The sequence below is a fragment of the Brachybacterium epidermidis genome, from assembly GCF_015209585.1.
Taxonomy (GTDB): Bacteria; Actinomycetota; Actinomycetes; order Actinomycetales; family Dermabacteraceae; genus Brachybacterium; species Brachybacterium epidermidis.
On the sequence record NZ_JADEYR010000020.1, the window covers coordinates 1 to 41,504 of the forward strand.

38 protein-coding genes, 1 tRNA gene, 2 pseudogenes and 1 other annotated feature are annotated in these 41,504 nt (G+C 68.3%); of the genes and pseudogenes, 14 read left to right on the top strand and 27 right to left on the bottom strand.

From position 1 onward, the window contains the following. The 8 genes from IOE58_RS13115 to IOE58_RS13150 all read right to left on the bottom strand — a co-directional run. A partial coding sequence (locus tag IOE58_RS13115) for a transposase (RefSeq protein ID WP_193866814.1) occupies nucleotides 1-157 on the bottom strand: 157 nt, incomplete at its 3' end. A 119-nt stretch (nucleotides 158-276) separates the two neighbouring features. Continuing rightward, nucleotides 277-465, bottom strand: coding sequence for a hypothetical protein (locus tag IOE58_RS13120; RefSeq protein ID WP_193866815.1), 189 nt, complete (start codon nucleotides 463-465; stop codon nucleotides 277-279). Between the two features lie 88 nt (nucleotides 466-553). Then, nucleotides 554-1,591, bottom strand: a complete 1,038-nt coding sequence (locus IOE58_RS13125; protein ID WP_193866816.1) for an ImmA/IrrE family metallo-endopeptidase — start codon at nucleotides 1,589-1,591, stop codon at nucleotides 554-556. After that, the gene (locus IOE58_RS13130; RefSeq protein WP_193866817.1) at nucleotides 1,588-2,415 is read right to left on the bottom strand and encodes a hypothetical protein; all 828 of its coding nucleotides are present in this window, start codon (nucleotides 2,413-2,415) and stop codon (nucleotides 1,588-1,590) included. The genes IOE58_RS13125 and IOE58_RS13130 overlap by 4 nt, the downstream gene beginning before the upstream one ends. A gap of 50 nt (nucleotides 2,416-2,465) precedes the next feature. After that, entirely contained in the window at nucleotides 2,466-2,843 is a 378-nt protein-coding gene (locus IOE58_RS13135; protein ID WP_193866818.1) for a hypothetical protein, read from the bottom strand. Nucleotides 2,844-2,898: 55 nt separating this feature from the next. Next, nucleotides 2,899-5,913 (bottom strand): type I restriction endonuclease subunit R, encoded by a 3,015-nt coding sequence (locus IOE58_RS13140; RefSeq protein ID WP_193866819.1) that lies wholly within the window; start codon nucleotides 5,911-5,913, stop codon nucleotides 2,899-2,901. Continuing rightward, entirely contained in the window at nucleotides 5,913-7,154 is a 1,242-nt protein-coding gene (locus tag IOE58_RS13145) for a restriction endonuclease subunit S (RefSeq protein WP_348981990.1), read from the bottom strand. Before IOE58_RS13145 ends, IOE58_RS13140 begins: the two co-directional genes overlap by 1 nt. Further along, the gene (locus IOE58_RS13150) at nucleotides 7,147-8,091 is read right to left on the bottom strand and encodes an N-6 DNA methylase (RefSeq protein WP_193866821.1); all 945 of its coding nucleotides are present in this window, start codon (nucleotides 8,089-8,091) and stop codon (nucleotides 7,147-7,149) included. The genes IOE58_RS13145 and IOE58_RS13150 overlap by 8 nt, the downstream gene beginning before the upstream one ends. Nucleotides 8,092-8,223: 132 nt before the next feature. Between IOE58_RS13150 and IOE58_RS13155 the strand changes: the two genes are divergently transcribed. Then, nucleotides 8,224-9,636 (top strand): IS1380 family transposase, encoded by a 1,413-nt coding sequence (locus IOE58_RS13155; protein WP_193866822.1) that lies wholly within the window; start codon nucleotides 8,224-8,226, stop codon nucleotides 9,634-9,636. Nucleotides 9,637-9,783: 147 nt separating this feature from the next. On the opposite strand, the gene IOE58_RS13160 is transcribed toward IOE58_RS13155, so the two are convergent. After that, nucleotides 9,784-10,350, bottom strand: coding sequence for a type I restriction-modification system subunit M N-terminal domain-containing protein (locus IOE58_RS13160; protein ID WP_348981991.1), 567 nt, complete (start codon nucleotides 10,348-10,350; stop codon nucleotides 9,784-9,786). A gap of 101 nt (nucleotides 10,351-10,451) precedes the next feature. Further along, complete coding sequence (locus IOE58_RS13165; RefSeq protein WP_348981992.1) at nucleotides 10,452-10,796, bottom strand: integrase core domain-containing protein; 345 nt, start codon at nucleotides 10,794-10,796, stop codon at nucleotides 10,452-10,454. A gap of 104 nt (nucleotides 10,797-10,900) precedes the next feature. Here IOE58_RS13165 and IOE58_RS13170 point away from each other — a divergent pair. After that, a protein-coding gene (locus tag IOE58_RS13170; RefSeq protein ID WP_193866824.1) for an IS3 family transposase occupies nucleotides 10,901-12,123 on the top strand; the annotation gives its coding sequence in 2 pieces (ribosomal slippage) (nucleotides 10,901-11,180 and nucleotides 11,180-12,123; 1,224 coding nt in all). Then, nucleotides 11,170-11,272: a sequence feature (AL1L pseudoknot), on the top strand. (Overlaps the previous gene by 103 nt.) A 172-nt stretch (nucleotides 12,124-12,295) precedes the next feature. Here IOE58_RS13170 and IOE58_RS13175 read toward each other — a convergent pair. From IOE58_RS13175 to IOE58_RS13230, 12 genes and pseudogenes are all read right to left on the bottom strand, one after another. Further along, a complete protein-coding gene (locus IOE58_RS13175) occupies nucleotides 12,296-13,708 on the bottom strand; it encodes an IS1380 family transposase (protein WP_193866825.1) in 1,413 nt (470 codons plus the stop codon). A gap of 401 nt (nucleotides 13,709-14,109) precedes the next feature. Further along, nucleotides 14,110-15,490 (bottom strand): annotated as a pseudogene (locus IOE58_RS13180) (IS256 family transposase). 33 nt (nucleotides 15,491-15,523) lie between these two features. Next, nucleotides 15,524-15,892, bottom strand: coding sequence for an IS3 family transposase (locus IOE58_RS13185; RefSeq protein WP_348981993.1), 369 nt, complete (start codon nucleotides 15,890-15,892; stop codon nucleotides 15,524-15,526). Continuing rightward, entirely contained in the window at nucleotides 15,889-16,206 is a 318-nt protein-coding gene (locus IOE58_RS13190) for a transposase (RefSeq protein ID WP_010080477.1), read from the bottom strand. Before IOE58_RS13190 ends, IOE58_RS13185 begins: the two co-directional genes overlap by 4 nt. A gap of 20 nt (nucleotides 16,207-16,226) precedes the next feature. Then, nucleotides 16,227-16,406 carry a hypothetical protein gene (locus IOE58_RS13195; RefSeq protein WP_193866826.1) on the bottom strand — a complete coding sequence of 60 codons (180 nt, stop codon included), beginning with the start codon at nucleotides 16,404-16,406 and terminating at the stop codon, nucleotides 16,227-16,229. Between the two features lie 133 nt (nucleotides 16,407-16,539). Continuing rightward, nucleotides 16,540-16,612 (bottom strand) — tRNA-Ala (locus tag IOE58_RS13200). An 83-nt stretch (nucleotides 16,613-16,695) separates the two neighbouring features. Further along, a complete protein-coding gene (locus tag IOE58_RS13205; protein ID WP_259792800.1) occupies nucleotides 16,696-17,352 on the bottom strand; it encodes a histidine phosphatase family protein in 657 nt (218 codons plus the stop codon). Continuing rightward, nucleotides 17,349-17,747 (bottom strand): ribosome silencing factor, encoded by a 399-nt coding sequence (gene rsfS / locus IOE58_RS13210; RefSeq protein WP_193866827.1) that lies wholly within the window; start codon nucleotides 17,745-17,747, stop codon nucleotides 17,349-17,351. The genes IOE58_RS13205 and rsfS overlap by 4 nt, the downstream gene beginning before the upstream one ends. After that, nucleotides 17,744-18,484 carry a hypothetical protein gene (locus IOE58_RS13215; RefSeq protein WP_193866828.1) on the bottom strand — a complete coding sequence of 247 codons (741 nt, stop codon included), beginning with the start codon at nucleotides 18,482-18,484 and terminating at the stop codon, nucleotides 17,744-17,746. Before IOE58_RS13215 ends, rsfS begins: the two co-directional genes overlap by 4 nt. Beyond that, nucleotides 18,477-19,085 carry a nicotinate-nucleotide adenylyltransferase gene (gene nadD, locus IOE58_RS13220; protein WP_193866829.1) on the bottom strand — a complete coding sequence of 203 codons (609 nt, stop codon included), beginning with the start codon at nucleotides 19,083-19,085 and terminating at the stop codon, nucleotides 18,477-18,479. The genes IOE58_RS13215 and nadD overlap by 8 nt, the downstream gene beginning before the upstream one ends. Nucleotides 19,086-19,090: 5 nt before the next feature. After that, a complete protein-coding gene (locus IOE58_RS13225) occupies nucleotides 19,091-19,300 on the bottom strand; it encodes a hypothetical protein (RefSeq protein WP_193866830.1) in 210 nt (69 codons plus the stop codon). Between the two features lie 82 nt (nucleotides 19,301-19,382). After that, nucleotides 19,383-20,756, bottom strand: coding sequence for a glutamate-5-semialdehyde dehydrogenase (locus IOE58_RS13230; protein ID WP_193866831.1), 1,374 nt, complete (start codon nucleotides 20,754-20,756; stop codon nucleotides 19,383-19,385). Between the two features lie 190 nt (nucleotides 20,757-20,946). Here IOE58_RS13230 and IOE58_RS13235 point away from each other — a divergent pair, with 190 nt between their 5' ends. The 7 genes and pseudogenes from IOE58_RS13235 to IOE58_RS14905 all read left to right on the top strand — a co-directional run. Then, nucleotides 20,947-21,963, top strand: a complete 1,017-nt coding sequence (locus IOE58_RS13235; RefSeq protein ID WP_193866832.1) for a substrate-binding domain-containing protein — start codon at nucleotides 20,947-20,949, stop codon at nucleotides 21,961-21,963. Continuing rightward, the gene (locus IOE58_RS13240; protein WP_193866833.1) at nucleotides 21,960-23,486 is read left to right on the top strand and encodes a sugar ABC transporter ATP-binding protein; all 1,527 of its coding nucleotides are present in this window, start codon (nucleotides 21,960-21,962) and stop codon (nucleotides 23,484-23,486) included. The genes IOE58_RS13235 and IOE58_RS13240 overlap by 4 nt, the downstream gene beginning before the upstream one ends. Then, nucleotides 23,483-24,463 (top strand): ABC transporter permease, encoded by a 981-nt coding sequence (locus IOE58_RS13245; RefSeq protein WP_017824100.1) that lies wholly within the window; start codon nucleotides 23,483-23,485, stop codon nucleotides 24,461-24,463. The genes IOE58_RS13240 and IOE58_RS13245 overlap by 4 nt, the downstream gene beginning before the upstream one ends. A gap of 69 nt (nucleotides 24,464-24,532) precedes the next feature. Then, the gene (locus tag IOE58_RS13250; protein WP_193866834.1) at nucleotides 24,533-25,492 is read left to right on the top strand and encodes a substrate-binding domain-containing protein; all 960 of its coding nucleotides are present in this window, start codon (nucleotides 24,533-24,535) and stop codon (nucleotides 25,490-25,492) included. Next, on the top strand, nucleotides 25,489-26,418 hold the full coding sequence (locus IOE58_RS13255) for a PfkB family carbohydrate kinase (protein ID WP_193866835.1): 930 nt from the start codon (nucleotides 25,489-25,491) through the stop codon (nucleotides 26,416-26,418). The genes IOE58_RS13250 and IOE58_RS13255 overlap by 4 nt, the downstream gene beginning before the upstream one ends. After that, nucleotides 26,415-26,798, top strand: a complete 384-nt coding sequence (gene rbsD, locus IOE58_RS13260; RefSeq protein ID WP_193866836.1) for a D-ribose pyranase — start codon at nucleotides 26,415-26,417, stop codon at nucleotides 26,796-26,798. The genes IOE58_RS13255 and rbsD overlap by 4 nt, the downstream gene beginning before the upstream one ends. Nucleotides 26,799-26,819: 21 nt before the next feature. Then, nucleotides 26,820-26,948, top strand: a pseudogene (locus tag IOE58_RS14905) (OsmC family protein); the annotation flags it as partial. A gap of 59 nt (nucleotides 26,949-27,007) precedes the next feature. Here IOE58_RS14905 and proB read toward each other — a convergent pair. The 5 genes from proB to IOE58_RS13290 form a co-directional block, all read right to left on the bottom strand. Then, the gene (gene proB / locus IOE58_RS13270) at nucleotides 27,008-28,162 is read right to left on the bottom strand and encodes a glutamate 5-kinase (RefSeq protein ID WP_193866837.1); all 1,155 of its coding nucleotides are present in this window, start codon (nucleotides 28,160-28,162) and stop codon (nucleotides 27,008-27,010) included. 13 nt (nucleotides 28,163-28,175) lie between these two features. Then, nucleotides 28,176-29,714 (bottom strand): GTPase ObgE, encoded by a 1,539-nt coding sequence (obgE, locus tag IOE58_RS13275; RefSeq protein WP_193866838.1) that lies wholly within the window; start codon nucleotides 29,712-29,714, stop codon nucleotides 28,176-28,178. Nucleotides 29,715-29,866: 152 nt separating this feature from the next. After that, nucleotides 29,867-30,121 (bottom strand): 50S ribosomal protein L27, encoded by a 255-nt coding sequence (gene rpmA, locus IOE58_RS13280; RefSeq protein ID WP_193866839.1) that lies wholly within the window; start codon nucleotides 30,119-30,121, stop codon nucleotides 29,867-29,869. 36 nt (nucleotides 30,122-30,157) lie between these two features. Beyond that, nucleotides 30,158-30,466, bottom strand: coding sequence for a 50S ribosomal protein L21 (gene rplU / locus IOE58_RS13285; RefSeq protein ID WP_017824107.1), 309 nt, complete (start codon nucleotides 30,464-30,466; stop codon nucleotides 30,158-30,160). A gap of 278 nt (nucleotides 30,467-30,744) precedes the next feature. Next, complete coding sequence (locus tag IOE58_RS13290) at nucleotides 30,745-33,954, bottom strand: Rne/Rng family ribonuclease (protein WP_193866840.1); 3,210 nt, start codon at nucleotides 33,952-33,954, stop codon at nucleotides 30,745-30,747. Between the two features lie 451 nt (nucleotides 33,955-34,405). On the opposite strand from IOE58_RS13290, the gene IOE58_RS13295 reads away from it, so the two are divergent. From IOE58_RS13295 to IOE58_RS13315, 5 genes are all read left to right on the top strand, one after another. Beyond that, nucleotides 34,406-35,962, top strand: a complete 1,557-nt coding sequence (locus tag IOE58_RS13295; RefSeq protein WP_193866841.1) for a cytochrome ubiquinol oxidase subunit I — start codon at nucleotides 34,406-34,408, stop codon at nucleotides 35,960-35,962. A gap of 18 nt (nucleotides 35,963-35,980) precedes the next feature. Then, nucleotides 35,981-37,081, top strand: coding sequence for a cytochrome d ubiquinol oxidase subunit II (gene cydB / locus IOE58_RS13300; RefSeq protein WP_193866842.1), 1,101 nt, complete (start codon nucleotides 35,981-35,983; stop codon nucleotides 37,079-37,081). A 68-nt stretch (nucleotides 37,082-37,149) separates the two neighbouring features. Continuing rightward, complete coding sequence (gene cydD / locus IOE58_RS13305; RefSeq protein ID WP_193866843.1) at nucleotides 37,150-38,931, top strand: thiol reductant ABC exporter subunit CydD; 1,782 nt, start codon at nucleotides 37,150-37,152, stop codon at nucleotides 38,929-38,931. Further along, the gene (cydC, locus tag IOE58_RS13310) at nucleotides 38,928-40,673 is read left to right on the top strand and encodes a thiol reductant ABC exporter subunit CydC (RefSeq protein ID WP_193866844.1); all 1,746 of its coding nucleotides are present in this window, start codon (nucleotides 38,928-38,930) and stop codon (nucleotides 40,671-40,673) included. Before cydD ends, cydC begins: the two co-directional genes overlap by 4 nt. A 60-nt stretch (nucleotides 40,674-40,733) precedes the next feature. Beyond that, nucleotides 40,734-41,504, top strand: a 771-nt coding sequence (locus IOE58_RS13315) for a histidine kinase (RefSeq protein ID WP_193866845.1), incomplete at its 3' end; no start/stop codon positions are given.

Below are 41,504 nucleotides of genomic sequence, written 5' to 3' on the forward strand. Positions count from 1 at the left end.
CGCCGTACTGGTTCCGCCACCGGTAGTACGTCTGCTCGGACACCCCCAGCTCCCGGCACACCGCCGCGACGTCCTGACCATCGGTGAGCATCCTGTCGGCCTGCCCGAGCTTACGGACGACCTGCTCCGGGGTGTGACGCTTTCTGCTGTTCGTCATGATCTGACTAGTCTCCCTGCCCGCGACCGCGGGCAACAGGACGACTCTCATAACGACTGGACCTACGAAACGGGGTCAGCCCAGTGGGTCGCGAAGAGGTAGCGGCCCGGGACAGGCGGTCAGTCGCGGGGAGCCGCCCCGCCGTTGGCAAAGCCGTCCAACGTCTGGATGTCCCGCTTCGGCTCGGGGAGGCCGTCACGGCGGCGCTGAGCCTCGGCACGGCGGTCTGCTCGGTCCTCTTCCTCGAAGACCTTGGCAAGCGCCTCCAGGTCGGCCTGAAGGGTGTCCTTGAGTTGTTGCTGGGTCATATCGGTCCCTCTGCGGTGGATTTGGACGACAGGGTGCTACTGAGCGTAGGCGCACAGGTGTTCGAGAGGATGGGCCTCCCCTACTGGCTCATTCGCACTCTTCGTGCACCGTCATCCCCTTGGACGCTTCAGCCGTGGGAAGTGCCAAGAAGCATCTGCGGCAATAGACCACCTTGCTGGCAGTGCACTGACAGCCTCGACAATCGGGACACTTCCAGTCTCCACATGTCGTGCACTGGCCGCTGGAAGCACTGACCGCGAACTCGGCACCGCATGCTTCACACACTTCGTGCCAGCCAGTGGAGACGCTACCGCGCAGAGAGGGGCGCGTTGATGTTACGACGGCAATGACCAACCCGTCGTGGAGCAGAACGTCCAAACAGACATCCGTGTCAGCCCAACCCTTGGAGTACCGGATGCCGTCGCCGCCCATCAAGCGGTACTTCCCCGACTCGCGGGCCCGCTCGATAGCGGCAATGAGGGCGGGTTGAGCCACGCGCTTGCCAGGGTTGTAGGGGGTGCCATTAGAGTCTGCGTACCAGATGTGGCCGTCCTCGGATGCGAGGATCACGAGCCTTTGTCCCGGCTGGTTAAGAGCGCGGACGCAGCATGTGGTGGCCGATGCCTGGGTGCCTTGGATGAGCGCTTGGATGCCCTCAGGGCTCACTCCATCACCAAGATGAAGCGCAACCGCCTCCTCAGGCACCAAGATGCTGGCGGCGAAGTCATTGACGATCTTCTCTTCAATCAGCCGCGCCTTGTCACGGAGTTCCGGGAGAATCTGGAACTGCCACGCCTCGTCGTTCCACAAGATGTGATGGCCGACCTCATGGAGCGCGGTGAAGAGGTTGCGCTTGTGGTTGTGGGACTCGCGGATGGTGATTCGTGCCGGTTCGACATCGCCGTCGTACACACCGCCCAGTTCGCAACTGCCTCGGGGCGGTGTGCTGGCCCACTCAACAACAACGTCGGGGATCAAGGCCAACGCCTGAATGGCGTCAGCACTCGCTATTTCAGCAGCATAGGGATACAGACGCGCGAACTCTTCACGAAGGTGGCGACTAGCCAGAGCCACCAGCCCTGGACCAGTCCACTCTGCGACGCTGTGTCCCAGCGGGAGCGTCATGTCCCGCCCATGAGTTCTTCAAGTGCGTAGTCCACCCTGGCGCGAGCGGCCTCCAATGGTGCTGTATGGGCAACCTGACGGGCTGCACGGGAGCACGCCTGTTCCCACACCATGGTCCGAGCGCGGCGCTCGGGGACGGTCCGCTCGGCGGATAACCGTCGCACTCTTGACTTATATTCAGGCAGGCTGAGGACGACGGCATCTGCACCGTCAACCGGCTCCAGGAGGTCTCCGGCGACGGTCCCTGCGGGGAACAACGACAGTATCGTCGCAACCTCCTCCGGCGTAGGGACCTTGACCCCTCGGGCCAGTGCGGAGGCGCGTCCAGGTTTCACGCCGAGCGCTTGCGCCAACTGCGCGATTTCCACCCCGGCATCGGAGAGCGCGTCCTGTGACAGCGCTGCTTCGCCAATCGTGTTGTCGGGCCAAGCCCAGTCCCCCAGTGCCCATGCCTGTGAGCAGACGGCCTCAAAAGCGGCTACCGCCTCAGGGGTATCGACAGCGGGGCAGGTGGACACGCTGTTCACCGGCTCGTCCTCGGCGACGGCCCAGCGGATCGTGCGGATCGTCCTGTCATCGAGTACGTGGGCCAACCTGCGATCCAATGCGGCCAAGGCCAAACCGAACTCTGCATCCGGCCACGCAACGAAGTCGCCCATGCCAGGCACCGTGATGAGGAAAGAGGGGGCGGCGGCGGCGCTGGTGGGTTGAGTCACCGGCCATGCCAGCACGTGAAGGTCGCGCACCGCGCTAATCATCACCACACCGCGATCCTGCGCGTCAGCGCTGACGACCCAAAGGTCGCCAACGGCTGGCTGCCCCACCTCCCCCTCAGTTGGCAGCGTCAGGGGTGCACCGAGCGCATCTCGTAGCATCACAGATTCGTCCGTCCTAGCATCTTGGACATCTGCCAGAACTCCGCCAACTTGGTCGACTCCGGCTCGGGCAGCCTTCCAATATACTCGACCCGATCAGGGTCTGCCAACCAGGAGCGGGCCAGAGGCCGTTGGTTGACGTCTGTCCACCAAGCAGCCTTAGTGAGCCCCATCTGCTTGTTCTCCGCAGACTCCAGTTTCCTCGCATGTTTCTCAGGATGTGTCGTCCTCGTGAGCGTGAGCACAGACCTGCGGGTGAGTTCGACAACGCCACAGATTCTCTTGTTGTCCCCATGCACATCGCCGGACACAGATGTGTCCGGGCTGGTGCGATAAACATCGCCTTCAACGGGGTCGGTGTTCGTCTTCGGGGGCATGGTCCTCATTACATCAGTGAGAAGTGACAATCCTGGTTGAGTCCCCGTCTGCGCCTCAATAGTTCTCGCGGATGTAGGCGTAGGCTCGGTCGAACAGGTCGCCCGTGAGGGGCAGATGGTACTTCTTCAGCACCTGCCGCAGTTCCTTGCGAACTGTGCGGTCGCCGCCTTGATCCTGGGTCCAGCCGGAGTAAGAGACCTGCTTGACGATGGTGTCGATGTCGCGCACCACGTCATCCACGATGATCGGGGTGTCTGCGGGCTTGTACTCGTTGACGATCTGGGTGAGTGCGCCGATGTTGGGGTCGAGAAGGGTGACCGCTGCGTCCAGGTCTCCGTCTTCTTCCAACCTCTCGGCTTGGACTGCGGTCTTGGCCACATCGAGGGCCTTCTTCAGGAACTCGATGGTGTCGCTGGCGGACTGGGCAGCCTGCTTGCGGAGTCGCTCGATCTTCTCGGCCAGGGTTTTGTAGACCTCGTGCGCACCCGACTCCTTCAGGCGGCGCTGCACCCGAGCGTCGATGGTGTCGAAGACCTCTTCGAGGGTCACCGGGTCCTTCAGCAGGTCTCGCTCGGGGTCGATGTCGAGTTTCCCCTGCTCGGCTAACTTTCGGAGCCGCTCGATGCTGCCGGGGTCAACGATGACCTCTTCAAGTCCCGTGCCCGTGACCTTGATGTTGGACATGTGGCCGTGCACGAGCGCCAGCGTCTTGGCCCCCAGTCGCTCCCACAGGATGTCTTCAGAAGCCTTGCCGGGCTTTGACGCCTCGTAGACCTGCGCCAGCCACTTGTAGAGGGGTTCGTGCTCATCCAGTTCATCCCGAGGCGCGAGCAACTCCCACAGGGTCTGCACACCTGTGAAGTCCCGCCAGAACTGCGCCTTCTGCTCCTGTCCCTTGATGCGCTCCATCGCGGCCATGAGCGCCTCGTAGGAGGAGTCCGCCAGGTCGATGCCCTCGAACCGCTGAGAGGTCTGGGCGAGCCGGGCTAGGAACTCGGGGATCAGTTCGGCCACGTCCACCGGGCGCTTGCCCCCCGCTTCGGGGTCCGCTGCCTTCAGCGCGGCTGCGATGGCCGGTCCCAGCCCGATGTAGTCGACCACCAGTCCGTTGTGCTTCTCCTGTCCCGTCACGGGGTTGGTGAAGCGCCGGTTGGTGCGCGTGATCGCCTGGAACAGCGTGTGCCGGGTCAGGGGACGATCCAGGTACATCACCTGCTCGATGGGAGCGTCGAAGCCCGTGAGCAACTTCGCCGTGACCACAAGGAACGTCGGAGGTCGGCCCACCTTGTTGAACTCACGCTTGACCACCGCCTCTTGGGCGCGCGTGAGTTCGTAGGTCTTCCACTCCTGCTTGTCGTCCTTGCCACCGACCGTCATGACGACCTGAGTTGTCAGGTCCAGGCCGCGCTCTGCGATGAGCCGGTTCAGTTCCTGCTCGTACAAGACCACGAGGTCCCGGTCGTAGGCCACCACTTGGGCCTTCATCCCCAGCGGTGCCACCTTTGCCGTGAAGTGATCGAGGATGTCCGTGCACACGGCTGTGATGCGGTCCGGGTTGAGCAGCACGGTCTTCACGGTTCCGCCCTTGCGGACCAGAACGTCGCGCTCCTCTTCGGTGAGGTCTTCCTCCTGGGCGAGAGCGTCGAACTCGGCCTCCATCTTCTCCTTGTCGAGGTGCCACTCGACCAGCCGGGTCTCGACGTGGACAGGTACCGAGGCCCCGTCAGCGATGGAGCGCTCCATCGAGTAGGTGTTCAGCACGTAGCCCGGGTCCGTGTCCGAGCCGAACAACTTGAAGGTGTTCTTGTCCTTGTGGGAGATGGGCGTGCCCGTCAGCCCGAAGAACCGCGCGTTCGGTAGAGCGGTCCGCATGCGCTCACCGAGTGACCCTTCCTGGGTGCGGTGGGCCTCGTCCACCATGACGATGATGTTCTGGCGGTCGTTGAGGACGCCCGCGTCCTCGAACCGGAAGATCGTGGTGACGACGATCCCTCGGTGATCGTCGCGCAACATCTGGGACAACTGGGCCGTCGTCTCCGCCACCTTCAGCATCGGCAGGCCCGTGGTCTTGAACTGACGGGCCACCTGCTCGACAAGATCGAGTCGATCAAGGACCACCAGGACGGTGGGGTCGCCCACCTCGGGATCGTGAAGAAGGCGCACTGCCGCGAAGCCCATCAGGAGGGTCTTGCCCGTCCCTTGGTAGTGCCAGATGAGGCCCCGGTCTCCGCCGTTGATCACGCGCTCGTGGATCGCTTCGACCGCCTCCACCTGTGGGTAGCGAGGGATCAACTTGCGCTTGCCCGACTCGGTGTCCTCGAAGAGGGTGAAGTCCCGAAGGATCGACAGGATGCTCTGAGGAGTCAACAGCAGGTCGACCGAACGCTCCACGCGCGGCAGGCCATCGAGGTCGTAGGGGTCCTGCGTCGACCCCCACATCAGCCACTCCGTCGCGGGCTGACCGATGGCCCCGTAGTGGAACTCCTTGCCGTCCGTGGCGGCACACAGCACGTTGGGGGCGAAGAACGACGGACCTTCAGGCGCATACACGTCTGCGATGTCCTTCGCGCCCGTCAGCCACGTCACCGACGAGTTCACCGGAGTCTTGGCCTCAATCACCACCACGGGCATGCCGTTGATGAACAGCACCACGTCATACCGGCGCTCGTCCCCGGGCGGGCCGAAGACAACCTCGTCGGAGACGACGTAGGTGTTGTTGGCGAGATCATCGAAGTCGACCAACCGCAGGGGCACGTCGTGTGGGGTCCCGATGTACCTGTGGTTCACGTCCCCACGCATGAGGGTCACCAGGCGCTCGTTCGCCACCACGAGCCCGTCCGTACTGGCAGCCGCCACAGCCCCCCGGATGCGGGGCAGCACCTCATCCAGACGCTCCTCGTCCGCACCGATGGCGGGGTTCAGGACGACGAGCGCCTCCATCAGGTCTTCCTCGATGAGCACGTCCGTGTTGGAGCGCTGGAGGTGGGTGGCCGGCTCGTAGGTCCAACCCAACCTGACGAGTCGCTTCACAAGCCAGTCCTGCACGGTGTGCTTCTCATCGAACGCCATCACGCCGCTCCTTCGTCGCTGATGAACTCATCGTAGGAGGAAGGGATGCTGTGCTCGCCGGAGAGAAGTGTCGCCAAGAGTGAGGTTCGGCTGGACCGTAGGGCGGTCAAATCACTCACGCTTGACTCGATTGCATCGTCCATTGCGTCGATCCTCTCCACTAGGTCTGCCTGCAAGTGAAGCGGAAGGCTCGGTACGGGCAGATCAAGGTAGAGAGGGACTTTCAGATTGCGAATAGACGTTGTGTTGGGTTGCAGTGCCTCGACTGCGCCGGATTGGTAGAGCCACTGGGTTAGTAGGTGGAAGTAGCGGGGCAATGCCTGCTCACGGTTCACCCGAATGCGTCTCATAAACGACGATGGGACAACTCCCGGAAGGTCTTCACGCACTAGCAGGGTTCTACCCACCAACTGAGTTGGACTTCCGCCCGAAACCTCCAAGACGACATCGCCGCTGAGGAGTTCCCGCTTGGCATACTGCGTGGCGGACAGGCTCCGGGATGCACCCGACGAAGGATCAAGGTACTGCACTTCACCGATAAATGCCTTGGTGCCGAAGGACACAACTTCGACTTCACGCTCTCCAGGAGGAGACCCCCACGTTCCTCCGATGACGCTCGCGGTCAAATCGCCAAGTCTGGTTTGTCCATCCTCGGCGTCAGCCAACCCGTCTTCTAAAACTACACTCCGTAAGGCATGTTGTTTAGAGACCTCAAACTCGTTGAGAGCGATGAGGTCGTCCACATGGCTCATCAGGTCTACGATGCGTCGCTGCTCCTCGATGGGAGGCAAGAGGAAGCGGTACGCCTCAATGTCGCTTGACCGGACTGCCGGGTAGTTGCTTCCGGTCTCACGCTCTACGAGCCAATCAGTGAAGGGCTGGTGTCGCACAACCTGCCACACATAGTCCGGCAAGATCACTTGTGGATCATGCGGGCGAAGGACACAGAGGCCAGTAGAGGCTACTTGACCGGCCAGAGAAGGCGGCACTTGCCCCATCGCTCGCAGTCGCGGCCTGACGGTTGAGACCACCACGTCTTTCTCGTTGATGGGACGCCTGGCCCGTCCGGGTGCTTGTCCGAACGGCATAGCGGCAAGCGAGCGGACATCAATGCCTCCATCCCACGACACCGAGGAGATATCGACATAGCGAATAACTTCATCGGGGGAGACACCGTTCAGTCGTCCAGGGTTAACCGCCGTCACTTCCCCCAATGTGGTTTCAACCCACCTGTTACGCATCGAATCCAGCCGCCCTCAGTCGCTCGATCATGGCCTCCTCGGCAGCAAGACGCTCTGCCCGGGCTTCCTGCCATGCAGCCAAGGCTTCGGTCACGTCGACCGCTTCGGCTTCTGCCCCCGCCACGTATCGCCCGATGTTGAGGTCGTGTCCGTTCGCTTCGATCTCGGACAGATCGACCAGTCGGAGGTTCACGCCGCCGTCGCCATCCGGGTCCACACCCTCGTGGAAGGCTTCGAGGATGGCGTCCACGTCGTCGTCCCCGAGTTCGTTCTGTGCCCTGCCGGTCTTGATCCGCTTCGTGGCGTCGATGAAGAGCACCTTCTTCCTGCGCTCTTCGGTCTTCTCCTTGCGGAAGATCATCAGGCACACCGGGATGGCAGCGCCATAGAAGAGGTTCGGGCCAAGCCCGATGACGGCCTCCAGCAGGTCCTTCTCCACAAGGCACGCTCGGATGGAGCCTTCGGCCCCGGCTCGGAACAGCGCGCCGAGCGGCATCACAACGCCGACGCGACCTCGTTCCTCATCCATCGAGGAGATCATGTGCTGGATGAAGGCGTAGTCGCCCTTGTCCTTGGGTGGTACTCCGCAGAACGCCCGAGGGTCGGACTCCCAAGTGTCTCGTCCCCAGTTCTTCAGCGAGAACGGTGGATTGGCGATCACCACGTCAAACTTCTGGAGTGTCCCGTTGGGGTTACGCAGCCCTGGGGCTCGGAGCGTGTCCCCACGGACGATCTTGAAGTCCTCGATCTCGTGCAGGTAGAGGTTCATCCGCGCGATGGCGGAGGTCGTGAGGTTGACCTCCTGTCCGTAGAGCCGGAGGGTGCGGTGGTCCTCGCCGCGAGCCCGGATGGTGTTGATGGTCTCCATCAGCATCCCGCCCGAGCCGCAGGTGGGATCGTAGATCGTCTCCTCCGGTTGGGGATCGAGGAGGCGCACCAGCAACCTAACCTCGAGATTTCACGGGGGTGTGGTCTCGCCCGACGGACGGCATAAAGAAAGGTGCTCCTGGCCTGGGATGATGCGGGGTGTTGAGTCTCGTAATCCCTGGCCGGAAGGAGCACCTTTCAGGTGTCCCACCCTACCTTGTTCTTCTACCCCCGTCCGCGCGTGGACATCGCTGAGGTCCCGGCGGCCGCGCATGCGGGCGCGGTGCTGCTGACCGGCACGATCCACGCCACCGGCCTCGCCCCTTCGCTGCGTGAAGCTCTGGATCCGTGGACGAAGCCACTGGCCGAGCATCACGCCTCGAAGGTCCTGCTGGACCTCGCGATGACTCTCGCGATCGGCGGCGAGCACGCTTCGGATACTGATCTGCTGCGATGCGAACCGGGACTGTTCGGAGACGTCGCCTCGGCCCCAACGATCTCCAGGAACCTGACCACGCTGGCCGAGGACGCCCCCGCCGTGGTCGAGGCGATCTCCCAGGCCCGCCGCATCGCGCGGGAACGGGCCTGGGCACTGGCCGGCGACCACTCCCCGGTCCGCAGGGTCAGTGCGCAGAATCCGCTGGTCATCGACCTCGACGCCACCCTGATCAACGTCCACAGCGAGAAGGGGCAGGCTGCACCGACGTTCAAACGCGGCTTCGGTCACCACCCACTGTGCGCTTTCCTGGCCCACGGCAGCGAAGGAACCGGGGAGCCGCTGGCGATCCACCTGCGCCCCGGCAACGCCGGTTCCAACCCCGCCGCCGATCACATCACCATCACCAGGCAGGCCCTTGCGCAGCTCCCGGCTGGTCTGCTCTCCTCCGGCGGAAGGGGGTCGAAGAAGGTCCTGATCCGCACCGACGGAGCCGGTGGCACCAAGGCCTTCGTCAAGTGGCTGACCGGGCAGCGTCTGGCCTACTCAGTCGGGTTCACCCTCCCCGCGAACACTCCCGACCTGCTGGAACGTATCGATGAGGCGAAGACGTGGACTCCTGCCTACGACACCGACACCGACGGGATCCGCGACGGAGCATGGGTCGCGGAACTGACCGGGCTGCTGGATCTTCAGGGTTGGCCGCCCGGGATGCGGGTGATCGTGCGGAAGGAACGTCCTCATCCTGGGGCGCAGCTGCGGATCACCGATCACGAGGGGATGCGCATCACCGCGTTCGCGACCAACACCCCGCGCGGCCAACTTCCCGTGCTCGAGCTGCGACACCGCCGCCGCGCACGATGCGAAGACCGGATCCGCAACGCCAAGGACATGGGCTTGATGAAGTTCCCGCTGCAGGGCTTCGCGCAGAACCAGGTCTGGTGCCAGATCATCCAGCTCGCTAGCGAGCTCGTCGCCTGGATGCAGACCATCGCGCTGACCGGCCATGATGCGCGGAAGTGGGAGCCCAAACGGCTCCGCGCACGGCTGTTCGAGATCCCCGCGACCCTCGTGCGCCGCAGCCGGCACAACCTCCTCCACCTCGCCCAGCACGCTCCCGAAGCCCGCACCGTCCTAACCGGCGTCAACCGGCTCCGCATTGCCGTCGCGCAGACCTGATCCGGCAAGGCCGCCCGTCCCTACGACCAGCAGCATCTCTTCTCGGGAGTGGAACCCGACCGCCCGCAACGGACACTGCGACGATCTGTCATACCCGAATGCCAGAATCAGCAGCTGAACACCGGCAACGACGCCGACCGCGACCGCTCACCAGCCCGATGAAAGATCGAGGCTAACCACCTGACGGGGGGTGAAGAACTCCCCGGCCTTCTGGCCTGCCCCTTCCGCGAAGTATTTGAGCAGGTACTCGTATGCCTGGCCCAGCATGTCGTGGGACACCTCGTCGGGGTTGAGGTTGAGCCCGTCAAAGGATGAGATGAGGTTGCGGAGGTGCTCCTCGGGGAGGCGTTCCTTGTTGCCCCACGCTGCGTCACCGAAGATGCCAGCCAACTTCTCGGCGTTGGCTTGGGCGATCTTGTCCAGTGCCTTCTGGATGCGTGCCCCGAGGTTCGGCAGCGTGCTGCGGGCCACGTCGTTCCAGTGCGTGCCCTCCGGGAGATCGAAGCGGTGGTAGTCCGCCTCGATTTCGTCGTTGAGGGCATCTCCGAAGTCCGCGACCGCTTGCTCGTGCTCCCACGTCCAGGTGTCACTGATCCACTTCCAGAACAGCATCGGGAACATGTAGGTCATGAAGTCGGCGTGGGCCACGGGGCCGCGAAGCGCATTCGCGGCTGACCACAGGCGCGACTCCAGGTGCTGCTGGGAGATGGTCACAGGTGCTTCCTTGTGGATGGTCGGACGACGGGCCTTACAGGACCCATGAGTGAAGACTACAAGCGGGCCTGTCAATTTGTCTGTGTAAGCGGTGTCCCGCGTCAAGTAGTTGGCAGGATTTCCTTGGTTTTGAATGTCGGGGTGGTGGGGTCGGCCAGGCCCAGGTGCACCTCCTTGGGCCGGTTCCATGAGATGGCCTCGTGGGGCCGGAGCTCGTTGTACTCGATCCGGTAGTCCTCGGCCCGCTCGGCGAGCACGATCGCGTCGTCAATCTCGTCCAGGTAGAGCCGTTCGTACTTCAGCGTGCCGAAGCCGCGTTCACGGGACCCGTTCTGCCCCGGGGTCTTCACTCGGGTGCGCACGTGGTGTAGCTCGGGGTGGGCGGCGATGAAGGACTCGAAGCGGAAGGACCGGAACGGCCCGCCGTTGTCCGTCACGATGGTCACCACGGGCAACAGCTCACCGGTCTCGGGATCGACCGGGCAGGCCTCGACCAGCGGGTTGAAGCGCCCTGGGTTCCGTTCCGAGTCTCAGCAAGGAGAATCGGAGCATGCCCAAGAAGTTCAGTCCAGAGCTGCGTGACCGTGCCGTGCGTATGGTCTACGACCGTCAGGTACGCGAGGGTGGTCCCCGTGCAGCATCGATCCGTGCGGTCGCCCCGCAGCTCGGTGTCGGCGAGGAGACGCTGCGGATCTGGTGCAACCGCTACGGCCCCACCGAACCAGCCGGCCCGGGAGAGCCGCTCGAGGAGGAGCACCGCCGGCTCCGGCGAGAACTCGCCGAGGCGAGACGCGCGAACGAGATCCTGAAAGCCGCCTCGGCGTTTTTCGCAGCGGAACTCGACCGCCCCACGACGAAATGATCGCGTTCATCGACATGCATCGCGATCAGTTCGGGGTCGAGGCCATCTGCCGCATCCTCGGTGCGACAGAATGTGGGTTCATCACCTCCCGCGGATACCGCGCCTCCAAGAACAGGAATGCTTCCGCGCGCAGCGTTCGGGACGAGATCCTCATAGAGGAGGTGCAGCGGATTCACCAGGAGAACTACAGCGTCTACGGGGTCCGAAAGATGTGGCACGCGATGCGGCATGCGGGATGGGACGTCGGTCGCGACCAGGTGGCACGACTGATGAGGATCGCGGGACTCCAAGGCGTCCGGCGAGGCCGTAAGCCCGTCACCACCCGCCCTGGAGCCGGACCGGATGAGCGCCCCGACCTTGTGGAACGGAAGTTTGCCGCGGACCGTCCGCGGCAGCTCTGGGTCGCTGACATCACCTACGTCCGGATCCTCGCCGGATTCTGCTACGTCGCATTCATCACCGATGTCTTCAGTCGGAGAATTGTCGGCTGGGCGGTCGCACCCACACTCCACACACAGTCTCTACCTTTGCTCGCACTGGAGCACGCACTTCTTTCCACTGGTGCAAGCAGGAATGATAGCGGATTGGTTCACCACTCCGACAGGGGCAGTCAGTATGTCTCACTGGCCTATTCGGACGCTCTCATCGCAGCGGGGGTGAAAGCATCAGTCGGCACCGTTGGCGATAGCTACGATAACGCCCTGGCCGAGACCGTGAACGGTCTCTACAAGACGGAACTGATCTACTCGAAGCGGATCTGGGATTCGGTCAGCGAAGTCGAGTTGGCGACGATGGGCTGGGTCCACTGGTGGAACACGACCCGGCTCCACGAAGCGCTCGACTACCGCACTCCAGCGGCAGTCGAAGCGTCCTACACTCACCCCACGACGACCGCGCCCGCGACCGTCTAACCTCGATCTTTCATCGGGCTGGTGAGCGGTCGCGGTCGGCGTCGTTGCCGGTGTTCAGCTGCTGATTCTGGCATTCGGGTATGACAGATCGTCGCAGTGTCCGTTGCGGGCGGTCGGGTTCCACTCCCGAGAAGAGATGCTGCTGGTCGTAGGGACGGGCGGCCTTGCCGGATCAGGTCTGCGCGACGGCAATGCGGAGCCGGTTGACGCCGGTTAGGACGGTGCGGGCTTCGGGAGCGTGCTGGGCGAGGTGGAGGAGGTTGTGCCGGCTGCGGCGCACGAGGGTCGCGGGGATCTCGAACAGCCGTGCGCGGAGCCGTTTGGGCTCCCACTTCCGCGCATCATGGCCGGTCAGCGCGATGGTCTGCATCCAGGCGACGAGCTCGCTAGCGAGCTGGATGATCTGGCACCAGACCTGGTTCTGCGCGAAGCCCTGCAGCGGGAACTTCATCAAGCCCATGTCCTTGGCGTTGCGGATCCGGTCTTCGCATCGTGCGCGGCGGCGGTGTCGCAGCTCGAGCACGGGAAGTTGGCCGCGCGGGGTGTTGGTCGCGAACGCGGTGATGCGCATCCCCTCGTGATCGGTGATCCGCAGCTGCGCCCCAGGATGAGGACGTTCCTTCCGCACGATCACCCGCATCCCGGGCGGCCAACCCTGAAGATCCAGCAGCCCGGTCAGTTCCGCGACCCATGCTCCGTCGCGGATCCCGTCGGTGTCGGTGTCGTAGGCAGGAGTCCACGTCTGCGCCTCATGGATACGTTCCAGCAGGTCGGGAGTGTTCGCGGGGAGGGTGAACCCGACTGAGTAGGCCAGACGCTGCCCGGTCAGCCACTTGACGAAGTCCTGGGTGCCCCCGGCTCCGTCGGTGCGGATCAGGGCCTTCTTCGACCCCCTTCCGCCGGAGGAGAGCAGACCAGCCGGGAGCTGCGCAAGGGCCTGCCTGGTGATGGTGATGTGATCGGCGGCGGTGTTGGAACCGGCGTTGCCGGGGCGCAGGTGGATCGCCAGCGGTTCCCCGGTTCCTTCGCTGCCGTGGTCCAGGAAAGCGCACAGTGGGTGGTAACCGAAGCCGCGTTTGAACGTCGGTGCAGCCTGCTCCTTCTCGCTGTGGACGTTGATCAGGGTGGCGTCGAGGTCGATGACCAGCGGATTCTGCGCACTGACCCTGCGGACCGGGGAGTGGTCGCCGGCCAGTGCCCAGGCCCGTTCCCGCGCGATGCGGCGGGCCTGGGAGATCGCCTCGACCACGGCGGGGGCGTCCTCGGCCAGCGTGGTCAGGTTCCTGGAGATCGTTGGGGCCGAGGCGACGTCTCCGAACAGTCCCGGTTCGCATCGCAGCAGATCAGTATCCGAAGCGTGCTCGCCGCCGATCGCGAGAGTCATCGCGAGGTCCAGCAGGACCTTCGAGGCGTGATGCTCGGCCAGTGGCTTCGTCCACGGATCCAGAGCTTCACGCAGCGAAGGGGCGAGGCCGGTGGCGTGGATCGTGCCGGTCAGCAGCACCGCGCCCGCATGCGCGGCCGCCGGGACCTCAGCGATGTCCACGCGCGGACGGGGGTAGAAGAACAAGGTAGGGTGGGACACCTGAAAGGTGCTCCTTCCGGCCAGGGATTACGAGACTCAACACCCCGCATCATCCCAGGCCAGGAGCACCTTTCTTTATGCCGTCCGTCGGGCGAGACCACACCCCCGTGAAATCTCGAGGCTAACCACGGAACGAAACCCAGGACGCTTCAGGTGACCGAACATGGCCTCGTAGTCGGCCAGGGCCAACTCGATCGCGTCGATCGCGTCGTGCTGGTTCCCGGTGGGCGAAACGTGGAAGGGGTGCTCGTACTTGGACCAGTAGTCCCGGCACCCGGCCAGCCGCCAGGTCCCTCCGGTGGTGGTCTCGAACTCGCTGAAGTCCAGCTGCCAGACTTGGTTCGGGCCTGAGGGCTCGGTGGCGAACGCGGCCTGTCAATCTGTCTGTGTAAGCGGGGTTGTCACAGGTAGGGGTTGATCCGGTCGGGGTAGGCGGCAGCGAGCTGGGCGAGGGCCTGCTTCCAGTTGGTGACGACCTGGCCCTCGACCAGCCGGCCGGATGCTCGACGCTGGTCGGCGGGCTTGCCACGTTCCTTCTCCCGCTCCAGGGCGCGTTTGTCCTCGATGTTGCAGATCGCCAGCCACAACAGCTTCACTGCCGCGTCCGTCGAGGGGAAGTGCCCGCGGTTCTTGGTGACCTTCCGCAGCTGGAAGTTCAACGACTCGATGCTGTTGGTGGTGTAGATGACCTTGCGCAGCATCGGCGGGAATTGCAGGAACGGCGTGAACCGCTCCCACGAGTTCGCCCAGGTCGCCACCGTGGACGGGTACTTCTTCCCCAACTCGGAGGCCTCATAATCGGCCAGAGCATTCCTCGCGGTCTCTTCGTTGGGGGCGGTGTAGATCGGCTTCAACGCGGCGGCGACCTGTCTGCGGTCGGAGTAGGCCACGAACCGCATCGCTGCCCGGATCAGGTGGACCACGCAGGTCTGGACCATCGAGTCCGGCCACGTCGCCTCGATAGCCTCTGGGAGCCCCTTCAGGCCGTCGCAGCAGACGATCAGCACGTCCCTGACGCCCCGGTTGGCCAGGTCCGCGCAGACGTGGGCCCAGAACGCCGATCCCTCGGTGTCCTGGACCCAGATGCCCAGCACGTGCTTGATGCCCTCGAGGTCGACTCCGACGGCGATGTAGGCGGCGCGGTTGAGGACCTGGTTGTTCTCTCGGATCTTGATGCGGATCGCATCGAGATAGATCACGGGATAGAACTCCTCCAGCGGCCGGGTCTGCCAGGCCAGGACCTCCTCACTGACCGCGTCGGTGATATTGGAGATCGTCTCGTGGGACAGGTCCGTGCCGATCGTGCTCGCCAGGTGGTGCTGGATGTCCCGGATCGTCATCCCGCCGGCATAGAGGCAGGGGGCACCTCCCGCCGCTCTGCGGCGGGGGGATGATCATGTCATCCAGGCCCCCGAGCCGCCGCTGGCCCTTGGGGACCAGGCGCGGGGTGAACGACCCGCCCCGATCTCGCGGGACGTCCAGCTCGATCGGCCCGACCTCGGACTCCACGGTCTTCGGGGTGGTCCCGTTGCGGGAGTTGGCGTGCTTCGGCGCCTCGCTCGAGCCCTTCTCGTAGCCCAGATGGCTGGTCAGCTCGGCCTGCAAGCCCCGCTCGAGCGCGGCCTTGACCAGCGCGGGCACGAACCCGCCGTCACCGGTGAGCTCGACGCCGCCCGCGTCGATCTGCGCGAACAGGGCATCAAGCTGCCCTGAGGCTTTCAGCTGCTCGACCAGATCCCGACCAGTGGGCTCACCACCGGCCTGCTTCTTCTCGTCGGTCATGGTCATGATTCTTACCGTTCCTCTCGGTACGGCTTACACAGACCATCTGACACGCCCGGCGAACGCGGCCTTGCGCCGCTCGGCCAGCTTCCGTCGCTCCCGTTGGTACTGCGCGGGCAGAATCAGCCCCTCGTCGCGCAGGATTCGCAGCACGGTCGCCTCGGAAACAACATGCCCGTCGTGGCGGACCATCGCCCAGATCTTCCGATGCCCCCACGCCGGATGGGCCAGCGCGTGCTTGACCACCAGTTCCCTGGCGGCCTGCCGTGCCGGTTGCGGCCACGGTCCCTTCACCGCCGTCCCGGTGCGGGCCTTGGCCTGCCAGCGGCGCCAGGTCCGCTCGGGCATGTCGAAGAGCTGGCAGAACCTCGCGGTCGACATGCCCGCTTCCACGCGGATCACCTCGAGGTCCTCGAAGGGCCCAGCCGGCCCTCCGCGGACTTCTTCCACACCCTGGCCTCCAGGTGTGCCTCGCCCAAGGCCTGGGTCAGCTCGGCGACCTCGGCCTCCAGCTGTTCCTCTCGGGAGGATGGTCCGGACCTGCCGGCCACCAGGGCGGTCTTGCCGGCTTCCAGGAACTCGGCCTTCCACCGTCCGATGGACTGCTCACTGACTTTCTCCTTGCGTGCCGCTTCGGCGATGGACATCTCGCCGGCCAGCACGCTCAGCACTATCCGGGTCTTCTTCTCCGCCGGAATCGAGGGTGGTCTACCCATGTCTGACTCTCCTTCAGGACCTACATAACGGCCCTGCCACTAAGTCTGACGCGCGACACCACAACGCTCAGGAGGGGCTCGATCAGATCGTCGGTGTCCTCACCGACCTCGGCGACCTCTACAGCAAGTGCGAACCTGCTGAACGCCGCATCCTCAACCGCGCACTGTTCAAGCGGATCATCATCGACGAGGACGAACACGTCACGTTCCTACCAGCCGAACCGGCTGCCGCTGTCCTCGCTCAGGAGCACCGGGGCGAGACGCCCCAACCGGCCCCGGACGCGAAACTGCCCCGCCATCAGGCGGGGCAGGTTTCGAATTTCTCAACTTACGTGGAGCTAAGGGGATTCGAACCCCTGACCTCTTCCATGCCATGGAAGCGCGCTACCAACTGCGCCATAGCCCCGAATGGGAGTCACCTGCCTCGTCGAGCCCCTGCGGGCCGTCCCGTCGGCGTGGCGACTCAGCGAGCTTACATCCTCGGCGGCCTCAGATGAAATCGGGGGCGATGTTGTGTGACACCAGCCTCATGCGCTCCCCGGTGGGGTCGGAGTAGAGCGGCTCGAGCACGGATCGGTGGCAGTTCTGCAGGCCGCCGATGCCGCGGAAGGTGTCGGTGTCCAGGCCCAGCAGCTCGGTGATGCCCAGGGTGGTGGCGGCCCCGTGGCCCACCACCAGCACGGTCATGCCGGTGTTCTCGGCCATCAGCTGGTGGCAGCGGTCGGCCACGCGGCGGGCCACGTCCGGTCGGTCCTCGATGCCCAGGCCTGGCACGGAGCGGTGCTCGCGCCACAGGGCGTGCTCCTGGGGCCAGCGGCTGCGGATCTCCTCGCCGCGCAGTCCTTCCCACGGCCCGAAGCCGCGTTCCAGGAAGGCCTCGTCGACGACCACGTCGATGCCGCAGGCCTTCCCCACCTCGAGGGCCGTGTCGTGGGCACGCGCGAGCGGGGAGGAGACGATGACGTCCGGCTCCTGCTCGACCATCGCGGCGGCCAGAGCCCTGGCCTGCTTGCGACCCACGGCGTTCAGGGGGATGTCGACCTGGCCCTGGAGGCGGGCCTCGCGGTTGTAGTCCGTCTGCCCGTGGCGGGCCAGGATCAGCCGTGTGCGCACGTGGCCGTTCATGCCGGCGGTGATCGAGCTCACTGGGGATCAGAGGTGCTCTCGCCCGTGGCCGCCTGGTCCAGCTGCAGGTCGATCACGGGGGCGTCGCGCCACAGCCGCTCCAGCGCGTAGAAGGCGCGGTCCTCGGCGTGCTGCACGTGCACCACGATGTCCCCGTAGTCCAGCAGCACCCAGCGGGCATCGCGCTCACCCTCGCGGCGCAGGGGCTTGCGGCGGCGCTCCTTCAGCAGTGCCTCCTCAACGCCGTCGACGATGGCGGACACCTGGCGCTCGGAGTCGCCGGAGCACACCAGGAACACGTCGGTGATGACGACCTGCTCGGAGACGTCCAGGCCGATCACTTCGTTGGCGAGCTTGTCGGCGGCGGCCCGGCCGGCCACGCGGGCGAGGTCGAGGGATTCGTCGGGGGCACTCACGCGGACGTGACCTCCAGGGGTGTCGGGTACGGGGTGGATGCGAGATCGAGCACGTGCGGATCAGGCAGAGCTGCAAGGGCACCGAATGCGCCGGTGTCGCCGGGGCCCAGCACCCCGGTGGCCAGCAGGATGATGAGGGCCAGCACGGCCAGGCCGATCAGCACCCACACCACCCACAGCAGGGATCGCCCGCCGGAGTCGTCGGCGCGCTGCAGCACCTTGCCCTCGAAGCGGGGTGCGGGGCGCGGATCGGGAGCCTCGCTCACCGACATCTCCCCCAGCTCCACGCCGTCGCTGTCGCGGTCCACCGGCACTGTCGAAGCGGCCGTCGCAGTGGCGGTCGCGGTGCCTGCCGCCGGGTCCGCCTGCTGCGGGACCGAGGCGGCCGACGGGACCGCGGCATCGTCGTGCGCAGCATCCCGGACGGCGTCGTCATCAGGGCGCGCCTCCGGGGCGGGATGCGCGCTCGTGTCCGTGCTCGGCCCATCGGCGGGTGCTGCGACGACCTCGGCATCGACGGGATCGGCGAGCTCGATGATGCGAGCGCGCCGACCGAACTTGCGCAGGCGCGGGAGGGGCGCATCGGCACCGGGCGGGGCCACCGCGCCGCGGGCGGCGGGAGCCGCGGAGCCGTCGCCGATGGCGGAGGTGGCGCGCGCCTGCTGGGCCGCTTCCTCCTCCGGCGTCAGGCGGCGGGCCCGACGGCCGTGCCGGGTGGGGGCGTCGGACTCAGTCAACGCCGTCACCTCCTGTGTACAGGGCGTACTTGTTGATGTACTGCACCACGCCGTCCGGCACCAGGTACCACACGGGCTGGCCAGCGAAGACGCGGGCGCGGCAGTCGGTGGAGCTGATCGCCATAGCGGGCACCTCGATCAGGGTCACGCCGTCAGCCGGGAGACCGGCAGTATCCAGCTCGTGGCCGGGCCGGGTGACGCCCACGAAGTGCGCCAGCTCGAAGATCTCCTGGGTGTCCTTCCAGGTGAGGATGGACTGCAGGGCGTCGGCACCGGTGATGAAGAAGAGGTCCGCGTCCGGGTGCAGGTCCCGCAGGTCTCGCAGGGTGTCGATGGTGTAGGTGGCACCGGGCCGGTCCACGTCCACGCGAGACACGGTGAACACGGGGTTGGCGGCAGTGGCCACCACCGTCATCAGGTAGCGGTGCTCGGGATTCGAGATCTCCCGATCGGACTTCTGCCAGGGCCTGCCGGTGGGGACGAAGATCACCTCGTCCAGGCCGAACACGCTCTGGACCTCGCTGGCGGCCACGAGGTGGCCATGATGGATCGGATCGAAGGTCCCGCCCATCACGCCGAGACGGCGCCGACGCTGCTCCATCGAGGTCAGTGGTCGCTCGCGCCGGTGTCGTGGTGACCGGTGGTGCGGGTCTCAGCAGGATGCCCCTTACGCGGGGAGCGGTTGCCGCCGCCGGCGAGGTACGTGATGGCCAGCAGGCCCAGCAGGATGACGAGCATGCCGAGACCCACCAGGTAGGCGGGGATGCCCTCGGCGCCGGCTCCGGACTCGGCGAGGATCATGAGCTGGTCGGTCATTGTTCAGGTGGCCTTTCGACGGGGTGACCGGCCCATCATCCCACAGCCCGCCCCGCGCACCGGGCGCGGACCCGCCGTGCGATCAGGCACGCACATGCCCCTGACCCACCACCAGCCACTTCCCGCACGTCAGCTCCGGCAGGCCCATGGGTCCGCGGGCGTGGAGCTTCTGGGTGGAGATGCCGATCTCGGCGCCGAAGCCGAACTCGCCGCCATCGGAGAAGCGGGTGGAGGCATTGGCCATCACCACGGCGGAGTCCACCTCCGACAGGAAGCGCTGCTGGCTGACCAGGTCACGGGTGAGGATCGACTCGGTGTGGCCGGTGGAGTGGGCGCGGATGTGCGCCAGCGCCGCATCCAGGTCCTCCACCACGCGGATCGCGAGGTCCAGGGACAGGTACTCGGTGTCCCAGTCCTCCTCGGTGGCATCGACCACGTCGATGCCGGCACCCGCGGTCCCTCCCTTGCCGACATCCAGTGCGGCACGGGCCTGCTCATCCACGTGCAGGGTCACGCCGGCCTCGGCCAGGGGCGCCGCCACCAGGGGAAGGGCGCGCTCGGCGATGTCGCGGTGCACCAGCAGGGTCTCCAGGGCGTTGCACACCCCGATCCGCTGGGTCTTGGCGTTGGTGATGATGTCCACGGCCTGCGCCAGGTCCGCGCTGGCGTCGAGGAACACGTGGGTGTTGCCGGTGCCGGTCTCGATCACGGGCACCACGGAGTGGGTCACCACGTGCTGGATCAGCCCCGCTCCCCCGCGCGGGATCAGCACGTCCACCAGGCCGCGGGCCCGCAGCAGGGCATCGACGCCCTCGCGGCCGCGCTGGTCGATCCCCACGATCAGGTCCTCGGGCAGCTCGTGCTCGGCGAGCACCGAGCGCAGCACCGCGATCAGGGCCGTGTTGGAGTGCAGGGCCGCGGAACCACCGCGCAGCACCACGGCGTTGCCGGACTTCAGGGCCAGCCCGGCGGCGTCGACGGTCACGTTGGGGCGGGCCTCGTACACCATGCCGATCACGCCCAGCGGCACCCGGATCTGCCGCAGTTCGAGGCCGTTGCGCAGGATCGAGCCCTGCATCACCTCCCCCACGGGGTCCGGGAGGGCGGCCGCGTCGCGCAGCTGCTGGGCGATCGCCTCCACGCGCTGCGGGGTCAGGGCGAGCCGGTCGCGCAGGCCCGCAGCCATCCCGCTCGCATCGGCCGCCTCGAGGTCACGGGCGTTGGCATCGACGATCTGCCCGCTGTGCTCCACCAGGGCGTCGGCCATGGCCAGCAGCACGGCGTCCTTGCGGTCGCGGTGCAGGCGGGCCAGGGCCGGCTGGGCGTCCTTCGCCGCACGGGCGGCCTCGCGCACGGCCCGCTCGACGGGGCTCAGGGCCTCCTCACCCTCGGTGCCGGGGGTGCCGGGGGTGCCGTGTGTGCTGGAGGCGCTGCTCGTCGTGGGGCTCGCATTCATGGAGCAAGGGTAGGCCGCACCGGGGATCACCGGCAGGGGTGTCCAGAGGCGCGTGCAGGTTCCAGCTGTTGCGCACCACGCTCGCGCCGATTATGATCTAACCCACTCACTTTGGAAACGTTTCCACTCTGGGTGGCGCCGATCCTCCGGGCGGCGTCCCGCACACGACGACGTGTCGAAGGAGGAGCACGTGGCCAGGCCCACCATTCGTGACGTCGCTGCCCGTGCCGGGGTGTCCCTCGGCACCGCGTCTCGCGCCCTCAGCGGGAACGGTTCCGTTCGCCCGGCCACGCGCGAGGCCGTGCTCCAAGCCGCCAAGGACCTGGACTACAGGGTCAACTCCCTCGCTCGATCACTGCGTTCGAACCACACGGCGAGCATCGGCCTGCTGATCCCCGATGTGCGCAACCCCTACTTCTCCCAGCTGGCGCACGTGGTCGAGCAGAGCGCGCTCGAGCACGGTGTCACCACCCTCCTGTGCAACGCGGACGAGCGCCCGGAACAGATGGCCATGTACGTCGACGTGCTGCGCGAGCGCCGCGTGGACGGCGTCATCGTCTCTCCCTTCGCCGATGCAGAGCAGGCCCTGGCTGGCCTTGATGACGACGCGATCCCCACCGTCTTCATCGACAGGCGGATCCCCGGCTCCCCCACCCCATCGGTCACCAGCGATACCAGCTCGGCACTCGACGAGGCGATCGCCCTCATGTCCCGGCTGGGGCACCGCAGGGTCGGCTTCATCACCGGTCCTCGCACGACATCAACCGGTATCGAACGCATCGAACAGGTTGCCACCGCTGCGGATCACCACGGTGTGGAGGTCGAATGGCAGGAGGGAGACTTCCACACCGAGTCCGGCCACCGCGCCGCCACCTCCCTACTCGGGAGCGGCGTGCGCGCGATCCTCGCCAGCGACGCCCAGACCACCGAAGGTGCTCTGAGCGCGATCGTCGAGCAGGGCATCGCTCTCGGTGAGGGCCTCCATTTCATCGGCTTCGACGGCACACCGGCCACAGCACTGATCCGTCCGTCGCTCACGTACGTGCGCCAGCAGGTCCAGGAGATGGCTGCGACCGCTGTCGATCTGCTCGTACGTCTGCGAGCAGGGGAGATCGTCACGTCGGTCCGGCTTCCCAGCACACTCGTCCTCGGCGGCTCCGCCCGGCCCGCCGCCGATCACCTCACAGAAGAGAGGTCCTGCGCATGACCGCCCCCTTGCTCCGACTGGACCACGTCACCAAGACGTTCGGGCCTGTCACCGTGATCGATGACGTGAGCGTCGATGTCCTCCCCGGCCGCGTGCAGGTGCTGCTCGGTGAGAACGGTGCAGGGAAGTCCACACTCATCAAGATGATGTCGGGCATCTACCAGCCCGATGGTGGGCGCATCCTGATCGACGGCAACGAGACCCATCTCCCCACGGTCAAGGCGGCCGAAGCCCACGGCGTCGCCACGATCCACCAGGAGCTGAACCTGGTCCCTCAACTCAGCGTGGCCGAGAACATCATGCTCGGCAGGACCCCGCAGAAGCTCGGGCTCGTGGACCGCTCCTCTCTGCGTCGGCACGCCTCCGCTGCGCTTGAGCGCATCGGCCTGCGGGTCCCCCTGGACCGCCCGGTGGGAACCCTGGGGGTCGCCAAGCAGCAGCTCGTCGAAATCGCCAAGGCCCTCTCCCAGCAGGCCCGCATACTGATCCTCGACGAGCCCACCGCGGCCCTCACCGGAACGGAGATCGACCAGCTGTTCTCCGTGGTCGAGGATCTGCGGGCCGACCAGGTGGGAATGGTGTTCATCTCCCACCACCTCGACGAGATCGCACGGATCGGCGACACCGTCACCGTGCTGCGCGACGGCCAGTTCGTGCAGGAGGTCCCCGCAGACACCCCGGAGAACGAGCTGATCCGACTGATGGTGGGCCGCGACATCGAGGACCAGTTCCCCCGCCGCGCACCAGAACAGCCCGGCGACGTGCTGCTCTCCGTGGAGGGTCTGAGCAGCGAAGGGCACTTCGAGGACGTCTCCTTCGAGGTGCGCGCCGGTGAGGTGCTGGGCATAGCCGGGCTGGTGGGCGCCGGCCGCACCGAGGTGCTGCGAGCCGTCTTCGGTGCTGACCGCTACGACCGCGGCACCGTCGCGGTTGCGGGCGATCAGCTGCCACCCGGGGACGTGGGTGCTGCGATCGAAGCGGGACTGGGCCTGGTCCCCGAGGACCGCAAGGCACAGGGCCTGGTGCTCGAGCACTCGGTGCAGGACAACACGGGCCTGGCGACATTCCGCCGTCACGCCCGCGCAGGGCTCGTGGATCGGGCCGGAGAGAAGCGACGGGCCGATGACGTCACCTCCCGGCTGAACGTGCGGATGGCCGGTCTCGGCCAGCCCATCCGCAACCTCTCGGGCGGCAACCAGCAGAAGGTCGTCTTCGGGCGCTGGGTACTGGCCGACACCCGCATCCTGCTGCTGGACGAGCCCACCCGCGGCGTCGACGTCGGCGCAAAGGTCGAGATCTACGAGCTGATCAACGCCATCACCGACAACGGCGGGGCAGTGCTCATGGTCTCGAGTGAACTGCCCGAGGCGCTGGGCATGAGCGATCGTCTCCTGGTGATGAGCGCTGGCCGCGCCACCGGCGTTCTCGAGTCCAACACCGCCTCGGAGGACGACGTCATGGCCCTGGCCGTCTCCAACATCGAACCCGCCCAGACCATCTCCTCGGAAGGAGAAGCGGCATGACCGCCACTGCCCAGACCACCTCGCCCACCCGGCGCTCGACCCTCTCGAAGGTCGGCCACTGGGCGATGAACAACGGTGCACTGGTGGGGCTGATCCTGCTGTGCATCGGTCTGTTCATCGCCACTCCGGCCTTCCTGACGATCCCGAACATCATCAACATCGGGATCCAGGCTGCCGTGGTCGCAATCCTCGCCTTCGGAATGACCTTCGTCATCGTCACCGCCGGGATCGACCTGTCCGTGGGGTCCGTCGCAGCTCTGGGCGCGATGGTCTCCGCCTACTCCTTCGCCTCCCTGAACCTTCCCGGGATCCTCACCGTGGTGGTCGGACTCGGGGTGGGCATGCTGGCCGGTTCGATCTCCGGTCTCGCGATCGCCTACGGCAAGCTGCCCGCCTTCATCGCCACACTCGCCATGATGTCCATCGCCCGCGGCCTGACCCTGGTGGTCTCCAACGGCACCCCCATCGATACGTCGGACACGGTCAACATCTTCGGGAGCCGCGTGGCCGGCATTCCCGTGCCGATCTTCGCGATGGTGCTGGCGGGAGTGGTGTGCTGGTTCATCCTCTCGCGGACCGTCCTGGGACGCTCCATGTACGCCGTGGGCGGGAACATCGAGGCCGCCCGACTCTCAGGCATCCCCGTCAAGCGCGTCCTGGTGTGGGTCTACGCCCTGTCCGGTCTGTTCGCAGGCCTCGCGGGACTGGTGCTTGCTGGGCGCCTGCGCTCTGCCGGGCCTCAGGCCGGCTCCGGCTACGAGCTCGACGCGATCGCTGCCGTGGTCATCGGCGGCGCCTCCCTGGCCGGCGGTTCCGGCAGGGCAACCGGCACCCTCATCGGCGCCATCCTTCTGGCAGTCATCCGCAACGGTCTGAACATCCTGAACGTCTCCTCGTTCTGGCAGCAGGTCGTGATCGGCTGCGTGATCGCACTAGCCGTCGGCTTCGACGTCTTCCGCCGCAAGACCGACTCCTGACCCCTGACAACGCCCTACCGCACCTACGCAACCAACCCATCGGGGCCGCGCCCCACGAAAGGAACAAAGATGTCCCCCGTCAACCCCACCCGACGTCAGACCCTCGGCCTCACCGCCGTCCTCGCCGGAGCCCTCAGCCTGGCCGCCTGCAACCGCGGCGGCGGGGAGGCCGGCGCCGAGGGAGGCGGCGGTGGAGGCACAGTCATGCTGTCGGTCTCCACCCAGACGAACCCGTTCTTCGTTCAGCTCGTCGACGGCGCGCGGAAGGCCGCAGAAGAGCTCGGGCTCACCCTCGAGGTGCAGGACGCCTCCGATGATGCCTCCACCCAGGCCAACCACCTGCAGAACGCCATCACCCAGGGGGTCGCCTGCGTCATCGTCAATCCCACCGACTCCGATGCAGTGTCCGCCTCGATCGAAGCGCTGAACGCCGCCGAGATCCCCGTGATCGCTGTGGACCGCAACGCCACCAGCGGTGAGCTGGTCTCCTACATCGCCTCCGACAACGTCGCAGGCGGCGCTCAGGCTGCCCAAGCCCTTGCCGAGGCCATCGAGGACACCGGCCAGATCCTCGTGCTCCAAGGCGTCCCCGGCGCGTCGGCCACCCGTGACCGCGGCCAGGGCTTCACCGAGGAGATCGCCAACCACGGTGACATCGAAGTGGTCGCGGAGCAGACCGCGAACTTCGACCGTGCCGAGGGTCTGAACGTCGCCACCAACCTCCTGCAGGCGAATCCGGACGTGGTCGGCATCTTCGCCCACAACGACGAGATGGCGCTCGGTGCCATCGAGGCCCTCGGCCCGCGGGCGGGATCGGAGGTCTTCGTGGTCGGCTTCGACGGCACCGGGAACGGATTGGCCGCCGTCGAGGCCGGGACCATGCATGCCACCATCGCGCAGCAGCCCGGTGAACTTGGAGCCCAGGCCGTCGAACAGGCTCAGACCGTGGTCGAGGGCGGCAGCCCGGAGGCCGAGGTCCAGGTCGACGTGGTGGTGGTCACCGCCGAGAACGTGAGCGAGTACCTGTGACGGGCATCGTCGTCGTCGGCTCCATCAATGCCGACCTCAATCTGAGAGTCGAGCGCCATCCCGGTCCCGGGGAGACGCTGATCGGAGCAGATGGTTCGGTCACGCCCGGGGGGAAGGGCGCCAACCAGGCCGTTGCCGCCAGGAGGCTCGGTGCCGAGGTGCGGATGGTCGGAGCCGTCGGCGACGATGCCCATGCCGGAGCGGCACTGTCACTGCTGAAGGAGTGCGGCGTCGGTGTGGGCACCGTCTCCACCAGCCCCGGCACTCCCACGGGTCTGGCAGTGGTCACCGTCGACGAGCATGGGGAGAACACCATCGTCGTCGTCCCCGGGGCCAACACCACCGTCGATGCAGCCGCTGTCGGCGCCCATGCCGCTCTGCTCGAGGACGCCGATATCGTGGTCCTGCAGGGGGAGACCCCCCGCAGTGGCATCGAAGCGGCGGCCCGCCTCTGCGGTGGGCGGGTGATCCTCCATCCGGCCCCCGTTGTCGAGCTCGATGCGGAGGTGCTGCACCGAGCGGATCCCCTGGTCGTCAACGAGCACGAGGCAGGTCTGGTCCTCGGTTTGCTCGCACCAGGCAAAGACGTGCCCGAGGATGCGGGGGACATGCTGCAGGCACTGCGGCGCGCGGGGATCGGCTCGCTGGTCCTCACCCTCGGTGGGGAGGGTGCCCTCGTGCTCCCGGCCGGTGCAACCGAGGTCGTCCCAGTGCCCGCCTCACCAGTGGCGGCCGTGGACACCACGGGGGCGGGCGACGCCTTCATCGGGGCCCTCGCCGCCCACCTGCTGGGGTCCGACGACCTGGTAGAGGCCGCCCGCTTCGCCGCGCGGGTGGGTGCCTTCGCGGTGCGTTCGGAGGGTGCCCAGCCGAGCTACCCCTACATGACCGACGATCTGCCAGGTCCCACGGAGGCATCCCGATGAGGACGACCGGCATCCTTCACGCCCAGCTCGCCCTCCACATTGCACGTCTACGCCATACGGACACCTTCGTGGTGGGCGATGCAGGGCTACCGGTTCCTCCCGGGGTTCCCGAGGTCGACCTGGCCGTGGGCTTCGGCATCCCCCGCTTCGCGGACGTGCTCGATCTGATCCTCTCGGAGGTCGCGATCGAGGGTGCAGTCCGCGCCGTCGAGGTGGAGGGGCAGGATGCGGGTCGCTGGCTGGCCGAGCGGTTCCCCGATGCTGAGGCGGTCCCCCACGAGGAGCTCAAGTCCCTCACTGCATCCGCGCGGTTCATCGTGCGCACAGGAGAGGCGTCCCCCTACGCCAACGTTCTCCTCCGTGCGGGCGTTCCTTTCTGACGATCGCGATCCACTCTGCAGCTGCGACCAGACTCTCATGAGCCGCCTAGCCCGGGCGGCGACGACGCCGGTGCCAATCCGGTCGAGTTCGTGCTCGCCGCTCTGATGGGGTGCCTGAACGTGGTGATGCACACCGTTGCGAAGGAGAAGGGCGTCGAGGTGCCCTCCCCGGCGCTGACATCGAGACGGTCCTCACCGGCTCCTGAGACTCACAGCAGCACCATCTGGTCGCGGTGCACGGCCGGGCGGCGGAAGCGCTCCCCCAGCGACTCCCGCAGCTCGGCCGAGCCGTGGCCGCTCATCACCCGCAGCTCCTCGCTGCTGAAGCCCACCAGGCCGCGCGCGATCAGCTGCCCGTCCGGTGCGGCGATGTCCACCGGGACCCCGGCGGGGAAGGTGCCCTCGATCCGTGCCACGCCCACCGCCAGCAGAGAGCGGCGACGGCTGCGCAGCGCCTGGGCGGCACCTTCGTCCACGTGCAGGGTGCCCGCGCCGCGGGTGGCGAAGCGCAGCCACACCAGGCGTGAGCGGCGGCGCCCGTGGTGGGCGGGGAAGAACGTGCCCACATCCTCCCCCGCGACGGCGCCGGCGAACTGCGCCGCCGAGGTCATCACGGTGGCGGTGCCGGTGGTGGAGGCGTGCTGAGCCGCGGAGAGCTTGGTGACCATCCCGCCGGTGCCCACCTTGGAGCCCACCGAGCCGATGCTCACCCCGGCCAGGCGCGCCACGTCCTCCACCACGGAGATCCGCTGGGCGCCCGGCTCCCGCGGCGGCGCGGTGTACAGGGCGTCCACGTCCGTGAGCAGCACCAGGGCGTCCGCGCCCAGCAGCTGCGCCACCAGGGCTGCCAGGCGGTCGTTGTCGCCGAAGCGGATCTCATGGGTGGCGGTGGTGTCGTTCTCGTTGACCACCGGCACGGTGCCCAGGTCCAGCAGTGCCTCCAGGGCGGTGCGCACGTTGCGGTAGGTCTGCCTGCCGATCACGTCGGACTCGGTCAGCAGCACCTGACCGGTGATGCGCTCGTGCCGGGCGAAGGCCTCGGACCAGGAGCGGGCCAGCAGGGCCTGGCCGACGCTCGCGGCGGCCTGCTGCAGGGCCACCTCCCGGGGCCGCTGCGGCAGCCCCAGCGGGGCCAGCGCCGCGGCGATCGCACCGGAGGAGACGATCACCACCTCGGTGCCGCGCTCCAGCAGCCCCGCCGCCGTGGCGGCGATCTCCTGCACCCGCGCATCGTCGAGCCGGCCGCTCCCATCGGTGAGGCTGGAGGAGCCGATCTTCACCACGATGCGACCGGCGCCTGCCAGCTGGGCGCGGTCGGTGAGACGCGCGGGCTGCCGCGGTGCGCGGGCGAGGTCGGCGCTCACCGGGTGCTGCCGATCATGATGCGGTGCCGTCCTCGTCCACGGAGGGATCGGTCCAGTGCCCGGCCCGGCGCTCCTCCTCCATCGCTGCGAGTCGCCCCATGCGGGCGTCGGTGCGGGCGCGCTGCTCGGCGCGCTTCTCCTCGCGGGTGGGCCGGTGATGGTCCTCCAGGCGCTTGTCGGTGCCACGGGCGCCCAGCAGCTCGGCGCCGCCCATCATGGTGGGCTCCCAGTCGAACACCACAGCGTCGTCCCCCGGGCCGATCAGCACGGTGGAGCCGGCCACCGCGCCGGCGGCGTACAGCTCCTGCTCCACGCCCAGGCGGGCCAGACGGTCCGCCAGGTAGCCCACGGCCTCGTCGTTGGCGAAGTCGGTCTGGCGCACCCAGCGCTCGGGCTTGTCGCCCACCACGCGCCAGGCGGTCGCACCCTCGAACTGCTCGGTGACCACGCGGAAGCCGGCCTCGTCCACCGGCTCGGGGGTGATCACGATGGGAGCGGCCGAGGGCTCGGGCAGGGCAGCACGGGCCTTCTCCACCAGCTCACCGAGCAGGAAGCTCAGCTCGCGCAGGCCCTTGTGGGACACGGCGGAGACGTCCAGCACGGGCACCTCGCGCTCGGCGAGGCCGGCGCGGACCATGTCGGCCATGTCGGCGCCGTCGGGCACGTCGGTCTTGTTGAGCACCACCACGGTGGGCCGTTCCATCAGCGGGATCCGGCCCTCTCCGGGCTCATCGAGGCCTGCGGCGTACTGGGCCAGCTCGGACTCGATGGTCTCCAGGTCGCTGAGGGGGTCCCGATCGGATTCGAGGGCGGCGGCATCGAGCACGTGCACGATCACGTGGCAGCGCTCGATGTGGCGCAGGAAGTCCAGTCCCAGCCCCTTGCCCTGGCTGGCGCCGGGGATCAGGCCGGGCACGTCGGCGATGGTGTAGCGGTACTGGCCTGCCTCAACCACGCCCAGATTGGGCACCAGGGTGGTGAAGGGGTAGTCGGCGATCTTGGGGCGGGCTGCGCTCATCGCCGCGATCAGGGAGCTCTTGCCGGCGCTCGGGTAGCCCACCAGGGCCACGTCCGCCACGGACTTCAGCTCCAGGATCAGGGTGCGCTCCTGGCCGGGTTCGCCCAACAGGGCGAAGCCGGGTGCCTTGCGGTGCCGGGAGGCCAGCGCAGCGTTGCCCAGCCCGCCGGAGCCCCCGCGGGCCGCCACGTAGCGGGTGCCGATGCCGGTCATGTCGGCCAGCACGGTGCCGTCCTCGGTGGCCACCACGGTGCCGTCCGGGACCGGCAGCACCAGGTCCTCGCCGCGGGCCCCGTGGCGCAGGTCGCCCTTGCCGAAGTCACCGGAGGAGGCCTTCTGGTGTGGCTTGTGGTGGTACGGCAGCAGGGTGGTGGTGGAGGCGTCCACCTCGAGGATCACGTCCCCGCCGCGGCCGCCGTTGGCACCGTCGGGCCCGGCCAGCGGCTTGAACTTCTCGCGACGGATCGAGGCGGCGCCGTGGCCCCCCGATCCGGCGACGACGTGCAGTCTCACGCGGTCGACGAACGTTGCCATGGGGCTCCTCCGATGCGGGGCGGGGTGGGTCCGTCCCCGGGTGCGGGGCGGACGGTGGTGGGTACGCGTCGAGGGGCGGAGCTGTGGGCTCCGCCCCTCGAAGGCGAAAGTGGGAGTCCGGACGGGGCCGGACGGATCAGCGGTCGCTGCGCTCAGGCGCTGGCGACAACGCTGACCACGCGGCGGTCGCGCTTGCGCCCGAACTCGACGGTGCCCGCCGTGAGGGCGAACAGCGTGTCGTCGTTGCCGCGGCCCACGCCGTCACCGGGGTGGATCTTGGTACCGCGCTGACGCACGATGATCTCACCGGCGCCGACGACCTGGCCGCCGAAGCGCTTGACGCCGAGGCGCTGGGCGTTGGAGTCACGCCCGTTCTTGGAGGAGCTGACGCCCTTCTTCGATGCCATCTGGAATCAATCCTTCTCTCGTTACGAAGGGATCGCTCAGGCGATGCCCGTGATCTTCAGGCGGGTGAGCTCCTGGCGGTGGCCCTGGCGCTTCTTGTAGCCCGTCTTGTTCTTGTACTTGAGGATGCGGATCTTGGGACCGCGCAGCTCCTCGAGGATCTCAGCGGTCACCTTCACCTTGTCCAGATCGGACTTGGCGGAGGTCACCGAGTCGCCGTCGACCAGGAGGACGGGAGCGAGCTCGACGCTGTCGCCCGCCTCGCCGGACACGCGGTTGATCACGATGGTGTCACCGACCGACACCTTCTCCTGACGACCGCCTGCGCGGACGATTGCGTACACCACGTCACTGCTCCATCTTGGTTCGGGAATTGCTTGGTTCGGGACGTACCCGAGAGCCGGACTCGCGGACTCACCGCGCACCTGCGACCGTCGACCGGTCCTGCTGCGCCCTCGATCCACTCGAGAACACCCCAGGAGGGAGGTGCGGCCGCGCGACGCCCAGCGGGATCACGACTTCGGCGCGTTCTGCGCCAAGGGACAGCTTACGATCCCCGGGCGCGCCGGTCAACCATTCTTACCGGCGCGACCTGCGCAGATGCTGGCGGAAGCTGTGGAACTGGTCACCCTTCGGGGGTGACGGTCCCGCCGGGGCCGTCAGGGCTCGCCTGCTCGGGGTCAGTGCTGCCGGCCTCGGGGTCGATGCGGGTGACGGGCTCCGGGTCCCCGGTGCCGCTCGCATCGGCCGCGGGGGCCGACTGCTCGACGCGGTCGGCCTGCTCGGGCCGCTCGAGGGACCCGGCGTCGGCGGCGCGGGTGGCCTCGCCGGTGTCCTGCTGGGGCTGCTGGTCCGTCGGCACGGTTCCCTCCTGCTCTTCGGAGTGGCCGGGCTCGTCGTTCGCGGTGGGGGTCTGCTCCTGGCCCTGCACCGAGACGACCTTGCCGTCCACGGTCACCTCGGGGCTCGACTGGTGACCGGAGGCCGCCGCGATCGAGGCGATGGTGGCACGGGCCAGGGCCCGGGAGCTCTCGTCCTCCTGCAGGCGGTGCACGTCCGCCGACTGCGGGTCGATCAGCTCACCCACGGCCTCCCTGGCCTCCGCGGAGCGGGACTTGCGCCCGCCGCGGCGCCGACCGGAGCGGGAGGACTCCTCGCCGGAGCCGTTGCCGCCTCCGCTGCCGGAGTTCGAACCGTTCCCGTTGCCGCCGGTGTGGGAGTGGGAGCCGTCCATGTCCACGATCAGGCCGCGGCCGTTGCAGTGCTCGCAGGTGGCGGAGTACGTCTCCACCAGTCCCTGGCCCACGCGCTTGCGGGTCATCTGCACCAGGCCCAGCGAGGTCACCTCGGCGACCTGGTGCTTGGTGCGGTCGCGCCCCAGGCACTCGACGAGCCTGCGCAGCACCAGGTCGCGGTTGGACTCGAGCACCATGTCGATGAAGTCGATGACGATGATGCCGCCGATGTCCCGCAGCCGCAGCTGCCGCACGATCTCCTCGGCGGCCTCCAGGTTGTTACGCGTGACGGTCTCCTCGAGGGAGCCGCCGGAACCGGTGAACTTGCCGGTGTTGACGTCCACCACGGTCATCGCCTCAGTGCGGTCGATCACCAGGGAGCCCCCGGAGGGCAGGTACACCTTGCGGTCCATCGCCTTGAGCAGCTGCTCGTCGATGCGGTGCTTGGCGAACACATCCTCGGGGCCCACGTGGCGGGTGAGCCGCTCCAGCAGGTCCGGTGCCACGGAGGAGATGTACTCGTGCACGTCGTCGTGGACCTTGCCGCCCTCGACGATCAGGGAGGTGAAGTCCTCGTTGAAGACGTCGCGCACCACCTTGATGGCGATGTCGGGCTCCTGGGACAGAGCGGCCGGGGCCGACTTCGACTTCTGGGCCTTCTGGATCTTGTCCCACTGGGCGCGCAGGCGCTCGACGTCGCGGGTGAGCTCCTCCTCGCTGGCCCCCTCGGCGGCGGTGCGCACGATCACGCCCGCATCCTCGGGGATGATCTGGCGCATGATCTTCTTCAGCCGCGCGCGCTCGGTGTCCGGCAGCTTGCGGGAGATGCCGGTCATGGAGCCGCCGGGCACGAACACCAGGTAGCGGCCGGGCAGGGAGATCTGGCTGGTCAGGCGGGCGCCCTTGTGGCCGATCGGGTCCTTGGTGACCTGGACCAGCACGGAGTCGCCGCTCTTGAGGGCCAGCTCGATGCGACGCGGCTGCCCCTCCAGGCCCGCGGCGTCCCAGTTGACCTCGCCAGCGTACAGCACGGCGTTGCGGCCCTTGCCGATGTCCACGAAGGAGGCCTCCATGGAGGGCAGCACGTTCTGCACCTTGCCCAGGTACACGTTGCCCACCATCGAGGTCTGCGACTTCTGGGCCACGTAGTGCTCCACCAGGACGTCGTCCTCGAGGACGGCGATCTGGGTGCGGCCCTTCTGCTCCCGCACCACCATGGAGCGCTTGACGGATTCGCGACGGGCCAGGAACTCGGCCTCGGTGATGACGCTGCGGCGGCGACCGGCGTCGCGGCCCTCTCGGCGACGCTGGCGCTTGGCCTCCAGGCGGGTGGAGCCCTTGACGGACTTCACCTCGTCGCGGCCCTCGCGCACCTTGACCACGGTGTTGGGGGGATCGTCCGGGGAGCTGACGTCACCGTCGCTGGATCCGGAGCGCCGCCGGCGCCGGCGCCGGCGCGAGCTCGAGGAGCCGGAGCTGCCGTCCCCGGAGTCCTTCTCGCCGTCGGAGTCCTCGCTCGAGGGATCCTCGGACTCGCCGTCCTGGTCGTCGCTGCCGCCACGGGAGCTGTCGGTGCCGGAGTCCTGGTCGTCGCCGCTGACGCGGTCCTCGTCCCCACGGCCACGGCCACGCCGCCCACGGCCGCCCCGGCGACGTCGACGCCGGGAGCTGCCGGAGCCCTCGCGGCCCTCATCGTCCTTGCTGTCGCCGGAGTCGTCGCCGTCCTCGGAGGAGCTGTCGTCACCGGTGCTCTCCTCGTCGGTGCCGCCGTCCTTCCGGGCCTCGCCCGCGGTGGCGTCCGAGCCCTGCTCCCCCACCGAGCCGCTGCGACGGCGCGAGCGGGTGCGGCGGTGGGGTGCGTCCTCGGCGTCCTCGGAGGAGGCGTCCTCGGCACCGTCCGTGTCCTGCCCGGAGTCGGAGCCTGCGTCGAAGGAGAGGTCGGCGCTGCCGACGGGGGCGTCCTTCGGGCCCACCGTCGTGCGCGGCTGCGCGGGCGCGGGCGCCTGGAACAGAAGCGAGGCGAAGTCCTGCTGGGCCTGCTCACGGCGCGCCCTGTCGTCATCGGCCTGACCGGCAGCCTGCTCAACGGCCCCACCGCGGGTGCGGGTGCTGGCCAGGGCGCGCAGGTCATCGGCGACGGGATTGGCGTCCTGCTCGTCGCCGTCCAGCTCGTCCTCGTCCTCCTCCTGCGCAGTGGCGGGAGAGGAGGCGACGGCATCGGTGCGCGGCTCGGGCTGGGCGGCCGCCGGTGCGGTGCGCGGTGCGTCCTGCTGCGCAACAGACCCCTGCGGGAGGCCCTCGGAGCCCTCCGCGGCCTCGCCCGTCTCCGGATCCTGGGCGGCCGGCGCAGGAACGATCGGGGCTCCTGCAGGCGCACCCGCGCGGCGGCGGGGACGCTTGGTGATGGTCGGCTCCGCCGCGGCGGCGGTCTGCTCGGGCACCACCGTGCGGAACACGGGGGTGTCCGTCGGGGTCTCCGGGGTGAGGACGGGGGCCGGGGCCCCCGCTGGCGCTCCCGCGGCGCGGCGGCGCCTGCGCGTGGGGGTGGTGCCGGTCGAATCCTCGTCGATCGATGCGCGGTCGTCGGTGCTGTCAGCCATGTGGCCGTCTCCTTCTGGAGGATCCAGCGCACCCTGGGTCCCATGTGGTCATCGTCCCTGGGGACGGAAGTCTCTGGCCCTCGCCGCCGCGCTGCTCCTCAGAGGGAGCGCTGCGATGCTGATCGCGGGAGCCGACTCGGTCGCGTGAACTCGCGTTCCCGGAGCTCCGACGCAACAACGCCGGGAGGTTCCCCCACCCGGTACGGGGCAGGAGAGCGCCGCGGTCAGTATGGCACAGGGAGCTGGTCCGGGACATCGCGACATGCGGCGCGACACACGCCGCCGCCGGGCCGACACACCCCGCCGCACGCTCGTCGATCCCGACCCGGGGATCCTCGCGGTGGGAGACTGGCTACTGCCGGACCGGCGCGCATCCCGGGACGATGGTCCCTTCCTGCAACCCTGCCCGGTCGTACTTTCGTGACAGCGTGTCGTTCCCCTGGGAGGATCCATGGAAGCCCTCGACCTGGCACGGTGGCAGTTCGGCATCACCACCGTGTACCACTTCATCTTCGTACCACTCACGATCGGCCTGTCGCTGCTGGTCGCGATCATGCAGACCATCGCCGTGCGATCCAAGGACCCAGTCAGGAAGGACGCCTGGACGCGCCTGACGAAGTTCTTCGGATCGATGCTGATCGTGAACTTCGGCATCGGCATCGCCACCGGCATCGTCCAGGAGTTCCAGTTCGGCATGAACTGGTCGGAGTACTCCCGCTACGTGGGCGACGTGTTCGGCGCCCCGCTGGCCCTGGAGGGCCTGCTGGCCTTCTTCCTGGAGTCGGTGTTCCTGGGGCTGTGGATCTTCGGCTGGAACAAGCTGCCGGAGAAGATCCACCTGCTCACCATCTGGATGGTGGCGATCGGCACCATGCTCTCGGCGTACTTCATCATCGCCGCGAACTCCTTCATGCAGCACCCCGTCGGCGCCGTGCTGAACCCGGAGACCGGGCGGGCGGAGCTCGATCCCTCCCAGGGCTCCATCCTCTCGGTGCTCACCAACGTCACCACCCTGGCGGCGTTCCCCCACGTGATCTCCGGCGCCTGGCTGGTGGCCTCCGCCTTCGTCACCGGCGTGGCCGGCTGGCACATGGTGCGCCACCACAACAAGGCCCGCGAGCTCGGCATGGAGACCACCGACGGTGCCGAGCACCACCTGATGAGCCGCGACGTGTTCCGGCCCGCCGTCCGCTTCGGCGTGGTGGCCATGTTCGTCTCCGCCCTGGTGCTGGTGATCTCCGGCGACTTCCAGGCCAAGATCATGTTCGAGCAGCAGCCGATGAAGATGGCCTCGGCCGAGGCGCTGTGCGAGACCCAGTCCGGTGCGCCGTTCTCCATCCTCACCGTGGGCGGCCCGGACGCGTTCGCGGCCGACTGCGACAGCGTGACCCACCTGATCGAGGTCCCCTACGTCACCGCGATCCTGGCCACCTATGATCCGAACGCCACCCTGCAGGGCGTGGACGACCTGAACGCGCAGTACAAGGAGCAGTTCGGCGAGACCACCACGGACATCTTCGGCAACGAGGTCGAGGCCGACTACCGGCCCAACCTGTTCGTCACCTACTGGTCCTTCCGCCTGATGATCGGCCTGGCGGTGTTCAGCGCCATCGTCGCCTTCTGGGCACTGTGGGTGACGCGCGGGAAGGGCGACCAGGCCCGCACCACCGGCTCCAAGGCCTTCGCCTGGTTCACCGTGCTGGCGATCCCCATGCCGTTCCTGGCCAACTCCGCCGGCTGGGTGTTCACCGAGATGGGCCGCCAGCCCTGGGTGGTCCACCCCAACCCGCTGGACCCGACGGTGCGCCTGATGACCATCCAGGGCGTCTCCTCCAACCCCGGCTGGATGGTGCTCACCTCCATGGTGACCTTCACCCTGCTGTACGGGGTGCTCGCCGTGGTGTGGTTCTACCTGATGCGCAAGGCCGCCCTCAAGGGCATCCCCATCCCGCAGCGTGACGAGCAGACCGACGAGCTCGACACCCCGGCCATCTCCTTCGGGTACTGAGAAGGGACAAGGACTGTCATGGACATGATCGATCCGACCTTGCTGCAGACGCTGTGGTTCGCGCTGATCGCCTTCTTCTTCCTGGGTTACTTCCTGCTGGAGGGTTTCGACTTCGGGGTGGAGATGAACGTCCTCGCCCTGGGCAAGGGGGACACCGAACGTCGCGGCACCATCATCTCGACCATCGCCCCGATCTGGGACGGCAACCAGGTGTGGCTGCTGGTGGGCGGCGCCTCGATCTTCGCGGCGTTCCCCGAGTGGTACGCCACCCTGTTCTCCGGCTTCTACCTGGCACTGCTGCTGCTCCTGGTGATGCTGATCGTGCGGGTGTGCGCCTTCAAGTACCGCGCCAAGCACGACACCCCCACCTGGACGAAGACCTGGGACTGGGTCCACATCCTCTCCGGCTTCCTGCCGGCGCTGCTGTGGGGCGTGGCCTTCGCCAACATCGTCAGGGGCGTGGCCATCGACGGCAACAGCTGGGTGACCACCTCCCTGCTGGGCCTGCTGAACCCCTTCGGCCTGCTGGGCGGCATCGTGTTCGTGCTGCTGTTCTGGCTGCACGGCACCTTGTACCTCACTCTGCGCACGGTGGGTGAGCTGCGCGAGGACGCCAACCGCCTGGCCGGCATCCTGATCCTGCCCACCATCATCGCCGGTGCGGCCTTCCTGATCTGGTACCAGCTGGCCTACTCCAACTCTGCCCTCACCTGGCTGCCCTTGCTGGTGGCGGCGGTGGCCCTGGTGGCGGTGGCAGTGCTGAACCGGATGCGCCGGGAGGGCGCGGCCTTCATGGCCTCCCTGACGGCGATCGGAGGGGCGGGTGTGACGCTGTTCGGTGGGCTGTTCCCCTACGTGCTGCCGGCCACCAACGACGCCGCCAACTCGCTCACGGTGGCCGGAGCCTCCTCCAGCGAGCACACGCTGCTGGTGATGACCATCGCCGTGGTGGTGTTCATGCCGATCGTGCTGGCCTACGAGATCTGGTCCTTCTGGGTGTTCCGCCACCGCATCGCCGGCCCAGACGACCCCCAGCCGCCCGGCCTGGTGGAGCGTGCTCGCGGCGCCTACCGCGAGGCCTTCGACCAGGACGGCGGTCGCCGCCACGCCGAGAGCTGAGAGCCTGACGGTGCCGCGGGGACCCTCGGCACGCCGAGCAGTCCCTCCGCCCTGTCAGACTGTCCACGATGACAACCTCGATCTCGCGCCCGCCTGCCCCGCCGCCCGCGGGGACGGCGGGCGCGTCCGCCCCCACCCCGAAGCGGGCCTCCCGCGCCCCGCTGGACCCGCGCCTGGTCCGCGAGGTCAGGGCCGCCCGCAGCCACGTGGCCCGCACCACCGTGCTGGGCCTGGTGCAGGCCGGCTGCGTGATCACCACGGCCCTGGTGATCGGCCGTCTCGGCGCCTCACTGCTGGTGGACCGTGAGCTCCCCCAGGCCGCCCCGGCACTACTGGGAGTGCTCGCGCTGGCTCTGGCGATCCGGGCGCTCGCGGTGCTGGTGGAGCAGCGCACCGCCCATCGGGCCGCCACCGACGCCATCGCCCAGCTGCGCTCCCGCATCGTGTCCCACGCCGCCCAACTGGGCCCGCGCAGCTCTGCCGGTCGCGGAGCGGACCTCACGGCCCTGGCCACCACCGGCGTGGAGAACCTGCGCCCCTACCTGGTGGGGTACGTGCCGCAGCTGCTGCTGAGCCTCACCGTGACCCCGCTGTGCCTGCTGACCATCGGCCTGCTGGACCTCACCAGTGCTCTGATCGCCCTGTTCACCCTGCCCCTGGTGCCGCTGTTCATGATCCTGGTGGGCAAGCTGACGGTGGGCCGCTCCGAGCGCCTGCTGGCAGACATGCGCACCATGTGGGCCCAGATGCTGGACCTGGTCGACGGGCTGCCCACCCTGCGCGCCCTGGGCCGGGAGAAGGGCCCCGAGAAGGTGGTGCGCAGTCTCGGCGACCGCCACCGCGCCTCCACCATGGGCTCGCTGAAGTACGCGTTCCTCTCCGGGATGGTGCTGGAGCTGCTGGCCACGCTGTGCGTGGCGCTGATCGCGGTGAGCATCGGCATGCGCCTGGTGTACGGGCACATGGACCTGGCCCCGGCGCTGGCCGTGCTGGTGCTGGCGCCCGAGGTGTACCAGCCGCTGCGCAACGTCGGCTCCCAGTACCACTCCTCGACCGACGGCCTGGCCGCCGTCACCGCGGCCTTCGAGGTGCTCGACGAGCCCGTCACGGCCGACGGCCGCACGGAGGCTCCCGACCTGCGCACCGCCACCCTGGCATTGCGCGGGGTCACCGTCGCCTCCCGCGACGGCCTGGCCCCCTACCGCGCCGAGGTCACCGTGCGCCCTGGTCGGGTGCTGGCCCTCACCGGCCCCTCGGGGTCCGGGAAGACCACGGCCGTGCACGTCATGCTGGGGCTGCTGGAGCCCGCGGAGGGCCGCGCTGAGGTGATCGCCGCCGACGGCACCGCCGTGGACGTGCGCGAGCTGCGCCGACGCTCCCTGTGGGACCAGGTGGCGCTGCTGCCCCAGCGTCCCGTGCTGCCCGCGGGCACCATCCGCTCCGTGCTGCTGTCGGCCCGCCCCGGTACGAGCGAGGGCGAGGTCGCCCGTGCCGCCGCGGCAACCGGCCTGGACGCCGTGGTGGCCGAGCGCGGCTGGGATGCGGATCTGGGCCGCGCCGGCGCCGGCATCTCCCTGGGAGAGCGGCAGCGCCTGGCCCTGGCCCGCGCCATGCTCTCCCCCGCACCGCTGGTGGTGCTCGACGAACCCACCGCCCACCTGGACGGGGCCACCGAGCAGGTGGTGCTGGACCTCATCGCGGACCTGCGCCGTCAGGGACGCACCGTGGTGGTGATCGCCCACCGCTCCCGCCTGGTCGACATCGCGGACGACGTCGCCGAGGTGCAGGCCCGCCACACCCGCGATGCCGAGCACCCGGCCGGGCACGAGCACCAGGAGGTCGCCCCGTGACCACCTCCCCCGATCTGGCCCTGCGCCGCGCCGAGAGAGCGCTGGAGATCCCCCGCGCCCGACTGGCCGCCGCGGTGCTCTCCGCCTGCGCCACCCTCGCGGCTGCCTTCGCCCTCGCCGCGGTCTCCGCCTACCTGGTCACCCGCGCCTGGACGATGCCCCCGGTGCTGGACCTCACCGTGGCCGTGGTGATGGTGCGCGCCCTGGGCGTGGCCCGCGGCGTGTTCCGCTGGCTGGACCGCATGACCACCCACGCGGTCGCGCTGCGCGGCGTGGTCTCCCTGCGCACCAACCTGTTCACCGCCCTGGCCGCCCGCACCGACGACACCCTGACCCGGCTGCGCCGCGGTGACCTGCTGGCCCGCATCGGCGACGACGCCCAGGAGCTCGCCGCCCACGTGATCAAGGCGATCGTGCCGGGCATCGTCTCGGTGGTCATGTTCGTGGTGGTGCTGGCCACGATCATGCCGATGTCGATGCTGGCGGGCCTGACCATGGCCGCATCGCTGGTGCTGGCCTCGTTGATCGCTCCGCTGGCGGCCTACCGCGCCTCACGCATCTCCCAGGACGCGGTGGTGACCACCCGTTCCCAGGTCTCCGCCAGCGCGCTGGAGATCCTGGACGACGCCACCAGCCTGCGCGTGGACGGCCGCCTCGACGCCGCCCTGGGCACGCTCGCCGCGGAGCAGTCAGCGCACGACGCCGCGATCGACCGCGCGGCCCTGCCCAGTGCGGTGGCCTCCGCCGCCGTTCCCGCCTCGATGGTGCTGGCGGTGCTCGGCTCACTGCTGGCCGCCGGTGCCGCCTGGCTGGACGGCGGTGCCTCCGCCGGGCAGATCGGCGTGCTGCTCCTGCTGCCGCTGTCCTCCTTCGAAGCCGCCTCAGCGCTCCCGGCGGCCGCCTCCCAGTACGCCCGCTCCCGCGCCGCTGCCGCCCGGCTCGACGCCGTGGTCCGGCCGGACGCGGCCCTTGCGTCGCTGGAGGCGCGCACCGAGAGCGCGGCGTCGACCGAGCTCCCCGCAGACAACGAGCCGGCCGTCGCGCCGTCCGCTGCAGTCCCGTCCCTCGCCCCCACCGCGCATCTGCGCGCCGTGGGCCTCACCGCCGGTTGGAGCCCCGAGGCCCCGCGCGTGGCGGGCCTGGACCTCGACCTGCCCCCGGGCTCCCGCCTCGCGGTCGTCGGCGCCTCCGGCAGCGGGAAATCCACCCTGCTGGCCACGCTCGCCGGTCTGCTGTCCCCGCTGGCCGGCGCCGTCCAGCTGGACGGCACCGACATCGCCTCCCTGCCGCCGCATGCCGTACGGCAGAAGGTGGTGATGTTCGCCGAGGACGCCCACGTGTTCGCCACCAGCGTGCGGGAGAACCTGCGGGTGGTGCGCGGCGACCTGGACGACGACACCGCCCATGCCGCCCTGCGTGCCGTGGGCCTGGAGGACTGGGTGGCACAGCTCCCCCGCGGACTGGACCCCATGCTGGGCCCGGACGGCACCACCGTTTCCGGAGGCGAGCGTCGACGGCTGCTGCTGGCCCGAGCCGTGATCCGAGGCAACGGGATCCTGCTGCTGGACGAACCCACCGAGCACCTCGATCCCGCCCGCGGCGATGCCCTGCTGCGCTCGCTGCTCACCCCCGCCGACGACACCCTGGTGCCCTCCGGCACCACCGTGGTGGTGGTCACGCACCGCGCCGAGGCGATCCCCGGCCACCCCCGTGCTCCACATCGGACCCGGCGCACGTGCTGAGCTGCATGCTGCCCGCACCGCCCGCCCCACCCGCTCCGGTTCCGCATCCCAGGAGGATCGATGAGTCAGGACCTGCTGCCCCCCGCCCGCGCCGACCGACCCCGCGTGCAGGACCTGGCCGAGGCCGTGCTGGCCGGCGGCGACACGGAGGACCTGCTGCAGCTGCTGGTCGCCTCCGCCCGCACCGACCTGGCACCCGGCGACTCCGTGCTGGTGATGCCGCTCGAGCCCGGGACCTGGACCGTGGAGATGGCCGAGGGGCCCAGCGCCACGGATCTGCTGGGACAGCTGCTGGACCCGCAGTCACCGGCGTTCCTGGCCCTCGCAGCTGCCGACAACGACGCACTGGAGGCGATCGGCGCCCTCGCCCTGGACCCGGATGCCCCCGCCCCCTCCCGCGCCCTGCTCGCGGTGGTCGACGCTGCCGAGCACGGGCGTGGGTTCCTCGCCGTGCTGCGCGACCGGGATCAGCAGCACATCGCCTTCACGGCGGCGGACAGGGAGCGACTGGACTCCCTGGCCGGACTGATCGCACTGACCCTGCGCGGCCCCTCCCTCGGTTCCGGCGAGGTGGACGACGAGCGCAGCCGGATCGCCCGCGACCTGCACGACCTGGCCATCCAGGAACTGTTCGCCGTGGGCATGGAGCTGGAGGCCCTCACCGAGGCGCTGTCCTCCCCCGGGGAGGAGCCCACCAACTCCCGGATCCGCAGCTCGGTGGCGACCTCCGTGCAGGGCGTGGAGAACGCGGTGGCCCAGATCCGGCAGATCGTCCAGTCGCTCCGGCGTGAGCGCACGGAGGCGACGCTCACCGAGCGGCTGCGTCACGAG

What these genes read in the sequence shown, in the direction of transcription:
- IOE58_RS13120 (WP_193866815.1), bottom strand. Translation starts at nt 465, where the DNA reads ATGACCCAGCAACAACTCAAGGACACCCTTCAGGCCGACCTGGAGGCG.
- IOE58_RS13125 (WP_193866816.1), bottom strand. Translation starts at nt 1,591, where the DNA reads ATGACGCTCCCGCTGGGACACAGCGTCGCAGAGTGGACTGGTCCAGGG.
- IOE58_RS13135 (WP_193866818.1), bottom strand. Translation starts at nt 2,843, where the DNA reads ATGCCCCCGAAGACGAACACCGACCCCGTTGAAGGCGATGTTTATCGC.
- IOE58_RS13140 (WP_193866819.1), bottom strand. Translation starts at nt 5,913, where the DNA reads ATGGCGTTCGATGAGAAGCACACCGTGCAGGACTGGCTTGTGAAGCGA.
- IOE58_RS13145 (WP_348981990.1), bottom strand. Translation starts at nt 7,154, where the DNA reads ATGCGTAACAGGTGGGTTGAAACCACATTGGGGGAAGTGACGGCGGTT.
- IOE58_RS13190 (WP_010080477.1), bottom strand. Translation starts at nt 16,206, where the DNA reads ATGGGTAGACCACCCTCGATTCCGGCGGAGAAGAAGACCCGGATAGTG.
- nadD (WP_193866829.1), bottom strand. Translation starts at nt 19,085, where the DNA reads ATGGAGCAGCGTCGGCGCCGTCTCGGCGTGATGGGCGGGACCTTCGAT.
- IOE58_RS13225 (WP_193866830.1), bottom strand. Translation starts at nt 19,300, where the DNA reads ATGACCGACCAGCTCATGATCCTCGCCGAGTCCGGAGCCGGCGCCGAG.
- IOE58_RS13230 (WP_193866831.1), bottom strand. Translation starts at nt 20,756, where the DNA reads ATGAATGCGAGCCCCACGACGAGCAGCGCCTCCAGCACACACGGCACC.
- IOE58_RS13240 (WP_193866833.1), top strand. Translation starts at nt 21,960, where the DNA reads ATGACCGCCCCCTTGCTCCGACTGGACCACGTCACCAAGACGTTCGGG.
- IOE58_RS13245 (WP_017824100.1), top strand. Translation starts at nt 23,483, where the DNA reads ATGACCGCCACTGCCCAGACCACCTCGCCCACCCGGCGCTCGACCCTC.
- IOE58_RS13250 (WP_193866834.1), top strand. Translation starts at nt 24,533, where the DNA reads ATGTCCCCCGTCAACCCCACCCGACGTCAGACCCTCGGCCTCACCGCC.
- rbsD (WP_193866836.1), top strand. Translation starts at nt 26,415, where the DNA reads ATGAGGACGACCGGCATCCTTCACGCCCAGCTCGCCCTCCACATTGCA.
- obgE (WP_193866838.1), bottom strand. Translation starts at nt 29,714, where the DNA reads ATGGCAACGTTCGTCGACCGCGTGAGACTGCACGTCGTCGCCGGATCG.
- rpmA (WP_193866839.1), bottom strand. Translation starts at nt 30,121, where the DNA reads ATGGCATCGAAGAAGGGCGTCAGCTCCTCCAAGAACGGGCGTGACTCC.
- IOE58_RS13290 (WP_193866840.1), bottom strand. Translation starts at nt 33,954, where the DNA reads ATGGCTGACAGCACCGACGACCGCGCATCGATCGACGAGGATTCGACC.
- IOE58_RS13295 (WP_193866841.1), top strand. Translation starts at nt 34,406, where the DNA reads ATGGAAGCCCTCGACCTGGCACGGTGGCAGTTCGGCATCACCACCGTG.
- cydB (WP_193866842.1), top strand. Translation starts at nt 35,981, where the DNA reads ATGGACATGATCGATCCGACCTTGCTGCAGACGCTGTGGTTCGCGCTG.
- cydD (WP_193866843.1), top strand. Translation starts at nt 37,150, where the DNA reads ATGACAACCTCGATCTCGCGCCCGCCTGCCCCGCCGCCCGCGGGGACG.